Annotated in this window: 53 protein-coding genes, 2 tRNA genes and 1 pseudogene (1 of these 56 running past the window's edge); 17 read left to right on the forward strand and 39 right to left on the reverse strand. The window is 39.4% G+C overall.

The genetic code is table 11. The annotated features are described in order from the left end of the window. From RMB13_RS11570 to tpiA, 4 genes are all read right to left on the reverse strand, one after another. Positions 1-77: transfer RNA gene (locus RMB13_RS11570), tRNA-Met, on the reverse strand. A gap of 41 nt (positions 78-118) precedes the next feature. Beyond that, positions 119-203: transfer RNA gene (locus RMB13_RS11575), tRNA-Leu, on the reverse strand. A 56-nt stretch (positions 204-259) separates the two neighbouring features. Next, the gene (gene secG / locus RMB13_RS11580; protein ID WP_005037186.1) at positions 260-589 is read right to left on the reverse strand and encodes a preprotein translocase subunit SecG; all 330 of its coding nucleotides are present in this window, start codon (positions 587-589) and stop codon (positions 260-262) included. Positions 590-601: 12 nt separating this feature from the next. After that, the gene (tpiA, locus tag RMB13_RS11585) at positions 602-1,396 is read right to left on the reverse strand and encodes a triose-phosphate isomerase (RefSeq protein ID WP_003654580.1); all 795 of its coding nucleotides are present in this window, start codon (positions 1,394-1,396) and stop codon (positions 602-604) included. A 291-nt stretch (positions 1,397-1,687) separates the two neighbouring features. On the opposite strand from tpiA, the gene pilB reads away from it, so the two are divergent. The 4 genes from pilB to coaE are packed head-to-tail and all read left to right on the forward strand — an operon-like array spanning position 1,688 to position 6,111. Beyond that, positions 1,688-3,400: a type IV-A pilus assembly ATPase PilB gene (gene pilB, locus RMB13_RS11590; RefSeq protein ID WP_311085308.1), complete on the forward strand. Its 1,713-nt coding sequence runs from the start codon at positions 1,688-1,690 to the stop codon at positions 3,398-3,400. Between the two features lie 26 nt (positions 3,401-3,426). Further along, on the forward strand, positions 3,427-4,653 hold the full coding sequence (locus tag RMB13_RS11595; RefSeq protein WP_004640845.1) for a type II secretion system F family protein: 1,227 nt from the start codon (positions 3,427-3,429) through the stop codon (positions 4,651-4,653). Further along, positions 4,653-5,513, forward strand: coding sequence for an A24 family peptidase (locus RMB13_RS11600; protein WP_311085309.1), 861 nt, complete (start codon positions 4,653-4,655; stop codon positions 5,511-5,513). The genes RMB13_RS11595 and RMB13_RS11600 overlap by 1 nt, the downstream gene beginning before the upstream one ends. Before the next feature lies 1 nt (position 5,514). After that, a complete protein-coding gene (coaE, locus tag RMB13_RS11605; RefSeq protein ID WP_003654573.1) occupies positions 5,515-6,111 on the forward strand; it encodes a dephospho-CoA kinase in 597 nt (198 codons plus the stop codon). Here the strand turns inward: coaE and RMB13_RS11610 are convergent. The 4 genes from RMB13_RS11610 to RMB13_RS11625 form a co-directional block, all read right to left on the reverse strand. Beyond that, positions 6,108-7,022 carry a DMT family transporter gene (locus tag RMB13_RS11610; protein ID WP_281836774.1) on the reverse strand — a complete coding sequence of 305 codons (915 nt, stop codon included), beginning with the start codon at positions 7,020-7,022 and terminating at the stop codon, positions 6,108-6,110. The genes coaE and RMB13_RS11610 overlap by 4 nt on opposite strands. Before the next feature lie 33 nt (positions 7,023-7,055). Next, complete coding sequence (gene rlmB, locus RMB13_RS11615) at positions 7,056-7,805, reverse strand: 23S rRNA (guanosine(2251)-2'-O)-methyltransferase RlmB (protein WP_005037200.1); 750 nt, start codon at positions 7,803-7,805, stop codon at positions 7,056-7,058. 102 nt (positions 7,806-7,907) lie between these two features. Next, complete coding sequence (locus RMB13_RS11620; protein ID WP_003654567.1) at positions 7,908-8,234, reverse strand: pyrimidine/purine nucleoside phosphorylase; 327 nt, start codon at positions 8,232-8,234, stop codon at positions 7,908-7,910. Between the two features lie 76 nt (positions 8,235-8,310). After that, positions 8,311-9,621: a tetratricopeptide repeat protein gene (locus RMB13_RS11625; RefSeq protein WP_311085310.1), complete on the reverse strand. Its 1,311-nt coding sequence runs from the start codon at positions 9,619-9,621 to the stop codon at positions 8,311-8,313. Positions 9,622-9,735: 114 nt separating this feature from the next. Between RMB13_RS11625 and recN the strand changes: the two genes are divergently transcribed. From recN to ruvX, 3 genes are all read left to right on the forward strand, one after another. Beyond that, entirely contained in the window at positions 9,736-11,403 is a 1,668-nt protein-coding gene (recN, locus tag RMB13_RS11630; RefSeq protein ID WP_311085311.1) for a DNA repair protein RecN, read from the forward strand. 125 nt (positions 11,404-11,528) lie between these two features. Then, on the forward strand, positions 11,529-12,083 hold the full coding sequence (locus RMB13_RS11635) for a YqgE/AlgH family protein (RefSeq protein ID WP_003654562.1): 555 nt from the start codon (positions 11,529-11,531) through the stop codon (positions 12,081-12,083). Beyond that, a complete protein-coding gene (ruvX, locus tag RMB13_RS11640; protein WP_002115066.1) occupies positions 12,083-12,523 on the forward strand; it encodes a Holliday junction resolvase RuvX in 441 nt (146 codons plus the stop codon). Before RMB13_RS11635 ends, ruvX begins: the two co-directional genes overlap by 1 nt. Before the next feature lie 41 nt (positions 12,524-12,564). Here the strand turns inward: ruvX and RMB13_RS11645 are convergent, their stop codons facing one another. The 4 genes and pseudogenes from RMB13_RS11645 to RMB13_RS11660 form a co-directional block, all read right to left on the reverse strand. Further along, on the reverse strand, positions 12,565-13,566 hold the full coding sequence (locus RMB13_RS11645) for an HlyD family secretion protein (protein ID WP_003654559.1): 1,002 nt from the start codon (positions 13,564-13,566) through the stop codon (positions 12,565-12,567). A gap of 39 nt (positions 13,567-13,605) precedes the next feature. Beyond that, entirely contained in the window at positions 13,606-13,812 is a 207-nt protein-coding gene (locus RMB13_RS11650) for a DUF1656 domain-containing protein (RefSeq protein WP_004640831.1), read from the reverse strand. Then, positions 13,805-15,904 carry an FUSC family protein gene (locus tag RMB13_RS11655; RefSeq protein WP_311085312.1) on the reverse strand — a complete coding sequence of 700 codons (2,100 nt, stop codon included), beginning with the start codon at positions 15,902-15,904 and terminating at the stop codon, positions 13,805-13,807. Before RMB13_RS11655 ends, RMB13_RS11650 begins: the two co-directional genes overlap by 8 nt. Beyond that, positions 15,895-16,026: pseudogene (locus RMB13_RS11660) on the reverse strand (hypothetical protein). Before RMB13_RS11660 ends, RMB13_RS11655 begins: the two are co-directional and overlap by 10 nt. A 367-nt stretch (positions 16,027-16,393) precedes the next feature. On the opposite strand from RMB13_RS11660, the gene RMB13_RS11665 reads away from it, so the two are divergent. Further along, positions 16,394-17,167, forward strand: coding sequence for an IclR family transcriptional regulator (locus tag RMB13_RS11665; protein ID WP_003654555.1), 774 nt, complete (start codon positions 16,394-16,396; stop codon positions 17,165-17,167). 194 nt (positions 17,168-17,361) lie between these two features. Here RMB13_RS11665 and RMB13_RS11670 read toward each other — a convergent pair whose 3' ends face one another. The 6 genes from RMB13_RS11670 to RMB13_RS11700 all read right to left on the reverse strand — a co-directional run bounded on the left by RMB13_RS11670 (position 17,362) and on the right by RMB13_RS11700 (position 23,035). Continuing rightward, entirely contained in the window at positions 17,362-17,973 is a 612-nt protein-coding gene (locus RMB13_RS11670; RefSeq protein WP_003654553.1) for an alpha-ketoglutarate-dependent dioxygenase AlkB, read from the reverse strand. Continuing rightward, on the reverse strand, positions 17,970-18,824 hold the full coding sequence (locus RMB13_RS11675) for a methylated-DNA--[protein]-cysteine S-methyltransferase (RefSeq protein ID WP_336622874.1): 855 nt from the start codon (positions 18,822-18,824) through the stop codon (positions 17,970-17,972). Before RMB13_RS11675 ends, RMB13_RS11670 begins: the two co-directional genes overlap by 4 nt. Positions 18,825-18,950: 126 nt before the next feature. After that, positions 18,951-19,538: a CDP-diacylglycerol--glycerol-3-phosphate 3-phosphatidyltransferase gene (gene pgsA / locus RMB13_RS11685; protein WP_004640822.1), complete on the reverse strand. Its 588-nt coding sequence runs from the start codon at positions 19,536-19,538 to the stop codon at positions 18,951-18,953. Between the two features lie 118 nt (positions 19,539-19,656). Beyond that, positions 19,657-20,451, reverse strand: a complete 795-nt coding sequence (locus RMB13_RS11690; protein WP_056483147.1) for a thioesterase family protein — start codon at positions 20,449-20,451, stop codon at positions 19,657-19,659. A 120-nt stretch (positions 20,452-20,571) separates the two neighbouring features. Beyond that, positions 20,572-22,371, reverse strand: a complete 1,800-nt coding sequence (gene uvrC / locus RMB13_RS11695; RefSeq protein WP_004640818.1) for an excinuclease ABC subunit UvrC — start codon at positions 22,369-22,371, stop codon at positions 20,572-20,574. A gap of 133 nt (positions 22,372-22,504) precedes the next feature. Beyond that, positions 22,505-23,035 carry a CHAP domain-containing protein gene (locus tag RMB13_RS11700; RefSeq protein WP_311073554.1) on the reverse strand — a complete coding sequence of 177 codons (531 nt, stop codon included), beginning with the start codon at positions 23,033-23,035 and terminating at the stop codon, positions 22,505-22,507. Between the two features lie 360 nt (positions 23,036-23,395). Here RMB13_RS11700 and RMB13_RS11705 point away from each other — a divergent pair, with 360 nt between their 5' ends. After that, entirely contained in the window at positions 23,396-23,656 is a 261-nt protein-coding gene (locus RMB13_RS11705; protein ID WP_231764186.1) for a hypothetical protein, read from the forward strand. Positions 23,657-24,020: 364 nt separating this feature from the next. Here RMB13_RS11705 and RMB13_RS11710 read toward each other — a convergent pair whose 3' ends face one another. The 3 genes from RMB13_RS11710 to RMB13_RS11720 form a co-directional block, all read right to left on the reverse strand. Continuing rightward, entirely contained in the window at positions 24,021-24,737 is a 717-nt protein-coding gene (locus RMB13_RS11710) for a hypothetical protein (protein ID WP_311085313.1), read from the reverse strand. Positions 24,738-25,468: 731 nt separating this feature from the next. Further along, entirely contained in the window at positions 25,469-26,383 is a 915-nt protein-coding gene (gene lpxO / locus RMB13_RS11715; protein WP_092710062.1) for a lipid A hydroxylase LpxO, read from the reverse strand. 172 nt (positions 26,384-26,555) lie between these two features. After that, complete coding sequence (locus RMB13_RS11720) at positions 26,556-27,581, reverse strand: hypothetical protein (protein WP_311085314.1); 1,026 nt, start codon at positions 27,579-27,581, stop codon at positions 26,556-26,558. A 382-nt stretch (positions 27,582-27,963) separates the two neighbouring features. On the opposite strand from RMB13_RS11720, the gene fadB reads away from it, so the two are divergent. Then, a complete protein-coding gene (gene fadB / locus RMB13_RS11725) occupies positions 27,964-30,117 on the forward strand; it encodes a fatty acid oxidation complex subunit alpha FadB (RefSeq protein ID WP_311085315.1) in 2,154 nt (717 codons plus the stop codon). 12 nt (positions 30,118-30,129) lie between these two features. Then, positions 30,130-31,302, forward strand: coding sequence for an acetyl-CoA C-acyltransferase FadA (gene fadA / locus RMB13_RS11730; protein ID WP_017391387.1), 1,173 nt, complete (start codon positions 30,130-30,132; stop codon positions 31,300-31,302). Between the two features lie 46 nt (positions 31,303-31,348). On the opposite strand, the gene RMB13_RS11735 is transcribed toward fadA, so the two are convergent. Next, the gene (locus RMB13_RS11735) at positions 31,349-31,840 is read right to left on the reverse strand and encodes a hypothetical protein (RefSeq protein WP_311085316.1); all 492 of its coding nucleotides are present in this window, start codon (positions 31,838-31,840) and stop codon (positions 31,349-31,351) included. A gap of 279 nt (positions 31,841-32,119) precedes the next feature. Here RMB13_RS11735 and RMB13_RS11740 point away from each other — a divergent pair, with 279 nt between their 5' ends. Beyond that, the gene (locus RMB13_RS11740; RefSeq protein WP_017391389.1) at positions 32,120-32,836 is read left to right on the forward strand and encodes a hypothetical protein; all 717 of its coding nucleotides are present in this window, start codon (positions 32,120-32,122) and stop codon (positions 32,834-32,836) included. A 65-nt stretch (positions 32,837-32,901) separates the two neighbouring features. On the opposite strand, the gene RMB13_RS11745 is transcribed toward RMB13_RS11740, so the two are convergent. Further along, positions 32,902-33,546 carry an alpha/beta hydrolase gene (locus RMB13_RS11745; protein ID WP_311085317.1) on the reverse strand — a complete coding sequence of 215 codons (645 nt, stop codon included), beginning with the start codon at positions 33,544-33,546 and terminating at the stop codon, positions 32,902-32,904. Between the two features lie 71 nt (positions 33,547-33,617). Here RMB13_RS11745 and RMB13_RS11750 point away from each other — a divergent pair, with 71 nt between their 5' ends. Then, entirely contained in the window at positions 33,618-33,983 is a 366-nt protein-coding gene (locus tag RMB13_RS11750) for a MerR family transcriptional regulator (protein WP_005037233.1), read from the forward strand. A 21-nt stretch (positions 33,984-34,004) separates the two neighbouring features. Here the strand turns inward: RMB13_RS11750 and RMB13_RS11755 are convergent, their stop codons facing one another. Then, positions 34,005-34,763 carry a hypothetical protein gene (locus tag RMB13_RS11755; protein WP_311085318.1) on the reverse strand — a complete coding sequence of 253 codons (759 nt, stop codon included), beginning with the start codon at positions 34,761-34,763 and terminating at the stop codon, positions 34,005-34,007. Positions 34,764-34,941: 178 nt separating this feature from the next. On the opposite strand from RMB13_RS11755, the gene RMB13_RS11760 reads away from it, so the two are divergent. The 3 genes from RMB13_RS11760 (at position 34,942) to RMB13_RS11770 (ending at position 38,172) form a co-directional block, all read left to right on the forward strand. Further along, the gene (locus tag RMB13_RS11760; protein ID WP_205469986.1) at positions 34,942-35,643 is read left to right on the forward strand and encodes a DsbA family oxidoreductase; all 702 of its coding nucleotides are present in this window, start codon (positions 34,942-34,944) and stop codon (positions 35,641-35,643) included. A gap of 359 nt (positions 35,644-36,002) precedes the next feature. Beyond that, a complete protein-coding gene (locus RMB13_RS11765) occupies positions 36,003-37,145 on the forward strand; it encodes a hypothetical protein (RefSeq protein ID WP_231764193.1) in 1,143 nt (380 codons plus the stop codon). 124 nt (positions 37,146-37,269) lie between these two features. After that, a complete protein-coding gene (locus tag RMB13_RS11770; protein ID WP_311085319.1) occupies positions 37,270-38,172 on the forward strand; it encodes a selenocysteine synthase in 903 nt (300 codons plus the stop codon). 82 nt (positions 38,173-38,254) lie between these two features. Here RMB13_RS11770 and htpG read toward each other — a convergent pair whose 3' ends face one another. The 5 genes from htpG to RMB13_RS11795 all read right to left on the reverse strand — a co-directional run bounded on the left by htpG (position 38,255) and on the right by RMB13_RS11795 (position 44,133). Further along, positions 38,255-40,174: a molecular chaperone HtpG gene (gene htpG / locus RMB13_RS11775; protein WP_311085320.1), complete on the reverse strand. Its 1,920-nt coding sequence runs from the start codon at positions 40,172-40,174 to the stop codon at positions 38,255-38,257. A 102-nt stretch (positions 40,175-40,276) separates the two neighbouring features. Next, positions 40,277-40,630 carry a lysozyme inhibitor LprI family protein gene (locus tag RMB13_RS11780; protein ID WP_311085321.1) on the reverse strand — a complete coding sequence of 118 codons (354 nt, stop codon included), beginning with the start codon at positions 40,628-40,630 and terminating at the stop codon, positions 40,277-40,279. Positions 40,631-40,817: 187 nt separating this feature from the next. Continuing rightward, positions 40,818-41,399, reverse strand: coding sequence for an OmpW family outer membrane protein (locus tag RMB13_RS11785; RefSeq protein WP_198496420.1), 582 nt, complete (start codon positions 41,397-41,399; stop codon positions 40,818-40,820). 329 nt (positions 41,400-41,728) lie between these two features. Next, positions 41,729-43,153, reverse strand: coding sequence for a Na+/H+ antiporter family protein (locus RMB13_RS11790; protein ID WP_004640760.1), 1,425 nt, complete (start codon positions 43,151-43,153; stop codon positions 41,729-41,731). A gap of 101 nt (positions 43,154-43,254) precedes the next feature. Beyond that, positions 43,255-44,133 (reverse strand): alpha/beta fold hydrolase, encoded by an 879-nt coding sequence (locus tag RMB13_RS11795; RefSeq protein WP_311085323.1) that lies wholly within the window; start codon positions 44,131-44,133, stop codon positions 43,255-43,257. A gap of 117 nt (positions 44,134-44,250) precedes the next feature. Between RMB13_RS11795 and RMB13_RS11800 the strand changes: the two genes are divergently transcribed. After that, the gene (locus tag RMB13_RS11800) at positions 44,251-44,736 is read left to right on the forward strand and encodes a DUF4442 domain-containing protein (protein ID WP_005045166.1); all 486 of its coding nucleotides are present in this window, start codon (positions 44,251-44,253) and stop codon (positions 44,734-44,736) included. Between the two features lie 45 nt (positions 44,737-44,781). Here RMB13_RS11800 and RMB13_RS11805 read toward each other — a convergent pair whose 3' ends face one another. From RMB13_RS11805 to secE, 10 genes are all read right to left on the reverse strand, one after another. Next, entirely contained in the window at positions 44,782-45,138 is a 357-nt protein-coding gene (locus tag RMB13_RS11805; RefSeq protein WP_003654509.1) for a hypothetical protein, read from the reverse strand. A gap of 215 nt (positions 45,139-45,353) precedes the next feature. Continuing rightward, the gene (locus RMB13_RS11810; RefSeq protein ID WP_005037251.1) at positions 45,354-45,719 is read right to left on the reverse strand and encodes a hypothetical protein; all 366 of its coding nucleotides are present in this window, start codon (positions 45,717-45,719) and stop codon (positions 45,354-45,356) included. Positions 45,720-45,888: 169 nt separating this feature from the next. Next, positions 45,889-50,082, reverse strand: a complete 4,194-nt coding sequence (gene rpoC, locus RMB13_RS11815; RefSeq protein WP_017391399.1) for a DNA-directed RNA polymerase subunit beta' — start codon at positions 50,080-50,082, stop codon at positions 45,889-45,891. Between the two features lie 86 nt (positions 50,083-50,168). Then, positions 50,169-54,257, reverse strand: a complete 4,089-nt coding sequence (gene rpoB / locus RMB13_RS11820; RefSeq protein ID WP_311085324.1) for a DNA-directed RNA polymerase subunit beta — start codon at positions 54,255-54,257, stop codon at positions 50,169-50,171. A gap of 305 nt (positions 54,258-54,562) precedes the next feature. Then, positions 54,563-54,928: a 50S ribosomal protein L7/L12 gene (rplL, locus tag RMB13_RS11825; RefSeq protein WP_005037257.1), complete on the reverse strand. Its 366-nt coding sequence runs from the start codon at positions 54,926-54,928 to the stop codon at positions 54,563-54,565. A 48-nt stretch (positions 54,929-54,976) separates the two neighbouring features. Then, positions 54,977-55,483 (reverse strand): 50S ribosomal protein L10, encoded by a 507-nt coding sequence (gene rplJ / locus RMB13_RS11830; protein WP_005037259.1) that lies wholly within the window; start codon positions 55,481-55,483, stop codon positions 54,977-54,979. Between the two features lie 315 nt (positions 55,484-55,798). Continuing rightward, positions 55,799-56,494 carry a 50S ribosomal protein L1 gene (rplA, locus tag RMB13_RS11835; RefSeq protein ID WP_003654501.1) on the reverse strand — a complete coding sequence of 232 codons (696 nt, stop codon included), beginning with the start codon at positions 56,492-56,494 and terminating at the stop codon, positions 55,799-55,801. A gap of 3 nt (positions 56,495-56,497) precedes the next feature. Further along, positions 56,498-56,926: a 50S ribosomal protein L11 gene (rplK, locus tag RMB13_RS11840; protein ID WP_005037262.1), complete on the reverse strand. Its 429-nt coding sequence runs from the start codon at positions 56,924-56,926 to the stop codon at positions 56,498-56,500. A gap of 108 nt (positions 56,927-57,034) precedes the next feature. Continuing rightward, complete coding sequence (gene nusG / locus RMB13_RS11845; RefSeq protein WP_003654499.1) at positions 57,035-57,568, reverse strand: transcription termination/antitermination protein NusG; 534 nt, start codon at positions 57,566-57,568, stop codon at positions 57,035-57,037. A 7-nt stretch (positions 57,569-57,575) separates the two neighbouring features. Next, a protein-coding gene (gene secE / locus RMB13_RS11850; RefSeq protein ID WP_004640737.1) for a preprotein translocase subunit SecE crosses the window boundary here: on the reverse strand, positions 57,576-57,671 show its 3' end. Its footprint extends 345 nt past the window's final position; 96 of the gene's 441 nt are visible here — the last part of the coding sequence; its start codon lies off the right edge, out of view; its stop codon occupies positions 57,576-57,578.

Here is a 57,671-nt window from a genome sequence, read left to right on the forward strand (position 1 = left end):
TGGTAGCGGGAGCTGGATTTGAACCAACGACCTTCGGGTTATGAGCCCGACGAGCTACCAGACTGCTCCATCCCGCAACAAAAACAAACTACTTGCACTCAACTTTCTGGTTAAAAGCTGGTGCGGAAGGGGGGACTTGAACCCCCACGCCCGAAAGCACTACCACCTCAAGGTAGCGTGTCTACCAATTCCACCACCACCGCAGCTTGTGGGACGCATTCTAGTGCTTCCAACTGCAAAAGGAAAGCCTTATTTCGAATTATTGACTCGTTTTTGGTGCATTTGGTGAAGTTTCAGGCGATGTTGTTTGAATTGGCGCTGTCGTCTGTACAGTTTTTAAACTATATGCTTCAGTAGTCTGTTTTTTCGCAAAAACAGCTAAGGTTAAACTAGTCACAAAAAACAATGCTGTTAACACAGCAGTAAGTCGAGTAAGGAAGTTAGCAGAACCCGATGCGCCAAATACAGTGGCTGCTCCGCCACCGCCGAAAGAAGCACCAGCATCCGCACCTTTACCGTGTTGCACTAGAATCAAGCCAATCATCAGTACCGCTAAAATAATATGTACGATCAGTACAAAAGAGTGCATACCCTATCCTCGTTATTTACTTTGTGCAAAGGCTTCTACGATTTGATAAAAAGATGCTGCATTTAACGAAGCACCTCCAACCAACGCGCCATTAATATCTGGACATGCTGCCAACTCGACTGCATTTTCAGCTTTTACACTACCGCCATATAAAATCGCAATGTCTGGACCCGCAGAAGTAATCTGACTTAAACCTTCACGGATTTTAGCATGCATTGCCTGTGCATCTTGTGGTGAAGCAGTTTTACCTGTACCAATTGCCCAGATTGGCTCATAAGCAATTACAATTTGCTTTTGCCATTGCTCTGCAGTCACTACAGGAGCTATATCACAGATTTGTTGCAATACAACCTGTTCTGCCAAATCTTGTTCACGCTGTTCGAGACTTTCACCCACACAATAAATGACAGTCAAGCCTGCATTTAAAGAATTTTGGAGTTTGGCCTTCAAAATTTCAACGTTATCACCTAATAAATCACGGCGTTCGGAGTGACCCACCAATACAAAATTAATTTGGCTATCTTTTAATAATTCTGCACTGACTTCACCAGTATAGGCGCCTGTACCTGCTACACGCGATACATCTTGTGCAACTGTATATACTGTTCTTGCAGCATCTTGCAATTGTGTTTGTACCATTGCAAGTGCAATAGAAACTGGAGCAACCCCGACATGGCAGCTTTCATCTGCAATTTGGTTTTGTTGCAATAGTTGTTTAAATTCTTCTATAAGTTGTTTGGCATTGGCACGCATTGGGTTCATTTTCCAGTTGCCAACTACCCAAGGCGTAATCGTCGAACCCGACATACGGCTCACCTTTCATCAAAAATGCAGCACATTCTACACGCATTTCTACAAATTTCAGATACTTTTCTTTAACGGGGTTGCTCATATCTTTTCTACTATTTGAAATCAGTAATAAAACTTTATTGAGCCCAAAGCCTTAGCTTTTAAAAATTAATGAATAAAAACTTCGACTGGTTCAAGCTTTGATAAGCGGATCAAGACGAGAGCATCATTTTCTCAGGTAGTAATTTTAGATAACAAAAGTATAATTTTTTATATACCAATTATAAACATATGAGCACAGGTAGGCAGATGTCAGTCATACATACATCTCCAAAATTTTCGGGGTTTTTTCGACGATTAGTCGAAGAAAAACATGTGTCGGCAGCGACCATGCAAACAGCATTAGATACAGCAAAAAGAGCTAAACAGGATACAGTTTCGTACCTGATTGAAGAGGTTCATCTCTCCCCTTCTTTATTAGCTGAAACAATTTCTATTGAATTTGCTGAACCATATTTTGATCTGGATGTTTACGATACCAGCCAGATTCCTAAAGATTTGGTCGACCAGAAACTGATTTTAAAACATCGGGTCTTACCTCTCGTACAAAGAGGACAGATCTTATATGTTGCAACCAGTAATCCCAGCAATATTGAAGCGATTGATGCTATTCGCTTCAACAGCAAGCTTATGGTTGAGCAGGTTATTGTCGAGCACCATAAACTTGAGAAAATTCTGGCGCAGCAATTTACTGAAGAAAGTAGTTTCGAGTTTAGTGATGAAGAGTTCGATCTTGATGTAGATCTTGATACCTCAGCCGCTCCAGAAGAGGATGATGACACTCCTCAGGGCGATGAAGCACCTATTGTTAAATATGTTAACAAGTTATTAATAGATGCGATTCGTATGGGAGCTTCAGACTTGCATTTCGAACCCTACGAGAAATCGTATCGGGTCCGTTATCGGGTCGATGGCGTATTGCGTCAGATTGCAAACCCACCTTTGCAACTCGCCACTCGGTTAGCTTCACGTTTAAAAGTTATGTCTCAAATGGACATTTCTGAAAAGCGTGTTCCTCAAGATGGTCGTATCAAACTCAAGCTATCGAAATCTAAAGCAATTGATTTTCGTGTGAACTCTCTTCCGACTTTATTTGGTGAAAAGCTAGTTCTACGTATTCTCGATCCATCTAGTGCCATGTTGGGAATTGATGCTCTAGGATATGAAGAAGAGCAAAAAGCACTCTTTATGGAAGCATTAGATAAGCCACAAGGTATGCTTTTAATTACTGGTCCTACAGGTTCTGGTAAAACAGTATCCTTATATACGGGCCTCAACATTTTAAACACTGAAAGTTCCAATATTTCTACTGCCGAAGATCCGGTCGAAATTAACCTTGAAGGTATTAATCAGGTTAACGTGAACCCTAAAGTAGGTCTTAGTTTTTCGGCTGCGCTTAAATCATTTTTACGTCAGGATCCTGACATTATTATGGTCGGTGAGATTCGTGATTTAGAAACAGCTGAAATCGCGATTAAGGCTGCTCAGACGGGTCACATGGTGATGTCCACACTACATACCAACAGTGCCCCTGAAACACTTACTCGTCTACGCAATATGGGAGTTCCATCTTTTAATATTGCGACATCGGTCAATTTGGTAATTGCTCAACGTTTGGCACGTCGATTATGCCCTCAATGTAAGGTGCCTAGTGACATTCCTAAACAAAGCCTATTAGAAATGGGTTTTACCGAACAAGATCTAACACATCCCGATTTTCAAGTTTTTCAACCGGTCGGTTGTCCTGAGTGTCGTGAGGGCTACAAAGGTCGAGTAGGTATTTATGAAGTAATGAAAGTCACACCTGAGATTTCCAAGATTATTATGGAAGATGGCAATGCTTTAGAAATCGCTGCTGCTTCTGAAAAATTGGGGTTTAGTAATCTGCGTCGCTCAGGTTTAAAGAAAGTCATGCAAGGTGTTACTTCTTTACAAGAAGTCAACCGCGTGACCAGTGAATAAAGACAATTTAAAATAAGGATAATGTCATGACTGTCAAAAAGGCACAATTGATGCCGACTTTTGCTTATGAAGGGGTTGACCGTAAGGGCGTAAAAATTAAGGGAGAACTTCCGGCTAAAAATATGGCTTTAGCCAAAGTCACCCTACGCAAACAAGGGGTAACTGTCCGTAATATTCGGGAAAAGCGTAAAAATATTCTTGAAGGTTTATTCAAGAAAAAAGTATCAACGCTCGATATCACGATTTTTACCCGACAACTTGCAACCATGATGAAAGCTGGCGTGCCACTGGTACAAGGCTTTGAAATTGTGGCGGAAGGTTTAGAAAATCCAGCGATGCGCGAGGTGGTACTCGGTATTAAAGGTGAAGTTGAAGGTGGTAGTACTTTTGCATCAGCTTTAAGAAAGTATCCTCAGCACTTCGACAAACTATTTTGTTCTCTTGTAGAGTCTGGCGAACAATCTGGTGCGCTTGAAACCATGCTGGATCGTGTGGCAATTTACAAAGAAAAAAGTGAATTGCTTAAGCAGAAAATTAAGAAAGCGATGAAATATCCAGCAACGGTTATTGTGGTTGCTGTGGTTGTTACCATTATTTTGATGGTTAAAGTAGTTCCTGTCTTCCAAGACCTGTTTTCTTCCTTTGGCGCAGATTTGCCTGCGTTTACACAAATGGTCGTAAATATGTCGAAATGGATGCAGGAATACTGGTTCATTATGATTATTGTGATTGGTGCAATTATTGCTGCTTTTATGGAAGCTAAAAAGCGCAGTAAAAAATTCCGTGATGGTTTAGACAAACTCACGCTTAAGTTGCCTATCTTTGGCGATCTTGTTTACAAGGCGATTATTGCCCGCTACAGCCGTACTTTAGCAACCACTTTTGCAGCAGGTGTTCCGCTCATTGATGCGCTTGAATCAACAGCAGGTGCAACCAATAATGTTATTTATGAACAAGCTGTCATGAAAATTCGTGAAGATGTTGCAACAGGTCAACAACTCCAATTTGCGATGCGCGTTTCAAATCGTTTTCCATCTATGGCTATACAAATGGTCGCAATTGGTGAAGAATCTGGTGCACTAGACAGCATGCTCGACAAAGTTGCCACCTACTATGAAAATGAAGTTGATAATGCCGTTGATGGCTTAACTTCAATGATGGAACCTTTAATTATGGCAATTTTAGGGGTACTCGTAGGCGGTCTAGTGATTGCTATGTATCTTCCAATTTTCCAAATGGGCTCAGTCGTGTAATGCAAGAAATTATTGCTTATTTTATTCAAAACTTAACTGCACTTTATATTGCAGTTGCACTATTGAGCCTATGTATTGGTAGTTTTTTGAATGTGGTGATTTATCGCACCCCCAAAATGATGGAACAAGATTGGCAGCAAGAATGTCAAATGTTACTCAATCCTGAACAACCAATCATTGACCATGAAAAGCTAACATTAAGTAAACCTGCTTCATCATGCCCCCAATGTCACCAGCCCATTCGCTGGTATCAAAATATTCCTGTCATAAGTTGGTTAGTTTTAAAAGGTAAATGTGGGCATTGTGAGCATGCAATTAGCATGCGCTACCCAGCCATCGAACTATTAACAATGGCATGTTCACTGGTTGTGGTCATGGTGTTTGGCCCAACCATACAAATGATTTTTGGACTAGTCCTGACTTGGGTTTTAATTGCTTTAACATTTATTGATTTTGATACTCAGCTGCTACCCGACCGTTTTACCTTACCTTTGGCCGCACTTGGTTTAGGCATTAATATCTTTAGCATATACACCACACCCACCTCAGCTATTTGGGGTTACTTAATTGGTTTTTTATGCCTATGGATTGTGTATTACCTATTTAAAGTAATTACCGGCAAAGAAGGCATGGGCTACGGCGACTTTAAGTTGCTTGCGGCATTAGGTGCATGGATGGGGCCATTGATGCTGCCATTAATTGTGCTATTGTCATCTTTACTAGGTGCAATTATTGGCATCATTTTACTAAAATTACGCAATGACAATCAGCCCTTTGCCTTTGGGCCGTATATTGCCATTGCAGGCTGGGTTGCCTTTTTATGGGGTGACCAGATTATGAAAATCTATTTGGGAGGTTAAGATGGCTTTTATTCTGGGAGTCACAGGTGGAATTGGCAGTGGAAAATCTGCTGCAACACAATGGTTTGAATCCCAAGGAATACAAGTCGTCGATGCCGACATCGTTGCTCGCGAAGTGGTTGAAAAAGGCCAACCTGCCCTTCAAAAAATTCAACAAACTTTTGGAGACTGGGTACTTCAAGCAGACGGGAGTTTAGATCGCCGTGCCCTACGCGAGTATATTTTTCAAAATCCACAAGCACGCCATACACTTGAGCAAATTACTCATCCTGCAATCCGCCAATCTATTATTCAACAATTACAAAATCCGCGTAGTACTTATGTGATTTTAGTTTCGCCATTGCTCTTTGAAACCAACCAACATGAATTGGTTAATCACACATTATTAGTTGATGCGAGTGAACAAACTCAAATTCAGCGTGCAAGCCAACGCGATGGACAAAACCAAGAACAAATCCAGAAAATTATTGCGGCGCAAATGCCACGTGAGCGAAAACGCGAACTTGCCAATGACATTGTGTTTAATGACGGATTACTCGAACATTTACATCAACAATTAGAGCCTTTACATCAAAGTTATTTGAAACGTACAGACTAATCTGGCTCATTTTGCTGTTTAATTTTTTGTGCCAAGCTATCTGGTCGGAACCATCGCCAAGGTTGTAAAGCACCAATTCCCATTCCGACCAAGCCCACAACAATCGATGGGCTTAACGCCTCCCCTAACAGAGGTACGGCCAATATGGCTGCAATAAAAGGCGCCAAAGTGACAATGCTTCCAGTTTTAAAAGCACCAAGTCGCTGAATGGCTGCCACATAAGTCAAAGTTGCAATAATAACGACAAATACACCATGGAAAATGCCTTGTATGGCTAAATGAACAGGGCTGACTTCCATGAAATGCTTAGGCAAAAATAAAACATAGATGGGCAAATAAATAATTGCAGACCAAATCGCAACACTTGCCATTGAGTGCCATGCAGACAGTTTCCACTGTTTAAGTAACACAGTGAAAATACCCCACCAAATCGCACTAATAAAAAGGAGTAGATCACCTATTCCAAAAGCAGAAGCATTACCTTGCAGCATTAAAACACTCATGAGCCCTAAAGCAGTGATCATGATTGCCAGACTAGCCCATGTATGTTTATCAAATGGTTGTCTAAATAAAATATATGCTGCGAACGCAGTACAAATTGGGATACAGCCATTTAAGAAAATTGCAGCATGAGCGGCGGGAGCATAGAGAAATGCGGTGTAGACGGTGAGACAATAAATGACCCCACCAATCAAGGCCAGAATAACCGCATGCTTACTCCATAAAAAAGCGAGATCTTTTTTATAGATCAAAATAGGCATTAAAATTAAGAAGGCTATAGCGAAGCGCAGTGCGGCAATGTCCCAAGCACTGATGTGCCACTGTGCATTTAAACGGGCAAAAAGCGTAAACCCGCCCCAAATGCACATGGTCACCAATACAAAGAAATAACCTTGCTTACGGGGAGACATATCAAGATGACTTAAACTAGAAAGGCAGCTAAATTATACCTCAGAACGCTGGCGGCAAGCCTCATAAAGAGCCATACCAGTCGCTACACTGACATTTAGACTTTGTAGATTTCCTGACATCGGAATATAAACTTTATGATCACACTGTGCCTGTGTAATTGGACGCAAACCGGTATCTTCAGCTCCCATCACAATCACGACTGGTCCAGAAAAATCGCATTTTTGAAGTGGCAACGCACTTTCATCAAGCATGGTGCCAATCACACGCACATGAGTTGTTTCTTTAAGATGAGCCAATGTACGAGCTAAATTTGTGACTTGAATGAATTTAACTTTCTCGGCTCCACCTGCTGCAACTTTACGAGCAGTTGGCGTTAAACTTGCCGCACGATCACGAGGCACGATGACTGCTTGCACACCCATCGCAGCGGCGGTACGAATACAAGCCCCTAAGTTATGTGGGTCTGTCACCTGATCCAATGCCAACAACAAGGCATCTGGAGTTTCACTTAAGATTTGATCAAGATCTTGCTCATTTAATACAGGATGCGGACGCACTGCTGCAACTACGCCTTGATGAAATGGTAGACCTGCAAGTTTTTCAAGACTATCGCGGCTTGCTTTTTGTACACTGATTCCAAAAGGCTCTGCCAATTGCAAAATCTTTTGCAAACGCTGATCATCCCGTCCTTTTAAAGTAAACAGGGTTAGCACACGCTCCGGCTCAAGTTCTAGCAATGACTCCACTGAATGAACGCCATAATAATATTCCTGTTTTGCCATGCATGACCTCTAACAACGTTTGAGCAAAAAAATAAAAATCCTGCAAAGCCAACTTCACAGGATTTCTTTGGGCATAGTGTACCCGATTTGAACAGGAATTTCTTAGCCTTCTAAATGGCACACGTAATCGAGGACTTCATCAGTTTCGATTTTAAAAACGCTATTTCCAGGCACGTAAAATGATTGGCCTGCACGGAACAATTCACTTTCATTACTGTCCGCAATTGTTACGCGACATTCACCTGAAATAATTTCCATACGCTCAGGGACATGTGTTTCAAAAGTTAAGGCTTGCTCAGTCGGCAAAATAACACCTAGTGTTTTTTTCGTTCCATCTTCAAATTGCACGGTATGGCTGATACATGCTCCACCAAAATAAACGTTTGATTTTTTGATGACCGTTACATGATCAAATTGGTTTGTACTCATGCACATTCTCCAGATAATGCCATATTTATATAAATTATGATGAATGTAGTTTAATTGTGCCTAAATAACTAATCAATCAGTTTTCATACGGATAGACTTGTAATTTCCACTGCTCGGCCTGAATTTTTTTGGCAAAAGCATGAGGTAAATTAATCTCAATATTTCGACTATTCGACACAATTGCATCGTATCTGCAAACTTCGACCTGATTTTCATCTAGGAGTACCCAACACACTCTTTGTGCAGTTGGATGGGCAACTGCTGTAGCAACCACCGGTGAACCGTCATTCATTCCTACATGAAAATTTTCACTGTCATTTTGCATTAACGCCAGATCACAAGCTGGAAAATCAATAGCATCTGAATCGAATTGCTGGCTATCGTGTATAAGCACACTCTGTTTTAAAGTCGGCCAAATACAATAACGCAAATAATGCTGATCCATCACCCGATTATCCAGATAACGTCCGGTGGCAACATAATCTCTGATATGTGCTTCAATATTATGAAAAATCCCCGTACATCCGCCCCACATTCCAGCCAGAATTAGTTCGGTATGAGAATAGTTATCTCGCATTAAATGAAACCATTTATCGCTCTTGAGCCACGCATCTACAGCCGCCTTTTCACGGTACGACACAATCGAGTCGGCATCACGTATAAGAAAACGCTTAATTGTTGGATCATCCATCACAAAAAAACGCCAAAACAACCCTGATAGTTGTTTTTGGGAGTCCGTCACGGGTACCACTTGCGCACCTTTCTCTTTTAAACGCTGTTGCACAAGCACTGGAACGGTATCATCGACATAAAATCGGCACGTCCACTCTGGATAAACTTGTTTGGCTAACTCAGTATTTAAAATAGAGGTTTCACAATAACGCGGGTTTGCTCCAAACAATGAAAAGGCAATAATATTTTCTTGAGGGTTTGAACTAAACTCTGGGGGCGCATGATTGGGAATAGGCAAAACAGGTTCGTTCTTAGCCAATTCTTTTTTAGTTGTAATGGCCAAGCGTCCAAATTTTATTGTTTCTTCTTTTTTATTTAAATGATGACAAACTTCTGTTAATCCATCGTATAAGTTTGTATTTACGTTAGACCCACTTGCCTGAATAGCTTGCAAATAGTGTTGATAGGCATCGTTATAACGGCGTAAGCGTAGCTCGGTATATGCCAAATCAGATAATGCTCCCGGATGCTTGGGAACTAAATTAACAGCTTGTTTAACATGTTGATAAGCTTTGGCATAATCGCCTTGTGCGGCAGCCTGTTTAAATGCATTAAAATGTTGATTTAAAATTTTATTCATTTCTGCAGGATTGCTTTTTTTATGACGGTTGATCATCCCTATCGGTGGTTTCGGTAAGCTTAATGTTTTTTTCATTGTAAATATCCGCAATCTTGCTGTTCTATAATTTCAGTTAGAATAATAGATCACTTGTAGCAAATTCAAAACTTCTCTATCTTTAACCCATAATTTGGCGCGTTGGATGCGTTTATGCTCACACATTTAACTTTAATTAATTTTGCATTAGCTGATCATTTAGCTATTGATATAGAACAAGGATTTAATGTTCTAACAGGCGAAACAGGTGCCGGAAAATCATTATTACTGGATGCACTTTCTGCCTGTCTAGGGGAACGTACCGATACGAATTATGTCCGTTACGGTTCAGACAAAGCGGATATCACCGCCGTTTTTACCTATCAAAATAATAGCCCTGAAGAAAAATGGCTACAAGAACACGAGCTAGATGATGATTCTGGGGAAATTCATTTACGTCGCGTTATTTTTGCAACTGGACGTAGTAAAGCATGGGTCAATGGCCGCCCTAGCAGTTTATCTGAACTCAAAGAATTGGGCCGTTTGCTCGTTCAACTCTATAGTCAACACAGCCAGCAGCAGCTTCTTGAGCCACCATATCCAAAGCATTGGCTAGATCGTTATAACAATTTTTATGTTGAAGCGAATGATGTACGTGAAGCCTATAGTATGTGGCAACGCACGATTCGTTTGCACCAAGCAGCCTTAGATGCACAAGCAACACGTTTGCAGCGTATTGGTACTTTAGAGCATCAAATTGAAGAACTTGAAGAGGTTGTCCAAACCGATTACAAAGAAATTGAACAAGAATTTGATCGTCTTAGCCATCATGAACATATCATGCAAGACTGTAGCTACAGCTTAAATGTTTTAGATGAAGCTGAGCAGAATATTACTCAAGAAATATCTTCGATTATTCGCCGTCTAGAATCTCATGCCGGGCGTAGTGATCAACTTTCTGAGATTTATAATTCTTTACTGAATGCTCAAAGTGAAATAGATGATGCAACGGCAAACTTGCGTCAATTTATTGATCGTCAAAGCTTTGATCCCGAGCGAATGGAAGAACTCAACTCTAAACTTGAGGTTTTTCATCGTCTGGCACGCAAATACAGGACTCAACCGGAAACACTTAAAGAAGAATATGAAGCTTGGCAACGTGAGCTTGAGCAACTACATCAACTTGAAGACCCAGAAACACTGGCAGAGCAAGTTGAAAAGTCGCATGAGGAGTTTTTAGAAAAAGCTCAGCATTTAGACAATATTCGTCGTGAAGCTGCCGCTCCGCTTGCTAAACAATTAACTGAACAAGTGAAACCTTTAGCGTTACCAGAAGCACACTTCGAGTTTAAGTTCGAACCATTAGAACAACCATGTGCAGAGGGTTTAAGCTTTATTCAACTTTTATTTACTGCCAATAAAGGTATTCCTCCACAACCACTGGCACGAGTGGCATCTGGTGGTGAGCTTTCTCGTATTGCACTCGTGATGCAAGTCATGAATGCTGAGAAAACCGAATCCGAAGTTTTGGTGTTTGATGAAATTGATGTCGGGATTAGTGGCGGTACCGCAGAAGTTGTGGGACGTTTACTTGCCGACTTAGCGCAACATGTCCAGCTCTTATGTATTACTCACCAAGCACAAGTTGCTGCACAATCTGATCAGCATTTATTAGTGAAAAAACAACAAACTGACCCAGCCAGCAGTACAATTGTAGAACTTGATGAAAATCAAATCATTTTTGAGTTAGCTCGCATGTCAGGTGGTGTTGAAATTAATGAAACAACCTTGCAGCACGCAAAACAATTACGCCAACTTAAATTTCAGGCTTCTTCAAATTAATAAAGAAAATGAGAGAAAAAGATTGGCGAAATCCGATTAACTCTTGTATGTTGATAAAAAGAACCTATATAGATAAAAGGGTCGAGAGGCCCTCTAGTGACATTTTTTGAGGGAGAACCGCTTAGGTGACCAAACAATACCTGACTCACCGTTGTCTGATTGCCCCGCCAGAAATGGCAGATGACTTTTTCGCAAACACTGTAATTTATCTTGCTCGTCATGATGAAGAAGGTGCTCAAGGCATTATTATTAATCGTCCTTCCGGTATTCAAATTAAAGAATTACTCAACGATCTCGACATTGAAGCTGACAATGTAAATCCACATGCGGTTTTACAAGGTGGTCCTTTACGTCCTGAAGCTGGATTTGTTCTCCATACTGGGCAACCAACATGGCATTCATCTATTGCTGTAGGTGAAAATGTTTGTATTACGACCAGTAAAGATATTCTTGATGCGATTGCTCATAACGAAGGTGTCGGTCGATACCAAATTGCATTAGGCTATGCGAGCTGGAGCAAAAATCAGTTAGAAGACGAAATTACGCGTGGTGACTGGCTCATTTGTGATGCTGATATGGATCTGATTTTTAACCTGCCTTATGACGATCGTTGGGATGCAGCTTATAAAAAAATTGGTGTGGATCGTGCGTGGCTAGCATCTGAAATCGGACATGCTTAATGACCGAAACACAATCAAAATCGATTATGGCTTTTGACTTTGGCACTCAAAAAATGGGAATGGCGATTGGCCAATCTTCAATTGAAAGTGCCAACCCCCTCCCTCTATTTGTCATGAAAGATGGTATCCCGAACTGGGATCAACTCTTAAAAATCGTGAAAGAATGGCAACCCGATTTATTTTTGGTTGGCCTTCCCCTAAATATGGACGATAGCGAGTCAGAACTTTCTACACGTGCTCGCAAATTTGCGAGACGCTTACGTCATCAAACCAACATAGAAACGTTAATGGTAGATGAGCGTTTAACGACACGTGAAGCGAGAGAAGAGTTAGGTTTTTACCAAGAACAAGGTCGAGCAAAAAAGCTATCAGCAGATAGTTTTGCAGCTGCACTACTCATTCAGAGTTGGTATCGAAATCCAGTCGGTTTAACACCCTAAGATTTTAAAAAAGAAGGAAGGCTAAAGCCTTCCTTCTTTTTTTACTTCTCAACAATATGTACGGTAGCAGTTCGTCCCGAGACAAAAGCAAGCTGATTCTTCGGTGTTTCATCTAATACGATCTTCACGGGTACACGCTGCGCTAAACGAACCCAGCTAAAAGTTGGATTTACATTGGCAAGAAGCTTAGAGCTACTTGAACGCTCACGATCTTCAATTCCCGATGCAATACCTTGTACATGGCCTTTAATTTTTTGGTTATCACCCATTAACTGTACAGTGGCCTGATCACCGACATGAATACGATTTAATTTGGTTTCTTCAAAGTATCCCACAACATAAAGTTGTTTACGGTCAAGTAATGCAGCAACCGCTTGGCCTACTTGAACATAGTTACCCGGGCTCATATCAAAGTTAGATAAAGTACCATCAGCAGGAGCAATTACCGCAGCACGATGCATATTAAGCTCAGCCAAATGTAAACTGCTCGTTGCTGCCTCAATCAAAGCCTGCTGTTGCTTAACAGTTGCTTCTGCCTGCTCAATTGCCGCTTGTAATTGCTCATGCTCTGCATGGGATTGATCACGTGTTGCAAAAACCTGATCTTGTTCTTGTTTTGAAATCGCCCCATCCATTAAGTTTGAATAGCGGCTCGCATTTTTTTCAGCTAAACGAATATTGGTATCTGATTTAATCAGGTTTGCTTTTGCTTGAGCTAAGCCTGCTTGTGATTGAGCAAATGCTGCTTTCGCTTTTGCTAAATCAGATTTTGCTTGCTCGACATCTAAAGCTCGACGAGACACATCAATTTTAAAGAGTACCTGACCCTTCTTCACACTCTGGTTATCTTGAACCAAAACTTCTGTGACAAGACCCGCTACATCCGAAGATACTTGGATGACATCACCACGAACTCGACCATCTCGTGTCCACGGCGCTGCATTGTAGTAGTTCCACAAATGCACAATGGTATAAACCGCAACCATTAATGCGACAATCAAAATTACTGGACGGATGACTTTTTTCAAATCCACCTGATTCATTTCACTCACCTAACTCAATCTTTAATTTCGCAATCATCTCTATGCACCCACCCCAACAAAAATTTGATGTATCACCAAGAGCAATAAAAGGTAAAAACACAAATTAAAAATACTAGGTAATGCAATCCAGCCTTGTGCAATCCATTTGTTGGTTAAAACACTTAATCCACGGAAACATATATATGCCAAGAGGGCTTGAACGAGCAAAGAAGGCACGTAAATGCCATAAACATTAAACTCACCCATTTGCTGTGGCTCCTCTAAAGGTGCTGTTTTCATTCATTTGATCTGATGAAACATGACACATGCTATAAGCAATATTGTTAAGTGAAATGAGTAATCTTTGTCGCATAGTCATATCGTCAACATTTGAAGCAAGCTGTTTTAGTTCAAATAAAGCTCGATGGATTTTTTCCACTAAAGCTACAGTATTGTCTGCATCATTTTCTTTAGCTCTAAACAGTTCATCCAGATTTTGTTGCAGATTTCCGATGTGATGAGCCAGTTCTGAATTTTGAGGGAACTGATTCGCCAGTTCTTGTAATCTACTTAAATCGACAATACTGCTCGACTCAATCAGTGCTTGATGAATTGAAGTTTTAATCTCGCCAGATTGCACCATTTTGCTGTTTAGAATCCCAATTCGGTCTAGCATGCTGCGTAAGTGAACTTTAAAATCAAGACCATATGGCAAATAAATCGCCTGTCTCATTGCACGATAATGCAAGGCCAAAATACGGCTGGCACTCGTGTCTGGAGACATTGCACGAACCACGTCAATGACAACTAAAGACACCAAGACACCCAAGATCATGGCAAAAGAACCATCAAGATAAGACACCGCATCCATGCTATAAGCATTGTGCAGGTTTAGGCCCATCATGGTATTAATACCCAAAACCATACCCACTGGCATAAGCATCTGGTTAGCCATCATAGAAACTGCAAACAGGAACATAGGTAATAAAACCAGTCCAAGTTCCCAGAATGTGGTGACATGAGGGAAAATACCAAATGCGTAAACGAAGACTAAAACTGCTGAAGCTATACTGCCCCAGATAAAAATACGCAAAACTGGAACGGGATTATCTAAGGCCGTTAAAATACAGGCAGTTACTGCGCCCATTTGCGCCATCATAAATCCAGCTTTCCATCCCGAAATAATCCAGACCCCAGTTACAATAAATGTAATAAGGACTGCACTGATGCCACCTCGGATAGCCACACCATGATCACGGTGTAAACTCGGATATTTGGTGGTCATTGGCGTAATGTTGTCAGGGATTTCTTTATTACCTTGCTGAATTCGCTGCCACAAGACTTTAACCGCTAAAACATTGCTAATGAAATGGCGCACATCCATTTTCATGGCTGCGACCAAAACTTGCTGATGGGTAGAAGCCGATTCCATCAAACTTGCAAAATCACTTTCAAACTCATCAGGTAACTGCAAAATATTTTCATCAATAATTAGATCTTTTTGCTCTAAAAACTGTACAACATGAGCCGAAAGCTGTTGCAGTTTTTCTGCATGGGTCTCGATGAATCGAAGTTCTTGAAGTTGCTTAATACGCTCAGATAAAGCAACCAGATTAGCGACCACCATTGAGATTTGATGAAGCATTTCCTGCAAGGGTTTGGTCATGCCATGCAACTCACCCTTCTCATAACTCAAATGTACTGCCAAAGCATGAATATCTGTGGTGTCGCGAGTAATGGTCGCTAAAAGTTGAGTATTGTTCTGCTGCGGGTCAGCAATTAATAAATTAGCAAACAGATTCTCTGTATCTTTCAGCGTTTTGATGACGCGTTGCTTAATCGCAGAACCAATGTGCATTGGAAGAATAGTGGCAGAAACCACAGCGCTTGAAATCACTCCAATCGAAATCTCTATGACCCGAGCTAAAGCAATATCAAAAATATTGTATTGATCAATATAGGTAATCGCATTAAAGACAATCATGGCTGTCGAGTAACCCGCCAGCATAAAAGCATAACTGCGTGGAGTCCGGTCAAGTAAAGACACATAAAGCGCAAAACCCACCCACAACGACAACACCACAGTAAATAACCAGGGTGTATTAATGAGATGGGGCGTTAGCGTTAAGGCAATCACAGCCCCACCAATCGTCCCTACCACACGGTAGACACACTTAGAGGACACCATTCCTGAATAAGGATTGGCAATAATCAAGACCGTACCAATCGACCACATCGGGTTAATCAGATCTAATTCAAATGAAACAAATAACGCCAGCATTCCGGCAATAAATGTTTTTGTTGCAAAGATCAGATCAAGCCTACTCGGGCGAAATGCCAGTATTTGCTTTAATAACATGAACTCATCTCAAATACAGATTTGAACTGATGAGCATGCTCTTCAATGTTAAATTGCCTTTCTAGAGACAACAAAACTTTGCCATTTGCCTAAAAGCAAATGAGATGAGGAGCATCCTTCAATACAATGATTTTTCCACATCCTGCCTGATTGGCCCAGATGATTTCAATTTGGACGTTATTTAAACGGCCAAACTTTGGAAAGAAGAGGCATCAAGAAATTCGCCTAGAATCGACCAATTTCTCGATTAGATATTTTGTTTGGCAATTTTTTCAAAATAAAGCGATTTAGTCAACTAAAATATCTCTATTTGATAATTTGATATATTTTTTGATAATCGTATATGATGTATAAGCCAAGAGAAGTTTTCTCTTTGTCAGAGTAAAATACTCAAATCAGGCATTTATTTTAGAATTGAGACAAATTTTCTTTTTTTCTGTTATAAGAACTCAAACATGACTCTTTGTTAAAGGATACGAACAAGACGCTATGGCAATTTCAAGTTTTGGCAAAATTTTAACCGTACTGGACCTATTTTCAGTTTCGCGTCCAATAATTAATGTCGATATTATTTGCGAAGAACTTGGCTTGTCTAAACCAACCAGTTACCGTTATCTGAAAGAACTGGTGTCTACCGATCTATTAAAACGCATTAATGGAACGTCTGGCGATTATACCTTAGGCTCAAAAATTGCAGTTCTTGACTATATTTCCCGAACTACTGATCCGTTAGTTCAAATCAGCACACCATTTATGCGAAACATTGTGGAGCGTACCGAACTGTGCTGCTTGCTCACCTATTTAAATGATGACTATTGCATTGATATTCACCATGAAATATTTAAAGACACCGAATTACTCTCATATGGCCGAGGCTGCCCAAGACCTATTTACGTGGGGTCTTCCCCAAAAACGATGGTTTCGCATTTAAGTAAACAACGGATGCAAGACTACTATCATCGTTACCAGCAAGAATTAAAACAATCAGGTTTTGCTGAAGATGAACCAAGCTTTATTCAGCGTATGCGTAAAATTAAAAAACAAGGGTTCTATTTCTCACAAGGTGAGATTGACCCCAATGTTTCTGGCCTTGCCGTTCCCGTTCGTTTTTCGAACAAAGAAGTACCTTTAGCTTTAACTTTAGTTGCTTCTAAAAATCGTTTTGATTTTTTAAATGTTGAAAAACTCACCGAAATTTTGCAAGAAAATGCAGCACTTATTGAACAACGTTTTATGGAGTTATCTGAAAAAGGTGAAATTTAAAACCCGACTTTATGATAATTTAACCTTTTCTTACATTTTAATGCATTGAATAGATCACAATATTCTCATATTATGATTTTAGCTCTTATTGATGATTCTTTTCATCAGCAGCTCATCAATAGAAGCATCCCCCTCAGAGGAATAAGCTCATGTTGCCATCATGGGCTTTTTTCTTGCCCAATTTTTAATGAAAGTCATGAAAACTGAAACTGCCTGAAAGTAAGATTAATACGCGGCTGTAAAATCTTTGTTGAGCGATTTAAACGATGTTGCCAATGTTGTTGCGTTTCGCCACGCATCACGATGAGTTGGCCTGGTTGTAGCCACAATTCAACTTTTTCTTTACTTTGAATATGTCTAAAAGAAAATTTACGGGTAGCTCCAAAACTTAAAGATGCAATCGTTGTGGTTTTCGCCAAAGAAACATCGGAATCACTATGCCAAGCCATACCTTGTGTTCCATCTTCATAAAGGTTTGCCAAGCACGAGTTAAATTTTTCTGAAAGTCGCTGTTCTACCAATTGTTTGAGTTTGGCAAGCGCTCGATCCCAAGGCAAAGAATCACGAATGACACCCGAATATTTATATTGATAATAATTATCTCCATACCACGCCACTTTTCGGGGAGTAATAAAGTGCTTACCATACAACTTAGCCTCGTCATGTTTCCACGCGAGATGTTGGTAAAGATAGTGAAAATATTGTTCAGCCTCTTCTGGGCTTAAAATACAACCATAGTCCTGAACTTCACCATCGTAGGGCAATAAATTTTCACAAGGCTCTGGAGCAAATAAATCCAAGGTCATGCGGTCTCTCCATGTTGCTTTGACATCTCCCAAGCTAACAATGCCAATTTACGCCCCTTTTGCCAATGATATTCTCCGACCATGCCCGTTGCACGTATCACTCGATGACAAGGAATTAAATATGCAATCGGGTTTTGTCCAATTGCTGTAGCAACAGCTCTGACAGCCTTAGGCTTTCCAATCTGTTCGGCAATATCTTGATAGGTCCTCAATTGCCCTTCTGGAATGGTCAGTAACGCTTCCCATACTTGTAGCTGAAACGGAGTCCCTGCTAAGTTAAGCGGAAGCTTGTGCTGCAAGTGTTCTGAAAAATCGTGTTCGAACCACTCTGCAATTTGTTGATGCCAAATCGGCGCCTGATTTTTTAATTGAGCTTTAGGGAACTGCTGTTTAATTATTTCTTCGATATTCTCACGAGTATCGATAAAGCGAACAGAACATATTCCCTTTTCGCTGCTTATAACCAACAGCTCACCAAATGGGCTTGCCTCAATCGAATAATTAAGTGTAACCCCTTCACCTTGCAGTTTATATTCACCAGGCGTCATGCCTTCAAGCTGAATAAACAAATCATGTAAACGGCCAGTACCAGACAAACCCGTGTTTAAAGCAGTCTCTAATAAGCTGCGTTGCTGTAATAGATAATATTTAGCCTGTTGCAAACTCATATATTGGACAAATTTTTTCGGGCTAATACCTACCCATTCTTGAAACTGGCGTTGAATATAACCTGAACTTAAATTCATATGACTCGCAACATCGTCCAGACTAGGTTGCTGGTCCAGATGTTCATATAAATATTCAATCACAGTGGCAATTACAGCAAATTGTCGAGAAGAAAGCATTTGCATGTGTCACCTCCTTAGCACTTATATCTTACATTAAAGTACCTAAAGCTCGGTGACGACCCGATTCTTGCACTATCCGAAAATAAAAAAGCCTTTCGTTATAGAAAGGCTTAATCATTCAATCTGAAATTAAGGCTGCTTTAAATAAGGCCAAGCGGCTCTTAGGTAAATAAACATTGACCATAAAGTAAGAATCACAGCGGTATATAACAAGGCATATGCCAGCATTTCTAAAGGCTGCCAATTGAGTAAAAACACACTGATGGCAATCATCTGAAAAGCTGTTTTATATTTGCCTACTGTCGACACAGCCACACTCGTTCTTGCGCCAAGCTCTGCCATCCACTCACGTAAAGCAGAAACTGTAATTTCTCTTGAAATAATGACAATTGCAGCAAAAGCCATTGATATGGTCGGGTTCCATTGCACCAAAACAATCAGTGCTGCTGCCACCATAAGCTTATCTGCAACTGGATCTAAAAAACGGCCAAATGCTGAAGTCTGGTTTAAAGTTCGTGCCAAATAGCCATCAAACCAATCGGTAATAGCAGCAAACACAAAAATTGCAGTCAAGATAATATGACGACTCATACTTCCTTCTTGCTCACCAATACCCATTGCAGGCGGCCAATACGCAATCACCAAAAATACAGGAATAAGCGCGATACGCGCCAAAGTTAGGATATTTGGGATATTCAGGATTCGCCCTGTGGTCATAAACACCGCCAATTTAGTCTTCAAGCATCTTGTAACAGACAAAAATACATTCTTCAATATTGTATCTATCTGTAACAGCCACTTTATACGAAATATATGAATCGAGGAAGTAGACTGCTTAGGTAAATACCGTAACAGTTTGCCGTAAAATTGCAATTAAATGATCATTTTGATCCCATAAATGCGCATATTCTGTGGAATAACCTTCACCAGCATATTCAGTTACCACCTTATATTTAAACCAGTCACATAGTTGATGCTGGATCGGATGCACATAGGTGATGTGCCAAGTTAAAGAACTTGCAGGAGCAACTTGTTTAAACATCGGCAATACACCAGGTGGCCAAATATCCATCAGAACAATTAAATCTGGCAAAGTCATTTGACGATTTTCATGCTTCTCTGGGGAGAACCTTGACCAACCTCCAAAGTCAGCATACTGACTTCCTGTAACAGGATAATGACCTTCTGCCCAGCATACATCAAAATGTTGATAGCATTCTGGCATTTGTCTAGCAAAAGGAAGAGGCTGTAAGTCTTCTGGCTGTGCATATACTGGAACCATAGGTTCTTGGCGTACTTCAATATTCGAAGTGCGAGGCACACCAAAGCTTGCGACCAAAATAGTTTGTACCGCGCCATCTTGCCATAAACGGGTTTCAAGCGTAGTGACCGACTTTCCTTCCCTTAAAATTTCAATAGTCAATTGGGCAGGTCCCTGCTGTACAGGGCCAACAAAAGTAATACTACAACTTAATAATCTTTTATTTGGGTCGTGAATATTTGAACATGCTTTTTGCATCAATAACCCTGCAACAAAACCACCAAAAACCGTGCGGCCTTGTAACCATCCTTCAGGTATTTCAATCCATTCCTTTTCTTTTATTTCTTCAAATAATCGCAGCAATGACATTCCTTTCCCTAAAACGAAAGTGTTATTAGGAAATATCTTTCATCATTTTGATTGGAATGTGAATGGTCAATCATTTAGTAATTAGCGAATTATTTTGTCACTCGAACTTTAAGCCTATGCTTATTCGTGCAGAATTTTATAAATTGTTCTTGCCATCATCTCACCAAAGCCAGGCACAAGTGTGAGCTCTTTTTCCGAAGCTTTCAAAACACCTTGGATCCCACCAAAATGAGTCAATAAATCTCGACGGCGTTTCGGTCCCAACCCCGGAATTGCTTCTAAAACCGATGTACTACGACGTTTATCACGTTTAGCTCGGTGTTTAGTAATTGCGAAGCGATGGGCTTCATCACGCACCTGTTGAATCAAGTGCAATGCTTTATTGTCTTCTGGTAATTGAATTTTCGTGCCATCAGTAAAATGTAGGGTTTCAAGCCCGGGTTTACGGCCTTCACCTTTAGATACACCCACCATAAAAGCATCGAGCCCAAGTTCTTGCATGACGTCCATCGCCATGTGAAGTTGACCTTTACCGCCATCAATCAACAACAGATCAGGCAATATGGCTTTTTTATAACGTCGTGTTAAAGCTTGGCGCATGGCAGCGTAATCATCGCCACCGGTAATATCTTGAATGGCAAATTGGCGGTAATCACGCTTACGAGCACCACCTTGATCAAACACCACACATGATGCAATTGGAGCTTCACCCATGGTGTGACTAATATCAAAGCATTCAATACGATCGACTGGTCTTCCAATCACTTGTTCTAACTGATGAAAACGTTCATTGAGTTCTAAATGATTACTCAGCTGTCCCTTAATGGCATGTTGAACATTCATTTCAGCAAGTTCTAGCCACTCCGCACGAGTTTCTCGCACACTACTCTTAATTTGGACCTTCTTACCAAACTGCTGTGCCAATGCTTCTTCTAATTCTTTACGGTCAGGTAAAGCAATGTTCACAATGAGTTCATTTGGAACTTCATCTGCAACCTGAAAGTAAAAGTTAGCCATAAAGTCACTGAGCATTTGACCAAGATCATCGCCAAGCATGTCTGGGAAATAACTTTTACCTCCCAACATTCGTCCATTGCGTACATACATAATTTGCACGCAAGTCACGCCAGCCTGATATGCAATTGCCAGAATATCCGCCTCACCCTTAACCTTAAAAACAGCCTGTTGTGCTTGTACTTCACGAAGCAAAGACAATCGGTCGCGGTAAAAAACAGCTTTTTCAAATTCAAGTTCAGCCGCAGCTTGCTCCATTTTAGCAATGAGCTCTTGATTTAACTCTTTGGTGTCGCCTTGCAAAAAACGAATACTGTTATTAACGTCTTCTTTATAATCTTCGGGTGAAATCAGACCTACACAAGGTGCAGAGCAACGCTTAATCTGATATTGCAAACATGGACGCTTGCGCTGTGAGAAGTAGCTATTTTCACACTGACGCACATTAAAAAGTTTTTGCAAAACAAGTAAGGTATCGCGAGCGCTATAGGCGCTTGGATAAGGTCCAAAGAACTTACCAATTTGATGTTTCCCTTTGCCACGACCGCTAGCAAGCCGAGGATAAGGCTTATCTGACGAAACAAAAATATAGACATATGACTTATCGTCTCGCAGCATGATGTTATAAGGCGGACGATGTTGTTTAATTAGATTTTGTTCTAAAAGTAATGCTTCGGTTTCTGAACGAGTCACCAAAGTTTCAATATTATAAATTCTTGCAACTAAAGCCTGGGTTTTAGGATGCTCAATTGTTTTAACAAAATAACTCGACACCCGATTTTTTAGGTTCTTAGCTTTGCCGACATATAACAATTCGCCCTCTTTCCCTAGCATTTTATAAACGCCTGGAAGTTGGGTCATGTGGGCTAAAATTTTTTCAATGTGGGGACGAGCGTTTTGATTCACTATCGGCAGACATGGCTTAATACTGAATACCTAATGTGATGTTTTAACCACTACTTTTCAAGTGCTTTACCGTGTCAGAAGCCAAATTTGAAAACAGATTTGGATATGGCCCGACAGACTATGTCGTACTCGCTTAAGAGTCTAGACGATAGTAGCTATATTTAACGTCTTTCTCTTTATAGACCGCATAGGTTTTTTGGCGAAAATCCGAGAACCAGCCATTGCCTGTATATCCCGCAATATGACCATATGTGTGGCCACTTGTCCGCTCAATAATATAGATATCACCTTCTTGGGGACGGTTAAAAGCAGGTTTAATTTTCTTATAGCCATTTTGTTCAAGCGTATGCCCCCAATCAGAGGCAGCTACTGGGTGCTTAGACACATCTGCTCCTGCTGCTTGTAAAGCAATACGGATGTTTTTGGCACATTTTTCTTTACTATGGTTGGCAGATATACTTTCAAGCTTACTTGAGAACTTGTGCAAATTAATATTTTGATCTTCAGATGGCTGTCTTTTAGCATCAGATTTTTTATGTTTTTCAGTCGTCGAAGCTGCTTTACGTAATATCACTTTCGTTTTTAAATCACTTTGAGAACTGTCTTCTTTTCTCACTTTGATATGGTGAACATGTGCATGAACTGCGTGATGAGCATGAGCCATTTTAAAACCTACTTCCGCTAACCAGTCTTCGAAAAAACCGCGCCATTGTAGAATCAAAATTACTTATTGGTTTTTAATAGTTGTAACAAATTGCCAGCACTGTGAAGTGAGTCACAAAATATCAATAAGGGTTTATTCAAATGAATACTAAAGAATTTGTCAAAAAACTTACAAATAATATGTATGGAATCATGACTAGGAAAATAATATAAGCCATGAAATATTATAGTTAGTCTTTAAATTTAGTATGGATATTTATAAAAATAACTTCTACTTGAAAAATAAAAATGGGATCTCATATGATTAAGACAAAGTTTTATGAAAATTAGAATAAAAGGTCCGATTCCAGTGAAATATCCCATGTCTTTACAAGAAGTGATATCAAATATTGAACATATTTCTGATGAACAAACCATCTATGCGGAGCAACCTTGGATTATTACATCCAAAGCAATTGCTCTATCAGACGATGAAAAGATGGAAGTCATTATCGAGGATATGTGCTACAGTTATTTTCTTGAAGTATTTATTATCAAAGAGTTAATAGAAGACTTAGGCAATTCATTAAATAGTCAAGACCTTGTGCTCCGGATCATTCAATACGCAATAAATGACGCATAATGAATATCAGTGATTTAAAAAATCAAGCTATCCCAGCGCTAGACAATCTTTTTAGCATTTATTGTAGAAACTGAAGTCATCTTTTCACATTTAGTTAAAAAAAATAAAAGTAACTACATAGCAAGAGATGGCTCGAATTAGAAATTATTAATATCTTAACATTAGATGAATGGAAGTCAGATAGGAATACTGAAAATTGGGATACTAAGTGGGGTGAAAAATTTAAAGAAGAAATCTACTTGTAAGAAATGAATTTATTTCTTTTTTAAATAAAATACTAAGCTACCTTTTCCGCTTAAAATAGAAAACGCCCTTTCGGGCGTAATTAATCTTTGTATAAATATGTATTACAAATAAAATTCAATTACTGGGTCAAAGATTCACCTTTCCAAGTCTTAAGCATAGCATCCGCAGCATTTTCAGTGACAAAGTCACAATATTTACCTGCATAAGGTGGGACATACTCGTCAACACCAGACTTATGATGATATTGCCCGGAATATTCGGTATCGTTTATTTTAAATTTCATCGCTAATAATGTTTCACCACGTGACCAGTTAATACCTTGCCATGTTCCCATTGCAGGCGCAGTACGATTTGATTCAGTATACAAAGGTGCAGTAGGATCACTAGAGAACTCAATATAATCTTTATTGCTGTAGGTTTTATTAATCATCCAACAAGTTGAACCTTTCGGAAACTTCACTGAATCTTCTTCTAATAATGCCTTGTAATAAGCTTCAAAAAAGCCCTGCTGACTAAGAGGTAATGATTCGTAAATCCACTGGCCTAAATATTTAGTCACTGGTTGACCTGAAATATCAATTTTAACTAGATCTTGATTTAGAAATAAATTATCGCCTTTCACTAAATTAGCTGGTTGATAGTTTAAGGCTGTATCAGAAAATTGGACTTGGGAACCCAATAAATACCATGTGCCATCAGTTGTTTTAATCGGGTCTAAGGTCACTCCCTGATCAGTGAAATAATGTTGACTAAGTTCATACCCTAATGGATGATTATCAGGATAGCTTATATAAATCTTATTATCCTGAATCTTATAATTTTTCTTCTCAAGCATTGGATTCCCAGCAATCTGACTCGTAGAAAACCAACCAAACTCTGTGCTGGTGTTACTGAGGTATCCTGTTCCTGATTGTCAGATTCATTACATGCTGAAAGTCCAAATGCACATAAACATGAAAGTATTAACTTTTTCATTATGTTCCTAAATTATTAATATAATGTAATCTGTATTATCAATAATTTGCTCTTTTTAGCAATGTAAAAATTAAATAATTCAGATGAAAGGTATTATAGTTTTATTAAGAATTATTCTATAAAACTTAATATCAAACCAACCAAAATTATATAATTAGAGAAGATATCTCACTGCTATTATCGACTAATTAACAATGCTTTTGAATAGAAGAAAATAAAACCATGATGGATAATAAAATTATGAAAAAAACTCATACAATATTGGTATCATCTTGTTTATTATTTCTATTCTATCCGTACATTACTCATCAAAATTAAAAATATCCTATCATAACAAGGGAAAGAATCAATCAACCTCGACGCACTCAACCCCATTGAACGAGCGTGGGAATATTAAATATATCACAAGCAGACAAAATCAAAATTTAAACATTCTTATGATTATGCCTCCAGTCATATTCATACTCAGCAGTATCTTTCTATACAAAGGAGGTATTCCATTTAACACAAGAGAGGGGTTGGATAAAAAATAAAATCCCCCATAAAAAATTTATCTTCCTAAATAAAAAAACGCCCTTTCGGGCGCTTTAATTAAAATACATATGGTCGAACAAAAATCAGGAAGAAAATCCCAAGCATCAAGAACCATTTTAAGAAGTAATACAACTTACGGTTTTTAGCTTTTAATGCTTTGGCTTTAATACGAATTTGGTAAACATAACCAAACGCTTTATTTAAACCGCCTGTTTGGTCACCTGTTTCATTCGGTGAGCTTGCCGCGGTCATCACACTACGACCGAACCAATGGTTGAAACGTTCCATCCATTTCACTTTCATTGGACGTTCAACATCTGCAAAGAAAATGATACGGTTTTGATCTGTCTTATTTTCAGCATAGTGAATATAAGTTTCATCAAACACTACACTTTGACCATCACGCCAAGAGTATCTTTCGCCATCGACATCAATAAAACAACGGTCATCATTTGGTGTAATTAAACCCAAGTGATAACGTAATGAACCAGCATATGGGTCACGGTGTCTTACCAAACGGCTATCGGGTGCAAGCTCAGTAAACATTGCGGCTTTAATCGTCGGCAATGTTTTAAGAAGAGCTGTGGTCTTTGGGCAGAGCTCAGCAGCAGATGGATGACTTGATTCGTACCATTTTAAATAAAAACGTTTCCAACCTGTTTTAAAGAACGAGTTAAAACCTAAATCGTTATAAGTACTCGATGCTTTAATCCCACCTTGATCATATAAAGCTTTCGCTTCGTCACGAATCATTTCCCAATTTTCATCCAACACTTTTAAATCTTTAAAATGCTGGGTGTCGATATAAGGTTGATTCGGCACCTTTGAAAAGATGTACATTAAAAAGTTAATCGGTGCGAGCAAGGTTGAATGGTCAAAAAATTGACGATAAAACGAATGCTTTACTTTCCCACGATGCTGAATATACAACGCTGAAATGATAAAAATCGCTAATATGATCCACTTAATCATATAGTTACTCGCATTTAAGCACCTTTAAAGATACTTTGAAGAAATTTGAAATTGGCAGGAATAATAACAAACTCTAGAAGAAAATTCAGACATAGATCGGCAAGTATTATTTTTAATAAATAGAAATCTCAAAAATATTCATTCTTGAAATTTCCTAAACTTAGCTTTTAAATTAGTTTTGATATGCTTGCCAATTTAATGCAGTCAGAGAATCAAGTGCTTTTGCAGCGGTTTCATTATAGACATAACAACCAGATTTCAATTGTGCAATTTTTAATTGAGCAAGACGAATGTTTTTAGGATCATCGGTATTTTTTAAGAATATTTCCCAATGCTTAATCTCTTGATCAGCGGTCCAACCAATGTTACTCGTGTAATCTGCTGCATATGTCTTACCTTGATATTGCACCGCAACACCAGCACCCACAGCAAAACCTAAACTAGTATCATAAATCGTTGTCCATGGAACATTTTGCCATGTCCCCTTAACTGCCTTATAAGTAAAACCAAATGGATTCGTTTGATTCAAATAATTAAGATACGGGCCATTTTCAGCATCAAAATCCTCAAAACTTTGATTAATTTCGTAATTTTGATCAACATTAAAAGCAAATGTCTCTAGATTAGATTTTTTTGAAACTAAACGATAACAACTACTTCCTTCAGGAAATTTACTCTGCCCATAAGTATTAAGAAATAAACGTCCCTTAGCTGTACTTTCATCACTCACTGAAAAGCCTACTGCTCGATACCCTGGTAAAACAGTATCAAACATATTCTTATTAGAAAGGTCAACTCGTTGAAATTTCCAATCTTCTTTAACATCTCCAATGATGTCTAATCTCCAATCTGTCATTGAATTAAAATTCATGACATTCATTGCTTTATCAGTAGGGAAATAGAGTTTTTTCTCTGTTAACAAATACTCACCTAAAGCTTGATTAGAGGAGCCATCTGTTGATTTTTTATTAAATATTTCAAAATAAGCATTATTTAGCTCATCTGTTTGTTCATTTAGATTATCTATTTGATCAGGGTTGTAATCCATAAAATAATAACGGGTACCATTCGCAATAGAATCTTGTGAAGTACCACTTTGATTGTTATTTGCTGAATTATCATCACTAGAACCACCACCTCCACATGCACTCAACATAAAAGGAAGGATGGCCAAAAACATAAATTTATTTTTTAACATAATACATACTTTATTGAACATTTTTATAACACAAAGTTTATCCAAAGATAAAAAAATAGACAATACTTTCTGTCTAATAATTCACAAAGAACCTTATTTTTTATTACCAGTTCAAAAATTAAAGTAATCAACTATCTGCTACTTTCTCTTGAATTCCTGTCTATTAAGCAGTTCTTTAAATAAAAATATATTTTTCATATATATAGTTTAAGAAGGGTGTTAAAAAAAAATTGATGACCCTTGCGTCACGGCTTGATACAACTTGTCAGGTTTTTTTTAGATATAGTTATCGTAAGATTAGCGAAGCATAAATGTGTACCAAAGCTGTGCACACGCTTCATAACATCAATTTAGAAGTCCTCCAAAACCAAGGAGATCAGGCATGATCCACGCTGGCAATGCCATTACCGTCCAAATGCTTTCGGACGGAATTGCAGAATTCCGCTTTGACTTACAAGGTGAGTCGGTCAATAAATTTAACCGTGCAACAATTGAAGATTTCCAAGCTGCTATTGCTGCGGTAAAAGCAAATAACGATATTAAAGGCTTAGTTGTTACGTCGGGCAAATCAACATTTATTGTTGGGGCAGATATTACCGAATTTGGTGAAAACTTCGCTCAAGGCGAAAAAGCGATTGTTGACTGGCTTATGCCTGTTCACGAAATCTTCAATAGCTTTGAAGATTTAGACATTCCAAAAGTTGTTGCTATTAACGGTATGGCGTTAGGTGGCGGTTTTGAAATGTGCTTAGTGTGTGACTATCGTGTGATGTCAGAAGCTGCACAAGTGGGCTTACCAGAAATTAAACTTGGTATTTACCCAGGTTTTGGCGGTAGCGTACGTTTAAGCCGTGTTATCGGTATCGACAACGCGGTTGAATGGATGGCGATGGCTGCTCCGAAAAAACCGGCTGCTGCACTAAAAGATGGTGCTGTAGATGCGGTTGTAGCTGCTGATAAATTACTTGATGCTGCAACTGATTTAGTTAAGCAAGCAATTTCTGGTCGTTTGAACTGGAAAGCAAAACGTCAAGAAAAACTTGATGCTGTGAAATTGAACCCACTTGAGCAAATGATGGCGTTCAACACAGCAAAAGGTGCAGTACTTACTAAAGCGAATCCGGCTCAATACCCTGCTCCAAAACTATTACTTGATTCATTACAAGCAGGTGCAAGCCTTGCACGTGACGAAGCATTAAAAGCTGAAGCTGAAGGTTTTGCTAAAGCAGCGATTACTCCACAAGCTGGTGCATTGATTGGTTTATTCCTCAATGACCAAGTTGTTAAGAAAACTGCTAAGAAACATGAAAAAGGTGCTCACCCTGTAAACCAAGCAGCTGTACTTGGCGCCGGTATTATGGGTGGTGGTATTGCTTACCAAGCGGCAAGCAAAGGCACACCAATTATCATGAAAGATATTGGTAACCCACAACTTGCATTAGGTATGTCAGAAGCGAACAGCTTGTTAACTAAACAAGTTGAACGTAAGAAAATGAAACCTGCGCAAATGGGTGAAACCCTTGCACGTATCCGTCCTACTTTAAGCTACGATGAGTTTAAAGAAGTCGACATCGTAATCGAAGCGGTTACAGAAAATCCAAAAGTTAAAGAAATCGTTCTTGCAGACACTGAAAAGCATGTTCGTGAAAATACGATTATTGCGTCTAACACGTCTACAATTTCAATTACGCGTTTAGCGAAAGCTTTACAACGTCCTGAAAACTTCGTAGGTATGCACTTCTTCAACCCAGTTCACATGATGCCGCTTGTAGAAGTCATTCGTGGTGAAAAGACTTCTGAAGAAGCAATTGCAACTACTGTTGTTCTTGCTCAAAAAATGGGTAAAACACCAATCGTTGTAAACGACTGCCCAGGGTTCTTGGTTAACCGCGTATTATTCCCTTACTTTGGTGCGTTTGACCTTCTTGTAAAAGATGGCGCAGACTTCCAGCAAGTTGACAATGTGATGTCGAAATTTGGCTGGCCAATGGGTCCTGCTTACCTCATCGACGTTGTAGGTATCGACACAGGTGTACATGGTGCAGAAGTAATGGCTGAAGGTTTCCCTGACCGTATGAAGCCAGACTACAAAGGTTCAATCCAAGCAATGTACGAAGCTAAACGTCTTGGTCAAAAGAATGACGTTGGTTTCTACAAATACGAACTCGACAAGAAAGGCAAGAAAGCAAAAACTGTTGATCCAACAGCGTATGAAATCATTGCTCCTTTCGTAACGGGTGAAAAACGCGAGTTTGATAACCAAGAAATCATTGACCGCATGATGCTTGCTTTCTGTAACGAAACAGTTCGTTGCTTAGAAGACAACATCGTTGCAACTGCAGCTGAAGCTGATATGGCAATGATTATGGGTGTAGGTTTCCCTCCATTCCGTGGTGGTCCATGTCGTTATATCGACCAAACAGGTGTTGCTGAATACGTTGCACTTTGCAACAAATATGCACACTTAGGTAAGGCTTATGAAGCGCCACAAATGTTGCGTGACATGGCTGCTAACAACAAAAAATTCTACGGTTAAGGAGCAACGTGAATGGCTACTTTAAATCCACGTGACGTTGTCATCGTTGATGGCGTACGTTCTGCAATGGGTAAAACCAAAAACGGTATGTTCCGCAATGTACGTGCTGACAGCTTATCTGCTGAATTAGTTCGTGCACTCGTTGCTCGTAACCAGTTTGATACCAATGAAGTTGAAGACTTGATCTGGGGCTGTGTAAACCAGACTCTAGAGCAAGGTATGAACATTGGACGTAACATCGGTCTATTGGCTGACCTACCAAAAACTGTGGCAGGTCAAACTGTTAACCGTCTTTGTGGTTCTTCTATGCAAGCACTTCATACGGCTGCTGCACAGATCGCAACAAACCAAGGTGATATCTTCATTATTGGTGGTGTAGAGCACATGGGTCACGTAGGTATGATGCATGGCATCGACCTTAACCCAGAAGCATCTAAACACTACGCTAAAGCATCTAACATGATGGGCTTAACAGCTGAAATGTTAGGTCGTATGAATGGCATTAGCCGTGAAGAGCAAGACGCATTTGGTGTTGAATCTCACCGCCGTGCTTGGGCTGCAACACAAGAAGGTCGTTTCAAAAACGAAATCGTTGGTGTTGAAGGTCACGATGCAAATGGCTTTAAAATCCTTTGCGACATCGATGAAGTGATTCGTCCAGATGCAAATATTGAATCGTTCAAAGCATTACGTCCTGTATTCGATCCGAAAGGCGGTACTGTAACTGCAGCTACATCTTCAGCTTTATCTGATGGTGCTTCTGCAATGTTACTTATGTCTGCTGAGCGCGCACAAGCGTTAGGTTTAAAACCACGCGCTGTGATTCGCTCTATGGCAGTTGCAGGTTGCGACGCTGCAATCATGGGTTACGGTCCAGTTCCTGCAACTCAAAAAGCACTTAAACGTGCTGGTTTAACGATGGCTGATATTCAAACTATCGAGTTAAACGAAGCATTTGCTGCTCAAGGCTTATCAGTAATGAAAGGCTTAGGCGTTTATGACAAGCAAGACATCATTAACTTAAATGGTGGTGCGATTGCTTTGGGTCACCCACTAGGCTGTTCTGGTGCACGTATCACCACTACGTTGTTAAACGTAATGGAACAACAAGATACTCAAATTGGTCTTGCGACCATGTGTATCGGCCTTGGTCAAGGTATTGCAACGATTATCGAACGTGTTTAATTCTTAAATACTTCGTAAAGAAATCCCCGCTTATGCGGGGATTTCTTTAATGGCCTTGAAGACCATCTTTAATTTTCTGCTGTAAATCTTTAATATCTTGAATATTCACTTTCATCGTACCCTCACGATAAGCGTCGACATTACTTCGATTAATATTCAAATCTCTTAACATTTCAAAGATACCATTGGTTGGATCAGAAGACTGTATTCCACCTGCTACCGCTAAAATGTATTGTTGTAAGAATGGAGAAAGTTGAGACAAATCAGGCTGTGCCATAACTGGCTGATAATCCACTGTAGTCATGCCTTCAGGGACCAAAGCATTCTGTATATCGTAATGAGTTTTATACTCACGATGTTGCAGAGCCTGACGCACTTTTTTATCTTCTTGAAACGGTACAAACCCCACTTCTTCACGTAGCTCAGATTCAGCCATAACGCGAATTGTAGGTAACGTAGCGATCTCTTCAGCTTGAACAGTCGGCAACCCCATAAAAGCAAATGCAGCGATCAAAGCTGATTGTTTTAGAAAGTTCATAACTTGCTCCAAAAATCAGTCACCCTATTCAAATTAAAAGATGATGATTAAATTAAAAGTATCTATAAATAGGCTACAACAAAGTCGAATTTGATTCAGTAAGGCTCAGATAAACGGTAAATATAATTAAAAATTTTAATGTAATAGTAGGGAACTTTATAAAAATATTTTAGAAATTAGCCTGAATGAGACTAAGTCAGATCATACTGTTAGATTTAAATATTAAGATCTTTTGTTTATAGTCAGACTTTTATAAATCCATTGAATTCAACAGAAATAATGAACTTTAAAATATTAAATCAGAACATTCTCATGAGCTGCCTGCTAGTCAGTTTATTTCTCACTGGTTGTACGAGTAATCGCGTTATTGGTGAAAGTACACGAGAGCTATTTACAAAATATGAGTCAGGCCATGAATGGATCACTTTAGTTGAAGATGATGTGATAGCATTCGGAAAACCATCAATATCTCTCCCTAATGAACCGGAGAACAGTATTGTCATCGCAGGTAAAAAATATAGTTATGTCATTAGTAAAGGCGGTAACGATTTCATTCAATTAATTAGCCAGTTAAATCCACAATATATTCAAATAAGTAATGATCTGGATTTTATTGCACCTGCTTCCAACAGTAACCATTTTAGCGGGCACATTAGATTTTCTTATAATCCGCCTCATGGAAAATTGAATGAAAAGGAACTAGCTTTATTCAAACAATATGGCGTGGTTCAGTGTGACTGCACAGAAAAGTTAGAGTCACATAAATTTGATCTTAATCTTGAAGGAACTGTTTATCCTACTGTAAGTAACCTTCACTCACTAAAGCCATTGTCAAAACCCTATCACGTTAAGATTCAATATCTTCACTATAAGAGTGGCAAAGTACCATTATCAACTAAGGAGAAGTTAGCAAATTTGCCACTACTTCCTTTTGCCTTAACTTTCGATGTAATTGTATTACCTTCTAAAATATTGGGTGTCCTTTATCAACCTTAATAAACTTTCAATGACAATAATGAGTTTTCAAAAAGTAAAATCCCCGATCAATACGGGGATTTTTATTAGTTCTCTAACATCTCTTTTAAAGAATTCACGACTTGTGGAAACGACGTATAACCTTCACGACCTAAAAAATGTCCACCATTAGGAACGGTAATGTACGGCGCATCAATTTCTTTAGCGAATTGAATCGTAAGTTTTGGTGGAACCAAATCATCGTTATCAGACAAATAAACGAGTTTTTTCTTTATGTCATGAAAGTAACTCGTATCGACTTTGCTTTTTGTTATATAAGCATCGAGTGGAGAAAAATCTGAAATAGGTCCAGAAAATCCGGATACTAAAATCATTCCTCCAATATTTTGGTAATCATGTCTTTGCAGAAAGTGTAGCAAAGTAATAACGCCTAAACTGTGTGCAACAAAATAGGTATTTTCATTTACAACGAGGATATGTTGATCTAAAACTTTCTGCCATGCTTCCACATCCGGATGTTCAGAATCTGGAAATGGGATTAAAGTAACGGTTGTATGTTCATCTTCTATTTGATGTTTTAGATCTAAAAACCAGTGATCGTCGATAGAAGCAGAGTAACCATGAAGTACAAATATTTGACGCATGTTGTTCTCCCGAAGTTCAATTATTTTGGCATTTGCAACAAATGACATGAAGCCGAATAACACCAATAAAATGAGTTTTCTAATCATGAAACAAGTACCATTTTGAAAGATATAAACATGCTAAACTATGACACCACTGTTAAGGTCAACCCTATTTTATGAACCTTGCCAAAGTTGCCGAACTCACAAAAGTAAGCCCTCGTATGCTGCGTTATTATGAGAGTTTAGGGCTTATTCAGCCTCATCGGGCGAGTAATAACTATCGAAGTTATACGCCAAAAGATATTGAAAATATTAAAAAAATTAAAATATTAAATGATGCAGGAATGAATCTAAAAGACATTCAGGCTTTGCTACCTTGTTTTGATTTAGATGAACGCGTATTTACGCTATGTTCAGTAGTTCAAGAAAAGCTGCAAACTGAGCTCATGCACGTGTCCCAGCAGTTAATCAAACTACAATCTTCTCAAAGTTTATTACAATCTTTTTTAAGTAAAGGAAAAGCCGAGAGCACCAATCCATAAATTTTGATGCTCACGTTTAATTTATTCTTTTAAATCTCCCTCTAATGCAGCTACGTTCCTTTTCTTAATTTTTTCAACTTTTGCATTCAGCTTTAAAACATCTTGGTAAAGCTGGTTAAATTTTTTGACCTGAGCATTTTCATGAAAAAGAATCATTTGGTCTTTCTTTTGCCATGGATAGTTTTTTAGAAGTTTAAACATTTCTTCTGCTTTATCTAAAATTTGTAGTTCAATCATAAAAATTGCGTGATCTTGATCCGCCTTTTGTTGAGACCCCAATTTCATTTCCAGCAGTTGCCTCATCTCTGCATCCACAGATAATTCCTGAACTTTTGCTAAGAAAGTTTTATGAATTTTTTCATATTGAGTTTGATATTTATCTGAAGCCGTACGAACATCGGCTAACATTTTTTCTGTTTCCACATACTTCTGTTTTTTATCCAGATCTAAACGATCAACATTTAAAAAAGTATCCCATTTGGCTGCTTTTAATTCTCTTAAATATTCATTACGCGCATTTATATTTTGAATCCAATAACTTAAGAGAAATTCTGAAATTTGCTTATAGTGACCTGCTAAACGTTTATCGTGAATATCGAGCTGGACGGGTTTAGACCAGTCTTGTGCTTGGTCATAAAGCTGGTTCATTTTTTCAGTCATGACCACATCAAACATTTGGCTACTGTCTTTGGCCTGTTGCTGTTTGATATGTTGATAGGTGAAAAAAATAATACTCGTGATAACAACCAGACTTGCAATTGCAATCAAAACTCGGCGCATACACACCTCCTATTTCCCTTCTTATAGTTTTGCTCTTTATAGTTATGAAATAGAGCTTATATCTTCTTTATATGCCATTTATTTCACAATACGCAACACTCTATTCGCTATTCAAAGCTTTAAATCCTTATCCATCATCCCTATTATGATGGGTAATTAAAATTTATGAGATTCTCCCATGCGTGTTGATGTCTGGTCTGATGTAGTTTGTCCTTTCTGTTATATCGGCAAAAAACGCCTTGAACATGTAGCTGCTGAAGCAGGTATTGAGCTTGAAGTTCACTGGCATAGCTTTGAATTAGATCCTGATGCGCCAGCAAAACATGACACATCAAATACAGAACGTTTGGCTAAAAAATACGGCCGTACCTATGAAGAGATGGAAGAAATGGAGCGCAATATTGCAGCCATGGCTGCCTCTGAAGGTATTGATTTCCAATGGCAAAAGGCTAACTCTGGCAATAGTTTCAATGCACACCGTATTATTCACCTTGCGCAAAGCAAAGGTTTAGGCAACCAAGCAAAAGAAGCTTTTTTCCATGCTTATATGACCGAAGGCCTGGCAATTGGCGAACGTGAGGTTGTTGAAGAAATCGCTTCTCGTATTGGCCTTGATAATGCCGAAGTTGAATTTGTATTAGATACAAATGAACTATCTGACTTTGTTCGTCATGACGAAAAAATTGCGAAAGAGCAGTTAAATGTTACTGGCGTGCCATTTTTTGTATTTGACCAAAGAATTGCGCTCGCAGGTGCTCAACCACGTGAAGTCTTTTTAAACGTCTTAGAGCAAGCACAGCTCAAAGCAAATGCTGAAGAAATTGAACAGGATGATGCGGCTGTTTGTAATGATGAATCATGTGATATTCCACAGAAATAAATCAACACAATTAAAAGTGTGATTAAATCGTATGTTTTATCACCATTTTAGCAATAGAGCGTTCTAAAAAAAGAACTATCCAATTGTTTAAAATCAGTTTATCATTGCCGCTTAGAATATTCGCGCTGTAATGTTCTGTTTTTTATGTGTTTAATGATCGGAATTTGAAGTTTCCTTGATCTATCATCCCCCTTAATTGGGGGATTTTTTTATGTAAAAATAATCGCTACTAGCTTAAACTTTTTAATTTATTTCAAATATGTAAGAAAAGTTAAATTTACTTAACTTTTGTGTCGCCCTCTTGATTTTATTAGAAAAATCAACAAAAGTGGAAACAACAACAAAACATAAAGATAGATATGAAAACATTTCACGTAATTCCTTATCGGCAGCTTTTTGCACTTTTAACGCTTGGGTTTGGTTCGGTGTGCATAACTCATGCAGAGGCAACTCATACTTCTTCAACTCAAATGGTAGAAGGTTCAAGCTCTGGAGTACAAACAGAAGCCACAACGGATGAGAATCTTCTAGATCAGATCCCACGTTGGGTGGACGCGACCCCCACCATTTTTCCAGAGCAGTCCAATCAACCTATTGTTCCTCCTACCGAACAAACAGAAGATCAAACATGGGTTGACCGTAAACAAAAGAACATTCGTAATTGGGCCGATCGTACTTCTGAAAAAATTGACAACTGGTTTGGTGAAGTTGATCCAAAGAAACCTGCGACAGCAACTATTCGCGTAATGGTCGATAACTATTGGAATGAATACGATAACTTTGAAATTAAGCCCAGAATTCGCGGTAGGATTAAGCTACCTACTCTAGAAAAACGTCTAAGCGTGGTATTTGGTGATGACTCTCTAGATAACGAATTTGATAATAGCCCAGCCAATATTAACCAAAACCCGAATCAAGATTCAAATAAGAAGCTAGATGGTAAGCAAACTCGAGATGACAACAGTTCAATCGCATTACGTTGGTCAGATTTCTCAAAAAAATTGCCTTTTGAAACAGATGCTGACTTAGGTATTCGTTCTGGAGACGATATTTACGTTCGTTTAAAAGCATCGAGAGATTGGCAATTACGTAATGATTTTAAATTTTATGCAGAGCAAATTTATCGTTATGGCATAGACAGTGAAAACTACTTACGTACTAATCTTGAACTTACACATGCTAGACCAAACCAACCGATTTTATCGAATCAGTTCAGCCTGACCTACGCCGATGATCAAGATGATGATCTAGCTTGGGAAAACCGTACTTTCCGCGAGCATAATTTCTTTGCAAATAACCGTTTTAACTATGGTATTTATACCAGTGGTTATTACAACGACAATGACTTACGTTTAAATAGCTGGGGGCCTTTTGTTTCATGGCGTCAACCCGTTTTACGTGAATGGTTCTTTGTTCAGGGAGATGTAAATTACTTTAATGACCACCGTGAAGATCGCAACCATTTCGTCAGCACATTCTTACGTCTAGAAGCACTTTTTTAAGCCTACAAACATCACCTTGGAACCTTCATCCAAGGTGATGAATAATAAAACACTTTTAAATAAAAATTTAAGCTTAGCCTCGTAAAATATTATTCTAATTTTTGATTCTTTTTTATTCTGAACGATGAATCAATTCTCTTCTTTTTCATTTCACTACAGATCAACTGTCTTAGTTTGTATTTATAGTCTGGGCGTATTGGCTTTACTTCCACATACTCAATTTTTTTACAGTTCTATAAAGCACCAACGTTCAAGACGACATTCCTACTCGTCGAACCAACTCAGCAAAGTAAAAAGACTATCTCTGCCATTTGCACTCTCTCCTTGTGAAATAGAGACAAATAATGCTTTACCCGATGTAACCTTAATTCAAGAACTTATGGCTGTATTTGGAAATGATACGTTATGGAAGCGTGCAACCCAGCCTGAACACCCTTATAAAGCCTTAGGTAAGAAAAAGAAGAAAGCATCATCAAATCAAATTGAACCAACTAATCCACTCACTGCAAGCTGGACCACCATTTCAACCTGGATGCCTTTTGAAAATAATCTTGATTTAGGTTCAAACTCAGAAAGTGATGTCTATGTACAATTTTTGGCCAAAAAAAAATGGAATTTAAGGCATAACATTAGTTTGGATACAGAACAGATATTTCGTTACGGTTCGACCAGCCGGCACTACACTGAAACCACCTTAAACCTAACGCAGAAAATGCAAGATAACACATTATTTTCTAATAAATTTAATGTAAACAAGGGCGAAAATGAAGATTACAACTGGGGAAATTGGACTTTTCAACAATTTGAGTTTGTAAAAGATAATAGTCTGACTTACGGTGTTTATAGTAGTGGCGTATATACCAAAAATGATATGCGACTAAATAGCTGGGGACCTTATATTTCGTGGCGCCAGCCTGTGTGGCGAAATTGGCTTTTTATGCAAAATGACCTTAATTTTTTTAACCATATTGATGATGATCAGAGACATCAACTTAGCGTTCAAATGAATCTAGAAGCTAATTTTTAGCCAAAAATTATCAAATTGTGGATAACTCTTTCTTTATCCACAAAAAAGCCCCTGAAGGTTCAGAGGCTTTTTTTATACTGAATTATTTCAGCAATAAGCTATTAATACGTTTTACATAAGCTGCCGGATCTTCTGGTAAACCACCTTCAGCAATAACAGCCTGATCGAAAATCACATTTGCCAAATCATCAAAATGTTCTGAACCTTCAAGTTTTTTCACTAATGGATGTTCAGGGTTAATTTCTAAAATTGGTTTGATTTCAGGAACTTCTTGCCCCGCTTGTTTTAACATACGGATGAGTTGAGGCGATAACTCACCTTCGTTTGTTACTAAACACGCAGGAGAGTCGACCAGACGCGTAGTTACGCGTACTTCTTTGGTTTTCGCTTTCAATGAATCACTTAGCTTATCAACAACAGGTTTGAACTGTTCAGCTGCTTGCTCAAGTGCTTTTTTCTCTTCAGCATCTTGCAAGTCACCTAAATCAACCGCACCTTTAGAGACATTCTTTAATGGCGTACCTTCAAACTCTTGAACAAAGTTCATTGCCCATTCATCAACACGCTCTGCCATTAATAAGACTTCAATGCCTTTTTTCTTGAACAACTCAAGCTGTGGCGAGTTTTTCGCTGCTGCTAAACTGTCAGCAGTCACATAATAGATGGCTTTTTGGCCCTCTTTCATACGTGCCTTATAGTCAGCGAAAGAAGTCGTCACTTCATCATTTGTTGAAGTCGCGTAACGTAATAATTTTAAAATACGTTCACGGTTACCAAAGTCTTCGCCCAAGCCTTCTTTAATGACTGAGCCAAACTCACTATAGAAAGTCTTGAATTTTTCTTGGTCTTGTTCATCTTCCGATTTAGCCAAACCATCAAGCACAGTTAATACACGGCGTGCATTACCTTCACGAATCGTTTTTACATCACGACTTTCTTGTAGCAACTCACGGCTTACATTAAGCGGTAAGTCGGCACTATCCACCACACCTTGAACAAAACGTAAGTAATTTGGAATTAAATTATCTGCATCATCCATAATGAACACGCGTTTTACATAGAGCTTAATGCCCGCTTTTGCTTCGCGAGTAAAAATGTCATGTGGCGCTTTACTTGGAATATAAAGTAACTGTGTATATTCGGTACTACCTTCAACTCGGTTATGCGCCCAAGCCAATGGCGCTTCAAAGTCGTGAGTTAAATTTTTGTAGAACTCAATGTACTGCTCTTCAGTCACTTCACTCTTGTTACGTGTCCATAACGCACTTGCCGAGTTGATCGCTTCCCACTCGCCAGTTTTGACCATTTGACCGCCTTTAGACTCTTCGCCTTCAGCCGCCTCTTCCTCTTGCCAAACTTCTTTTTGCATTTCAATTGGCAAGCTAATGTGGTCAGAATATTTATTAACGATCTGCTTAACTTTATAAGATTCTAAATAATCAAGCGCATCATCACGCAAGTGAAGAATGATGTCAGTACCACGTGAAGCCTTATCAATTTGCTGAACTTCAAACTCGCCTGTACCACCACTAATCCAACGCACCCCTTCAGATGCATCTAGACCTGCACGGCGTGATTCCACTGTAATTTTATCGGCAACAATAAAACCTGAGTAAAAACCAACACCAAATTGACCAATCAACTGAGCATCTGCTTTTTGATCACCAGTCAATTTTGACATGAAATCTTTAGTACCCGATTTTGCAATCGTACCTAAGTTATCAATTGCTTCTTGCTGGTTTAGGCCAATACCGTTATCAGAAATCGTTAAAGTTTTATCTTCTTTATTTAAAATGACTCGTACATGTAAATCTGGATCATTTTCATAATATTCAGGATGATTAATTCCTTCAAAGCGCAACTTATCACATGCATCTGATGCATTAGAGATAAGCTCGCGTAAGAAAATCTCAGGGTTAGAATAGAGAGAATGCGTCACTAAATGTAAAAGCTGTGCAACTTCCGCTTGGAAACTATAATTTTGTGATGCTTGTTCACTCATAAATCACTCCTTAAATTTTGAAGTCTGTTTGTTCTCGAATGCTTTATGAATGGAGTACTTCTAGAATTTTTCAATCCTGAATATTAAAAATTTTTACTCTAATTAAAATGGGCCGTGGCTTAGCACTCTATCTTGCAATATTGTGTCTAACTGCTTTTGACGTTGTTGATAAGCTTTAGCAATACAACTTACACCAGCAGCACAAGCATTTCTTTTTTTCAGCCATTGCTGCTGAGCATCTTTTTGATTGTCCCGCCCGCCCATTGGTAAAGCATGCAGAACAATTTGATAAGTTGTTGCCATTTTTACATCTGCATCATTTAAGGAACGATTTTTACATATACTCTTTTCCGTTTTAGTTTTTGCAGCATCACACGAGAAACTTGCAGCTTGCAAATTCTGTGTAAAAGCAATACCACTAAAAAGAGCCAAACACATCGCTAATTTTTTGTTCATGATTTTATTTCCATGTTTTGTAATGAATAGAAATTAGTTTAGAAAAAAATATGCATAAGATGTGTAGAAAACTGTCTGTTTTATGCTTTTTTAGTGCAAGTAAAACTCATAAAAAAACCTCACATAAAATATATGTGAGGTGCCTGAGTCTAGGTTTATTATTATATTGTTCTATTTATTATTATGCTTAAAATTTATAGCTATAACCTAAAGTGTAAACAAACGGATTAATATCTAAATCAAACTTAGCACCATTTGTTAAAGTAACTTCCGGACTAATATCCATATAACGAACATCTACAAATACTCCCCAGTTTTTAGCATCAGCAGGCTGGAAATTAAAACCAACTTGCCCTGCTACACCAAAATCTTCTTTAACTTTGTCAGCAACCCCTTCTTCATCCCAAGGAATAAATGCGGTTGCACCAACACCTATATATGGTGTGAAACGTGTCGAGTTTTTAAAATGATACTTTGCTGTAATTGTCGGTGGTAACTGTTTAATACGCGCTACCTTGTTTCCATCTAACAAAACATCATGATTAATAGGTGTTGCTAATAATAACTCTGCCGAAAATGGAGATTGTCCAAAAAAGTATTCTACTGATGGCGTAAATGCATATTCATTATCTGCTTTTACCACACCCAAAGGAGTTGTTGTGTCTTCTGATGGAGCAATAACACTCCCACCAAATTTAACTTGCCAGTTACCAGCAAAAGTAAAAGAAGACATTCCCATTAATGCAACAACCAAAGCTTTTTTGAACACTTTAATATCTCCAAACTTATTTATATTTATAATAAACATGTATTTTAAAATCATGCAATACTTATTATAAAATTATTTTATCGTTTATTTTTAAATATCTGTTTTAAATAAAATTATATATTAACTGACTATTTTAATTGGTTTTAAATCCAACCTTATTAATCAAGATTATTTTATATTACCAACCATTTTAATATACTTTTTAATTCTGAGTATTTTAATATAATTTATTTTAAATACATCTTTTATTTGTTCAATAAAAAACCTTCTTAATTTAAATCTAAAGATCATCATTAAGAAGGTTAATCATTCAATATTTTATAAAAAACTTATAAAACCATTGCAGCAATCCAGCCAAAAATTAATAGCGGAATATTAAAATGAATAAATGTAGGTACAACCGTATCCCAAATATGATCATGTTGCCCATCTACACCTAAACCAGCTGTTGGTCCTAAGGTTGAATCAGAAGCTGGTGAACCTGCATCACCTAATGCTGCTGCCGTCCCAATAAGAGCAATAGTCGCTAATGGTGAAAATCCAAACTGTACGCATAAAGGTACATAAATGACAGCAAGTACAGGTACACTTGAGAAAGATGAACCAATACCAATTGTGACAAATAAACCAATACAAAGCATTAAGAAAGCCGCAAGTGCGCGATTATCTCCGATAATATCGACTACACCATTCACTAGCTGATTAATATCTCCCGTATGGGTCATCACTGATGCGAAGCCCGCAGCGGAAATCATAATGAAACCCACCAGAGCCATCATCCGCATGCCTTGTACAAAGACATCATCTGCATCTTGCCACTTAAAAATTCCAGCAGTAGATAAAACAGCAAAACCGACTAAACCGCCCAAAATCATTGAACCGGAATAGAGCTGTGCAGCGAGTGTCAGACCGATTGCAAGCAATGCCATAAAAATGGTTTTCTTCGCAATCACTGGCGCTTGCTCTGCCTCATGCTTTAACTCTTCAGCATCTGCTTTTAAGTCAGCTGTTTCGACTTGAGTAGTTGCACGAAGAGGCTTATCTAAATCAATCGTTGTGGTTGGCGTAATAGCACGATCGGCATAAATCCTTGGTTTACGGTAGCTAATAAATACAGCAACCAAAGTACCTAAAACCATTCCTAAAACTGGAATAGCCATGCCAATTGACATCATGCCACGCTCTACATGTAAGCCGTACGCCGCACCGACCTTGTTGATATTTCCCATCAAAATTTGTTCAAGAAAAATTGCACCAAACCCAACCGGAAGAAAAATATAAGTTCCGACCAAACCTAAAGTAAGCACACAGGCTGCGGCTCTACGGTCTAACTTTAAATGGTTCATTACCCGTAATAATGGCGGAACGAGTACAGGAATAAAGGCAATATGAACCGGGATAAGGTTCTGAGAGAAAATAGCTGAAATAAGTAAAATACCTAATAGTAGATATTTCACTTTAGTTTGACGACTTTTTCCCGCTTCCATTCCCAACAAACCAATAAGTTTATGAGCAAGTAAATCAGGTAAACCAGATTTTGAAAGTGCTAGAGCGAATGCTCCTAGCACCGCATAGGCAAGTGCGACTTCAGCACCATCACCAAGACCAGCGTTAAAGGCATCAACGGTTTGAGAAAGGCTTAAACCCGCTACGAGGCCGCCTACAATGGCAGAAACCACTAAAGTCAGTACGACAGAAACGCGTGCCAGTGATAATAAAAACATCACTGCAATCGCAATAACGACAGCATTCATGAATAAATTCAGAGCAAAACAAAAGGCGATATTCTATCAGATTCAGATCTATGAAGCCGAAAATATCGCCGAATTAACTGTTTTATGCAGTCACTCAATCATTAAGCTTGAGCCTTAATAAACTGACGAATATGATCTGCAATTTTCGCAGGCTCACTCAGAATTGCCCAGTGATTTGCCTCAAGCTCTACATATTCAAATTTTTCTACCCACTTTGGCATAGCCTCAGTGATATATTCAGGGCTTACAAAAGTATCATATTTTAAAATAACTGCTTTGACTGGACATTGCGCATAACGTTGACGTGGGCCAGTTAAACGAGGAATAAAATTGGCACGATATAAATTAATGCCATATTTACCATCAGCATTAATATTATTATTTAAAGGTAAATTACTTTTCCTCTCTAACTGAGTCAGCACTTTCCCCCATTTTTCAGGGCTAAAAAGAGACCACACTGTTGGTGCTAGTAATGGAAGATGGAATGCACCGATATACCAAGATTTGGTTAATATTTTTAAGATTTGGCCTGGTGAAGATTTAAATTTATCACGCAAAAATAAAGCTGCATGATCAAGACATGGCCCAGAAATGGTTGTGTATGATAATAACCGTCCTTTAAATTTAGGCTCAGTTACCGACTCCCAAGATTGAATTGAACCCCAATCGTGTGCAGCCATATGGAATTGACGATTTGGTAATAATTCATCAACCACTTCTTGTAAATCTAGAGATAAACGCTCTAAACGGTAATCACGAATACGTTTTGGTATAGATGACAAACCCGCCCCACGTACATCATAGGTGACAATGTAGAAGTCATTGATTAAATGTTCAATGATTGATTCCCATACTTCTTGATTGTCAGGATAACCATGTACTAAAACCAACGGTGTATTTTTTTCGTCGCCCCATGTCTTGGCACAAAGCGTTTGTTGGTCACTTGTTGTTACTGTGTGAACTTTTGGCTGCATAATCATTTCCTATCTTGTTTTTCAATCGATCATGTCGTTAGTCGGATAGAGCATTGCCATCATTATAAAAAAGATGATACTTATCTAGTATGAATACTGTTTCAATAAAAAAAATTGACTATTATGGCTATTTTAAGAAGACTTCAGAACAATCCTACGATTTCAAAATTTCTATTTAATCACTATCCTCCTTATCGGGGAGCAGGGATTTATATTGAAATCATGAATTTAGAACTTTGTCATGTACGAGTAAAAATGCCTCTGACTTGGAAAAACCAAAATTTGGTTGGAACGCATTTCGGGGGCAGTATTTATTCAATGGTTGATCCATTTTATATGATGATTCTGCTGCATCATCTCGGATCAAAATATATTGTTTGGGATAAAGCTGCTGAAATTAATTTTCTTTCCCCTGGTCGAAGCACTGTGCATGCAGATATTCGAGTCGACTTGGCTGAAATTGAACAAATTCGTGAACTTGCCGACAACTTCGAACCTGTTTTAAGAACCTATCATTTAAACATTTTTGATGAAACTGGAGTAAGAATTGCTGAAGTTCAAAAAACGCTTTATATCAGACGTAAAAAAGCAAAACCCTTTCAACAATAAAAATAAGCGCTGAATAAGCGCTTATTTTATTAATTTGCTAAATTTTTATTTTTTCTCTTCAATCGCTGCACCAGCACCACCACCAATCGCACCGCCAATTGCAGCACCAGAGTCACCACCCAATATTGCTTTACCTACCACAGAACCGATACCCGCTCCGATCGCACTCTTAGTCGTGGTTTGCTTACTACCGCCTTGGGTATTTGAACCAACACCAGCACCTACAGCTGCGCCTAAGCCTGCACCAACACCACCGCCTACATGGTTACCTAAGCCACCACCTAGTGCGCCACCTGCTGCTGCTGCACCAATACGCTGGTCAGATGGACTCATATTTTGACAACCTGTAAACATAAGCGTAGACAGCATCACAGCAGAAACTAATCCAATTGTTTTTTTCATGACCATACTCACTATTATCTGTTCTAATAAAAAGCATAATCCTCTTTTATGAGGAATTTGATCACATTGTGTTATTCGTCTGTCCTAATCGATTGATATTTTGTAAAGCTCTTCTATTCGCTCCTATCAGTCAAAATTAAGAATATGAAAAACACAAAAAAGAAGCCCTTATTAAAATAAGGACTTCTATGATTTAGCGATGAACAAGGGTACTTTTAGTACTTCCCTTTCTTCTCTTCATAGGCTGCGCCTGCACTACCACCTAGTGCTCCGCCTGCAGCAGCACCAGTATCGCCACCAATTATTGCACCACCTAACACGGCACCCACACCGGCACCAATTGCACTATTACGTACTGTTTTACTGTTGGATCCTTTTGCATTAGCTGCAACACCTGCACCAAGTGCAGCTCCTAGACCTGCGCCAATATTACCACCCACATGTTTTCCTACAGCCCCACCTGCTCCACCACCAATCGCAGCTGAACCAATACGTTTACTTTCTGGGCTTGCATTTTGACAACCAACAAGCAAAGTTGTTGACATCAGGCCAGCACTAACAATCATCATCATTTTTTTCATTAGATTTACTCCAGTCTTCATCAGCCTGTAGCCTAATATGTTTTTGTGGAGGGTTTATCCCCCTTAAGTAATAAAATAATGGCTCTTCAATATGTTTTTGTAATTACCACTTTTAATTGTTATAAATAAAAAAGGCACCCTTAGGTGCCTTTTTATTGCCAGTCTAAACTTAGAATTGTTCTGAGTTTAATGCTTGGCTGAATGCTTGGTCTACTTCACTGAAGTCATTGTGAAGCTCATGTTCAGCAGCTTCTGCTTCTTGACGACGACGTTCTAGGTGATATGCAAGACCAGTACCAGCTGGAATCAAGCGACCCACTACAACGTTTTCTTTCAAGCCACGTAAATCATCTTCTTTACCTGTTACAGCCGCTTCAGTTAACACACGAGTTGTTTCCTGGAACGATGCAGCAGAGATGAACGAGTCAGTAGAAAGCGATGCTTTAGTGATACCCATCAATAGACGTTCGAACTTCGCAGGGAATTTGTTCTGAGCCAAGACAGCTTGGTTCTCTTGAACAACGCGGATGTAATCCACTTGCTCACCTTTGATGAAGCTTGTATCGCCACCATCGGTGATATCAACTTTACGCAACATTTGACGTACGATAACTTCAATATGTTTGTCGTTGATTTTTACACCTTGGAGACGGTATACGTCTTGAACTTCGTTCACGATGTAGTTAGTTAATGCAACTTCACCTTTCAAACGTAAAATGTCATGCGGGTTTTGTGGACCGTCAGAAACAGTTTCACCACGGTTCACATGCTCGCCTTCGAACACGTTGATTTGACGCCATTTTGGAATCAACTCTTCGTAGATCTCAGAACCATCATCAGGGCTAATTACCAGACGGTTTTTACCCTTAGTCTCTTTACCGAAGCTTACAACACCTGAAACTTCAGCAAGAATTGCATGTTCTTTCGGCTTACGTGCTTCGAACAAGTCAGCTACACGCGGAAGACCACCGGTAATATCACGAGTACGTGATGTTTCTTGTGGTACACGACCAATAACGTCACCCACACCAATCGTTTCGCCATCGCGAACAGTTACGATTGTGTTTTGTGGCAAGAAGTAGAACTGTTCGCCGCCATCTGTTGTATCCAACACGATTGCAGGACGTAAATCTTTACCAGAAGCAGGACGAGCTGTTACAGGCAATATTTCAACGGTAGTCATACCAGTTGCATCATCAGTTTTTGATGTTGCAGTTACACCATCAGCGATTTGGCTGAAACGTGCTTTACCAGCAACTTCTGTAACAAGTGGATGCGTATGCGGATCCCAAGTCGCCACAATACCACCAGCTTCTACAGATTCGCCATCTTTCAACAAGATGCTTGCACCGTAAGGAAGTTTATAGCGCTCGCGTTCACGACCTAAATCATCGGCAATACCAATTTCACCTGAACGAGAAACTGAAACCAAGTGACCTTTTGCATGTTGTACAGTTTTCACGTTATGGAAACGTACAGTACCTTTGTTACGTACTTGAACACTGTTTGCAGCAGAAGTTCGGCTCGCAGCACCACCAACGTGGAACGTACGCATTGTTAACTGTGTACCTGGTTCACCAATAGACTGTGCTGCCATTACACCTACTGATTCACCTGGGTTAACCAAGTGACCACGTGCAAGGTCACGGCCATAACATCTAGCACATACACCAAAAGCAGATTCACAAGCAATTACTGAACGTACTTTGACTTCATCCACACCCGCTTCTTCAAGATGAGCTGCGATTTTTTCGTCAATTAACGTACCGCGAGGTAATACAACTTCATCATCAGACGCACGACGTACATCTTCAGCAGTTACACGACCTAATACACGGTCACGTAATGGCTCGATAACATCACCACCTTGAATGAATGGAGTCATCACTAGACCACCGGCTGTACCACAGTCAGGCTCAGTAATTACCAAATCTTGTGCTACGTCTACAAGACGACGTGTCAAGTAACCAGAGTTCGCAGTTTTTAATGCTGTATCGGCCAAACCTTTACGCGCACCGTGTGTTGAAATGAAGTACTGAAGTACTGTCAAACCTTCACGGAAGTTCGCTTTAATCGGCGTTTCGATAATCGAACCGTCCGGTTTTGCCATCAAGCCACGCATACCAGCAAGCTGACGAATCTGTGCCGCACTACCACGGGCACCAGAGTCAGACATCATATAGATGCTGTTGAATGATTTTTGCTTCTCGTCTTCACCTTGTTTGTTTTTCACAACGGTATAAGACAAGTTATCCATCATTGCTTTAGCAACTTGGTCGTTTGTACGCGCCCAGATATCGACAACTTTGTTATAACGCTCACCAGCAGTTACGAAACCTTGTTCGAACTGTTGTTCGATTTCACGAACTTCTGTTTCTGCTTTATCAATAATTGTGTGCTTAGTAGGTGGAATTAACATGTCTTCCATACCTACAGATACACCTGAACGAGTCGCTTGACGGAAGCCCAAGTACATTAATTGGTCAGCAAAGATAACTGTATCTTTCAAACCAAGTTTACGGTAACAAGAGTTGATTAACTTTGAGATATTCTTTTTAGTCATCTCAAGGTTGATCATGTCAAAGCTTAAGCCTTGTGGAACAACTTCCCAAAGCAAACAGCGACCTGGTGTTGTCTCAACAATAATAGTGCCGTGTTCACGTTCACCATCTTCATTGATAACAGTTTGATGCACACGTACTTTAACACGAGCATGAATCGCAACCTGACCAGTTGCAAGTGCACGGTTTACTTCGTGAGTATCAGCAAACACCATGCCTTCGCCTTTAGCATTTACTGCATCACGTGTGATGTAGTAAAGACCCAAAACAACGTCCTGAGAAGGAACGATGATCGGCTCACCATTTGCTGGTGACAAGATGTTGTTTGTTGACATCATCAATGCACGAGCTTCTAACTGTGCTTCAAGTGTCAATGGAACGTGTACCGCCATTTGGTCACCATCGAAGTCGGCGTTAAACGCAGCACAAACGAGTGGGTGAAGACGGATTGCCTTACCTTCAATAAGAATAGGTTCAAATGCTTGAAGACCTAAACGGTGAAGTGTTGGCGCACGGTTCAACATTACTGGATGTTGACGAATTACAGAAGCTAGAACGTCCCAAACTTCTGGAGTCTCACGCTCAACCATTTTCTTCGCAGCTTTAATGGTTGTTGCCTGACCTGAAGCTTGTAGTTTCGCGAAAATGAATGGCTTGAATAATTCAAGTGCCATTTTCTTCGGAAGACCACATTGGTGAAGACGTAAAGTAGGACCTACAGTAATTACCGAACGACCAGAATAGTCAACACGCTTACCAAGTAAGTTCTGACGGAAACGACCTTGTTTACCTTTGATCATATCTGCCAAAGATTTTAATGGACGTTTGTTAGAACCAGTAATTGCACGACCACGACGACCGTTATCAAGCAATGCATCTACAGACTCTTGTAACATACGTTTTTCGTTACGTACGATAATGTCTGGTGCTGCAAGATCAAGAAGACGCTTCAAACGGTTGTTACGGTTAATGACACGACGATATAAATCGTTCAAGTCAGAAGTCGCGAAACGACCACCTTCAAGTGGAACTAATGGACGTAAATCAGGTGGAAGTACCGGAAGTACATTCATCACCATCCATTCTGGCTTATTGTTTGAATCGTTGAATGCTTCCATCAATTTCAAGCGTTTAGACGCTTTTTTCAACTTCGTTTCAGAAGTTGTTTGAGGAATTTCTTCACGTAAACGTGCGATTTCAGCTTCAAGATCGATATCTTTTAATAAGTCCTGAATCGCTTCTGCACCCATTTTCGCAGTGAATTCATCACCGTGCTCTTCAAGAGCATTGAAGTATTCTTCGTCTGTTAAAAGTTGATACTTTTCAAACGGAGTCATACCTGGGTCAGTTACAACGTATGATTCGAAATACAATACACGTTCGATATCACGAAGCGTCATATCAAGTAATAAACCGATACGAGATGGTAACGATTTTAAGAACCAGATATGTGCAACTGGAGAAGCAAGTTCAATGTGACCCATACGTTCACGACGAACTTTCGCTGTAGTTACTTCAACGCCACATTTTTCACAAATGACGCCTTTGTATTTCATACGCTTGTATTTACCACACAAGCATTCGTAATCTTTTACTGGACCAAAAATTTTGGCACAGAACAAACCGTCACGTTCTGGTTTGAAAGTACGGTAGTTAATTGTCTCAGGTTTTTTAACTTCACCATGAGACCATGACTTAATCATTTCTGGTGACGCAAGACCAATACGGATACGGTCAAACTCAATTGGTGCATGACCATCTGAGTCCGTTTTCTTACGCATGATATCGAGCAAGTCTTTCAATTTTTTTCTCCGTGTGTCGGGAAGCAACGCTTACCCGACTGGGTCACAAATATTGTTTTTTCCTAAAAAATCGTGAGTCTTACGACTTAGTCACCATTTTTCAGTTCAATGTTGATACCTAAAGAACGGATCTCTTTGGTCAATACGTTGAACGATTCAGGCATACCCGGATCCATATAATGGTTACCATCTACAATATTCTTATAGATGCGTGTACGACCTTCAACGTCATCCGACTTAACAGTTAACATCTCTTGAAGTGTATATGCTGCGCCGTAAGCTTCGAGTGCCCAGACCTCCATCTCACCGAAACGCTGACCACCGAACTGTGCTTTACCACCAAGCGGTTGCTGTGTAACAAGTGAGTAAGAACCAGTTGAACGCGCATGCATTTTGTCATCAACCAAGTGGTTCAATTTGAGCATGTACATGTAACCTACAGTTACAGGACGATCAAACTGTTCACCCGTACGACCATCAAACAATACTGTTTGACCTGTACGCGAAATATCAGCTAATTCAAGTAAGTCTTTAATTTGGCTTTCTTCAGCACCATCAAATACAGGAGTAGCTAAAGGCACACCAGCACGTAAGTTGCCTGAAAGTGCTAAGACTTCAGCATCAGTTAAGCTATCAAGATCTTCTTGCTCGCCGCCGACTTTGTTATAAATCTTGTCTAAGAATTCGCGAAGTTCTAAAACTGTACGCTGTTCTTTCAACATTTTTTCGATTTTATCACCAAGCCCTTTAGCTGCCATACCCAAGTGAGTCTCAAGAATCTGACCCACGTTCATACGAGATGGTACACCCAATGGGTTCAATACGATATCTACCGGTACACCGTTAGCATCGTGTGGCATGTCTTCAACAGGTAAAATGTTAGATACAACACCTTTGTTACCGTGACGACCAGCCATTTTATCACCAGGCTGAATACGACGTTTAACTGCGAGGTAAACCTTAACAACTTTCAGAACGCCAGTTGTTAACTCATCACCAGTCGAAAGCTTACGTTTCTTCTCTGCAAACTTCTCATCAATTTCTGCGCTCTTCTCTTTCAAGAACACTTGAATTTGAGATAAACGTTCAGCAATTGCTTCGTCTGTAGGTTGGATTTCAAGTAAGTCAACAAGCTCTAAACCAGACAACATATCTTCAACGAGTTTGTCGCCACGTTTAGTCGAACCACCACCGTTAGACTCTTGGCCGTTAAGCAAACGAATTACACGCTCACGAGCTGCTTCTTCAAAGATCTTGTATTCTTCTTTCAAGTCTTTACGGTAAGCGTCAAGCTGTGCTTTTTCAATTGCCATCGCACGGTCATCTTTTTCTAAGCCATCACGAGTGAAGACTTGAACATCGATAACTGTACCTTTAGTACCAGATGGAACACGTAAAGATGAATCTTTAACGTCAGCTGCTTTCTCACCAAAGATTGCACGAAGCAATTTTTCTTCAGGAGTTAACTGAGTTTCACCTTTAGGCGTTACTTTACCAACAAGGATGTCACCAGCAGTAACTTCCGCACCGATATAAACGATACCTGACTCATCAAGTTTAGAAAGTGCAGCTTCACCTACGTTAGGAATATCAGCAGTAATTTCTTCTGCACCTAACTTAGTATCACGCGCTACACATGATAATTCTTGAATATGAATAGAAGTTAAACGGTCTTCTTGAAGTACACGCTCAGATAATAAGATCGAGTCTTCGTAGTTGTAACCATTCCACGTCATGAACGCTACACGCATGTTTTGCCCAAGCGCAAGCTCACCCATATCTGTTGACGGACCGTCTGCCAGAATGTCACCGCGAGCAATTTTGTCGCCTAAATTCACGATAATATTTTGGTTGATACAAGTGTTTTGGTTAGAACGTGTATATTTAATGAGGTTATAAATATCTACACCAGCCTCACCTGCAATCATTTCATCTTCGTTTACACGAATAACGATACGAGAAGCATCTACATATTCAATCGCACCACCACGGTTTGCGATCACACATACGCCTGAGTCACGTGCAACGTTCGCTTCCATACCTGTACCTACAAGCGGTTTATCCGCACGTAGAGTAGGAACCGCCTGACGTTGCATGTTTGAACCCATCAATGCACGGTTCGCGTCATCGTGTTCAAGGAATGGAATAAGTGATGCAGCTACAGATACAACCTGCTGTGCAGATACATCCATATGCGTCACTTTTTCAGGTGGCATACGTACAAAGTCACCTTGGTGACGAACAGAAACAAAATCTTCTGTTAAGTTACCATCTTTATCTATCGCAGAATCGGCCTGTGCAATAACAGTACCTACTTCTTCAATAGCAGAAAGGTATTCAACAGCATCAGTTACTCGGCCATCTACCACTTTACGGTAAGGTGTTTCCAAGAAACCAAAATCATTCGCTTTTGCATAAACAGAAAGCGAGTTGATCAAACCAATGTTTGGACCTTCCGGCGTTTCAATTGGACATACACGACCATAGTGAGTTTGATGTACGTCACGTACTTCAAAGCCCGCACGTTCACGTGTTAAACCACCAGGCCCAAGCGCTGAAACACGACGTTTATGTGTAATCTCAGATAACGGGTTGTTTTGATCCATAAACTGAGACAATTGGCTTGAACCAAAGAATTCTTTGATTGCAGCTGCAACTGGTTTTGCATTAATGAGATCTTGCGGAGATAAATTATCTGTTTCTGCTTGGCTTAAACGCTCTTTAACAGCACGTTCAACACGAACCAAACCAACACGGAATTGGTTTTCAGTCATTTCACCAACAGAACGTACACGACGGTTACCTAAGTGATCGATATCATCGACTTCACCTTTACCGTTACGGATTTCAACTAATGTACGTAATACATCAATGATATCTTCGTGCGATAAAATACCTTCTACTTCACGTGACTTCTGGTCAGTACCAACTTCGTATGGGCGACCCAAACGACGGTTGAATTTCATACGACCTACTGGAGATAAGTCATAACGTTCAGAAGAGAAGAATAAGTTATTAAATAAGTTTTCAGCAGCTTCTTTTGTTGGTGGCTCGCCTGGGCGCATTACTTTATAGATTTCAACTAATGCTTCTTCACGACCAGAAGTTGTGTCAGCACGTAATGAGTCAGCAACAAATGAACCACGGTCAATATCGTTCGTAAACAAGATATTGAACTGTTTAACACCGCCTTCTGCCAGTTTCACCATAACTTCATGGCTTAACAATGTGTTTGCAGGAATCACATCACCATTACGTAAAGTAATATCTTCGGCAGTGATACGCTCATACAAGTACTCATCAGGAACTGATAGCTTAGCTAAACCAGAAGCTTCCATTTGACGTACGTGACGTGCATTAATACGTTTACCTTGCTCAACAATGATTTTGCCATCATTGTCTGCAATATCAAATTGCGCCATTTCGCCACGCAGACGATCTGGAACGAGGTCAATTTGATAACTACCCATATCAAGATATACAGGCACTTTTTCATAGAACAAATTCAAAATTTGTTCATTGTTATAACCCAATGCACGCAACACAACAGTTGCTAATAATTTACGACGACGGTCAATACGTACATAAACTAAATCTTTTGCATCAAATTCGAAATCTAACCATGAACCACGGTAAGGAATAATACGTGCAGAATAAAGTACTTTACCACTTGAATGTGTTTTGCCTTTATCGTGATCAAAGAACACACCAGGTGAACGGTGTAATTGAGATACGATTACACGCTCAGTACCATTGATCACAAAGGTACCATTGTCTGTCATGAGTGGCATTTCACCCATGTAGACTTCTTGTTCACGTACGTCTTTAATAGATTTAGTTTCGCGATCTTTAATAATCAAACGAATTTTTACGCGCATTGGTGCCGCATAAGTCGAACCACGTAAAATACATTCACGCACATCAAACTCAGGCTTACCAAGGCTATACTCAACAAATTCTAAAGCAGCATTGCCAGAATAACTTTCTATAGGGAAAACTGAACGAAATGCGGCTTGGAGACCGATATCTTCGCGGTTTTTTGGAGATTTGCCACCTTGCAAGAACGTTCTATACGAATCGACCTGGATCGAAAGTAAGTACGGTGCTTCCATTACTTGGGGCAATTTACCAAAATTCTTACGGATCCGTTTCTTTTCGGTATATGAGTATGCCATCTGGAGTCCTCGGAAAGTAAACCAAGCCCGCCTGCAGAACGGGCTCAGAAGGAATTACACAGGCCGATATGGCCACCACTGTTTACAAATGCTGCAATTTTTAGTGGTATTAAAACGCTTAACAATATTTTTTAAAAAGAAAAATATTGGTAAACATTTGAAATTACTCTGATTATTCTAAAACACGACAATTATTGTACAGAACAAACAAAAATCGAGCCGATTATTGTAACGCAAAAAGGCTGATGACCCAAGAGCCATCAGCCATTTTATGGAGCCGATTTAAAAACCGACTCCTTTTACAATTACTTAAGTGTAACTGTAGCACCAGCTTCTTCAAGTTTCTTCTTAAGTTCTTCGCCTTCTTCTTTAGAAACGCCTTCTTTAAGAACTTGAGGAGCACCTTCAACTAGGTCTTTAGCTTCTTTAAGACCAAGGCCAGTTGCTTCACGAACTGCTTTAATTACAGCTACTTTGTTAGCACCAAAAGAAGTCAACTCAACGTTGAATTCAGATTGTTCTTCAGCAGCAGCAGCAGCAGGAGCAGCAGCTACAGCTACAGCAGCAGCAGATACGTTGAATTTTTCTTCAAAAGCAGAAATAAGTTCAACAAGTTCAAGAACAGTTTTTTCAGCAACTGCGTTTAGGATTTCTTCGTTTGTTAAAGCCATGAGATTAACTCCAAATGGGTATTGAATGGTGTGGAAGTAGATTTAAGCTTAAGCAGCTTCTGACTCGTTTTTCTCTTGAAGCGCTGTAAGTAAGCGACCCAATTTCGAAATAGGAGCTTGAAGAACAGATGCGAGCATAGTAAGCGCTTTTTCTTGGTTTGGAAGGTTTGCGATAACGCTAACTTCAGCACCTTGATAAAGTTTGCCGTCAAATGCAGCAGCTTTTAATTCAAATGCTTTGTTAGTTTTAGCAAATTCTTCAAACAAGCGTGCAGCTGCACCCATATCGTCTTCAGAAGTTGAGAATGCTAAGATTGTTGGGCCAACAAGGTTGTCATTCAAGATTGCAAATTGCGTATCTTGAAGAGCACGTTTAGCCAAAGTATTACGTACAACACGTGTAGCAACACCTAGTTTACGAGCTTCAACACGAAGAGCAGTTAATTGCTCAACAGTTAAACCTTGATAGTCAGCAACAACGGCAGCGAACGCTGTAGAAGCAGTTTGAGCCACTTCAGCAACGATCTGTTTTTTGCTTTCAATAAGAAGAGCCATTGTAAAACCTCCTAACGGTGATTTATGTACTCAAAAAAGTACACTCCCAATTCGCAAGTCAACAAAGATTTGACTTACACGCGGAGGAGGAATAAATCACACCACCGCGTCTACGCAGGCTGGGCTATTAAGAAGATATTCAAAAGAAGTCTCTTCGCCTGTGGTCTTTGACGCTGATAAATTTACATTTATCAATTCAAAGTCCGCCTGATGAGTGAGGAAACAAAGCATTACTTTGAATGGGTATAAAAAATCTATGATTTTTTATACCCTGCCCTCAATCAGGACTTTAAAATTCTTGACTAAGTTTTAAACTTAGTTAGAAACGTTGCTTACATCAACAGTAAGACCAGGACCCATAGTTGAGCTCAAAGTGATCTTTTTGATGTACACACCTTTAGAAGTTGCAGGTTTTAACTTTTTCAAGTCAGCAACTAAGGTTTCAACGTTTTGACGGATAGCAGCAGCATCAAAGCCTAACTGACCGATCGCAGCATGGATAATACCCGCTTTGTCTACACGGTAACGAGCCTGACCAGATTTAGCGTTTTTAACAGCATTCGCTACATCAGGAGTTACAGTACCAACTTTAGGGTTTGGCATTAAACCACGTGGACCAAGGATTGTACCGAGCTTACCAACAACACGCATAGCGTCAGGAGCAGCGATTACAACATCAAAGTTAAGGTTTCCACCTTGGATGCTTTCAGCAAGGTCATCAAAACCTACGATGTCTGCACCAGCTTCTTTAGCAGCTTCTGCTTGCGCGCCTTGAGCAAATACCGCTACACGTACAGTTTTACCAGTACCAGCAGGTAATGTAGTCGCACCACGAACAACTTGATCAGATTTACGTGGGTCTACACCAAGGTTTACAGCTACATCTAAAGATTCTTTGAACTTCGCAGCAGGTAAGCTGTTAAGAACTTGAACCGCTTCTTCCAAAGTGTAAACTTTGTTTGCTTCAACAGCAGCAGCAATGGCTTTTTGACGTTTAGTTAACTTTGCCATGTCTTATAGCTCCACTTCCAAGCCCATAGAACGTGCAGAACCAGCGATGGTACGTACACGTGCGTCTAAATCAGCACCAGTTAAATCCGGTTCTTTAGTAGTCGCAATTTCTTCTAACTGAGCACGAGTCAACTTACCAACTTTAGTTTTGTTTGGTACAGGTGAACCTTTTTGGATACCAGCAGCTTTCTTAAGAAGAATAGAAGCTGGTGGAGTTTTCATGATGAATGTGAACGACTTGTCGTTGTACACAGTAATCACTACAGGAATTGGAAGACCTGGTTCAACTTTTTGTGTAGCAGCATTGAATTCTTTACAGAATGCCATGATGTTTACACCACGTTGACCTAATGCAGGACCAATTGGTGGAGATGGATTTGCTTTACCAGCTGGAACTTGCAGCTTGATATAGCCGTCAATCTTCTTAGCCATTTTAAATACCTCTGGGTACAAACGCCGCTAGGCTCCCCAATGTTTACGCTACACTTTTATTACAACAACAATGCCCGATAAAATCGGGCGTTTTTCAACCAATCAAGATTAAATCGTTTTTTCGACTTGGCGAAACTCGAGTTCAACCTGAGTTGGTCGATTAAATACGTTAATCGTCAACGTTAAACGCGACTTCTCGTATTGAACTTCTTCCACCACACCTTTAAAGTCTGTGAATGGACCGTCAATAACAAGTAATTCTTCACCTGGTTCAAACATCGTCTTAGGACGTGGTGCTTCACCAGTATTACGTACACGCGCAAGAATCGCATCCGCTTCACGCTGAGTGATTGGTGCTGGTTTTTCAGGTGTACCACCGATAAAACCTAGAACCTTTGGACATTCTTTAACGATATGCCAAGTATCATCATTCATTTCCATTTCGACTAACACATAGCCAGGAAAGAATTTGCGCTCAGATTTACGTTTCTTACCATCCTTCATTTCTACCACTTCTTCGGTAGGAACAAGGACATCACCAAAGCTATCAGCAACAGCGCTACGCTGGATTCGTTCTGTAAGTGAACGTAACACTTGTTTTTCATAGCCAGAGTAGGCATGAATAATGTACCAACGTTTCATAGCTCTTTTACCCGATAATCAACTTAATTAACCAACCCAAACCATAGTCAAAGCACCATAAAACCAATGATGCAACAACTACAACCAATAGAACCTGCCACGA

Source organism: Acinetobacter sp. V102_4 (assembly GCF_031799005.1).
GTDB classification, from domain to species: domain Bacteria; phylum Pseudomonadota; class Gammaproteobacteria; order Pseudomonadales; family Moraxellaceae; genus Acinetobacter; species Acinetobacter calcoaceticus.

Coding starts and splice junctions, on each gene's coding strand:
- secG (WP_005037186.1), bottom strand. CDS start 589: ATGCACTCTTTTGTACTGATCGTACATATTATTTTAGCGGTACTGATG.
- tpiA (WP_003654580.1), bottom strand. CDS start 1,396: ATGTCGGGTTCGACGATTACGCCTTGGGTAGTTGGCAACTGGAAAATG.
- pilB (WP_311085308.1), top strand. CDS start 1,688: ATGTCAGTCATACATACATCTCCAAAATTTTCGGGGTTTTTTCGACGA.
- RMB13_RS11595 (WP_004640845.1), top strand. CDS start 3,427: ATGACTGTCAAAAAGGCACAATTGATGCCGACTTTTGCTTATGAAGGG.
- RMB13_RS11600 (WP_311085309.1), top strand. CDS start 4,653: ATGCAAGAAATTATTGCTTATTTTATTCAAAACTTAACTGCACTTTAT.
- coaE (WP_003654573.1), top strand. CDS start 5,515: ATGGCTTTTATTCTGGGAGTCACAGGTGGAATTGGCAGTGGAAAATCT.
- RMB13_RS11610 (WP_281836774.1), bottom strand. CDS start 7,022: ATGTCTCCCCGTAAGCAAGGTTATTTCTTTGTATTGGTGACCATGTGC.
- rlmB (WP_005037200.1), bottom strand. CDS start 7,805: ATGGCAAAACAGGAATATTATTATGGCGTTCATTCAGTGGAGTCATTG.
- RMB13_RS11620 (WP_003654567.1), bottom strand. CDS start 8,234: ATGAGTACAAACCAATTTGATCATGTAACGGTCATCAAAAAATCAAAC.
- RMB13_RS11625 (WP_311085310.1), bottom strand. CDS start 9,621: ATGAAAAAAACATTAAGCTTACCGAAACCACCGATAGGGATGATCAAC.
- recN (WP_311085311.1), top strand. CDS start 9,736: ATGCTCACACATTTAACTTTAATTAATTTTGCATTAGCTGATCATTTA.
- ruvX (WP_002115066.1), top strand. CDS start 12,083: ATGACCGAAACACAATCAAAATCGATTATGGCTTTTGACTTTGGCACT.
- RMB13_RS11645 (WP_003654559.1), bottom strand. CDS start 13,566: ATGAATCAGGTGGATTTGAAAAAAGTCATCCGTCCAGTAATTTTGATT.
- RMB13_RS11650 (WP_004640831.1), bottom strand. CDS start 13,812: ATGGGTGAGTTTAATGTTTATGGCATTTACGTGCCTTCTTTGCTCGTT.
- RMB13_RS11655 (WP_311085312.1), bottom strand. CDS start 15,904: ATGTTATTAAAGCAAATACTGGCATTTCGCCCGAGTAGGCTTGATCTG.
- RMB13_RS11665 (WP_003654555.1), top strand. CDS start 16,394: ATGGCAATTTCAAGTTTTGGCAAAATTTTAACCGTACTGGACCTATTT.
- RMB13_RS11670 (WP_003654553.1), bottom strand. CDS start 17,973: ATGACCTTGGATTTATTTGCTCCAGAGCCTTGTGAAAATTTATTGCCC.
- RMB13_RS11675 (WP_336622874.1), bottom strand. CDS start 18,824: ATGCAAATGCTTTCTTCTCGACAATTTGCTGTAATTGCCACTGTGATT.
- pgsA (WP_004640822.1), bottom strand. CDS start 19,538: ATGACCACAGGGCGAATCCTGAATATCCCAAATATCCTAACTTTGGCG.
- RMB13_RS11690 (WP_056483147.1), bottom strand. CDS start 20,451: ATGTCATTGCTGCGATTATTTGAAGAAATAAAAGAAAAGGAATGGATT.
- RMB13_RS11700 (WP_311073554.1), bottom strand. CDS start 23,035: ATGGCTCATGCTCATCACGCAGTTCATGCACATGTTCACCATATCAAA.
- RMB13_RS11705 (WP_231764186.1), top strand. CDS start 23,396: ATGTCTTTACAAGAAGTGATATCAAATATTGAACATATTTCTGATGAA.
- RMB13_RS11710 (WP_311085313.1), bottom strand. CDS start 24,737: ATGCTTGAGAAGAAAAATTATAAGATTCAGGATAATAAGATTTATATA.
- lpxO (WP_092710062.1), bottom strand. CDS start 26,383: ATGATTAAGTGGATCATATTAGCGATTTTTATCATTTCAGCGTTGTAT.
- RMB13_RS11720 (WP_311085314.1), bottom strand. CDS start 27,581: ATGTTAAAAAATAAATTTATGTTTTTGGCCATCCTTCCTTTTATGTTG.
- fadB (WP_311085315.1), top strand. CDS start 27,964: ATGATCCACGCTGGCAATGCCATTACCGTCCAAATGCTTTCGGACGGA.
- fadA (WP_017391387.1), top strand. CDS start 30,130: ATGGCTACTTTAAATCCACGTGACGTTGTCATCGTTGATGGCGTACGT.
- RMB13_RS11735 (WP_311085316.1), bottom strand. CDS start 31,840: ATGAACTTTCTAAAACAATCAGCTTTGATCGCTGCATTTGCTTTTATG.
- RMB13_RS11740 (WP_017391389.1), top strand. CDS start 32,120: ATGAACTTTAAAATATTAAATCAGAACATTCTCATGAGCTGCCTGCTA.
- RMB13_RS11745 (WP_311085317.1), bottom strand. CDS start 33,546: ATGATTAGAAAACTCATTTTATTGGTGTTATTCGGCTTCATGTCATTT.
- RMB13_RS11750 (WP_005037233.1), top strand. CDS start 33,618: ATGAACCTTGCCAAAGTTGCCGAACTCACAAAAGTAAGCCCTCGTATG.
- RMB13_RS11755 (WP_311085318.1), bottom strand. CDS start 34,763: ATGCGCCGAGTTTTGATTGCAATTGCAAGTCTGGTTGTTATCACGAGT.
- RMB13_RS11760 (WP_205469986.1), top strand. CDS start 34,942: ATGCGTGTTGATGTCTGGTCTGATGTAGTTTGTCCTTTCTGTTATATC.
- RMB13_RS11765 (WP_231764193.1), top strand. CDS start 36,003: ATGAAAACATTTCACGTAATTCCTTATCGGCAGCTTTTTGCACTTTTA.
- RMB13_RS11770 (WP_311085319.1), top strand. CDS start 37,270: ATGAATCAATTCTCTTCTTTTTCATTTCACTACAGATCAACTGTCTTA.
- htpG (WP_311085320.1), bottom strand. CDS start 40,174: ATGAGTGAACAAGCATCACAAAATTATAGTTTCCAAGCGGAAGTTGCA.
- RMB13_RS11780 (WP_311085321.1), bottom strand. CDS start 40,630: ATGAACAAAAAATTAGCGATGTGTTTGGCTCTTTTTAGTGGTATTGCT.
- RMB13_RS11790 (WP_004640760.1), bottom strand. CDS start 43,153: ATGAATGCTGTCGTTATTGCGATTGCAGTGATGTTTTTATTATCACTG.
- RMB13_RS11795 (WP_311085323.1), bottom strand. CDS start 44,133: ATGATTATGCAGCCAAAAGTTCACACAGTAACAACAAGTGACCAACAA.
- RMB13_RS11800 (WP_005045166.1), top strand. CDS start 44,251: ATGGCTATTTTAAGAAGACTTCAGAACAATCCTACGATTTCAAAATTT.
- RMB13_RS11805 (WP_003654509.1), bottom strand. CDS start 45,138: ATGAAAAAAACAATTGGATTAGTTTCTGCTGTGATGCTGTCTACGCTT.
- RMB13_RS11810 (WP_005037251.1), bottom strand. CDS start 45,719: ATGAAAAAAATGATGATGATTGTTAGTGCTGGCCTGATGTCAACAACT.
- rpoB (WP_311085324.1), bottom strand. CDS start 54,257: ATGGCATACTCATATACCGAAAAGAAACGGATCCGTAAGAATTTTGGT.
- rplL (WP_005037257.1), bottom strand. CDS start 54,928: ATGGCTTTAACAAACGAAGAAATCCTAAACGCAGTTGCTGAAAAAACT.
- rplJ (WP_005037259.1), bottom strand. CDS start 55,483: ATGGCTCTTCTTATTGAAAGCAAAAAACAGATCGTTGCTGAAGTGGCT.
- rplA (WP_003654501.1), bottom strand. CDS start 56,494: ATGGCAAAGTTAACTAAACGTCAAAAAGCCATTGCTGCTGCTGTTGAA.
- rplK (WP_005037262.1), bottom strand. CDS start 56,926: ATGGCTAAGAAGATTGACGGCTATATCAAGCTGCAAGTTCCAGCTGGT.
- nusG (WP_003654499.1), bottom strand. CDS start 57,568: ATGAAACGTTGGTACATTATTCATGCCTACTCTGGCTATGAAAAACAA.